The organism is Cytobacillus solani, assembly GCF_001420595.1.
GTDB classification, from domain to species: domain Bacteria; phylum Bacillota; class Bacilli; order Bacillales; family Cytobacillaceae; genus Cytobacillus; species Cytobacillus solani.
In genome coordinates this window covers 1,155,388-1,213,058 of the sequence record NZ_LJIX01000006.1, presented here as the reverse complement: position 1 = coordinate 1,213,058, position 57,671 = coordinate 1,155,388, and the positions used below count along the sequence as shown (strand labels likewise).

54 protein-coding genes and 3 pseudogenes (2 of these 57 only partly in view) are annotated in these 57,671 nt (G+C 36.8%); 22 read left to right on the top strand and 35 right to left on the bottom strand.

Annotated features, from left to right (window positions below; translation table 11 throughout):
- Positions 1-319 carry the 5' end (the start) of an N-acetylglucosamine-specific PTS transporter subunit IIBC gene (nagE, locus tag AN957_RS07790; RefSeq protein ID WP_053475046.1) on the bottom strand. Its footprint begins 1,130 nt before the window's first position, so the window shows 319 of its 1,449 coding nt (coding positions 1-319); the start codon lies at positions 317-319; its stop codon lies off the left edge, out of view.
- A gap of 186 nt (positions 320-505) precedes the next feature.
- Positions 506-781 carry a PTS glucose transporter subunit IIA gene (locus tag AN957_RS07785; protein ID WP_256376296.1) on the bottom strand — a complete coding sequence of 92 codons (276 nt, stop codon included), beginning with the start codon at positions 779-781 and terminating at the stop codon, positions 506-508.
- A gap of 436 nt (positions 782-1,217) precedes the next feature.
- Between AN957_RS07785 and AN957_RS07780 the strand changes: the two genes are divergently transcribed.
- From AN957_RS07780 to AN957_RS07755, 6 genes are all read left to right on the top strand, one after another.
- Positions 1,218-3,446, top strand: a complete 2,229-nt coding sequence (locus AN957_RS07780) for a YcdB/YcdC domain-containing protein (RefSeq protein ID WP_053475044.1) — start codon at positions 1,218-1,220, stop codon at positions 3,444-3,446.
- A gap of 476 nt (positions 3,447-3,922) precedes the next feature.
- On the top strand, positions 3,923-4,900 hold the full coding sequence (locus AN957_RS07775) for an ABC transporter substrate-binding protein (protein ID WP_053477475.1): 978 nt from the start codon (positions 3,923-3,925) through the stop codon (positions 4,898-4,900).
- Positions 4,901-4,921: 21 nt separating this feature from the next.
- Positions 4,922-5,929, top strand: a complete 1,008-nt coding sequence (locus AN957_RS07770; RefSeq protein WP_053477474.1) for a FecCD family ABC transporter permease — start codon at positions 4,922-4,924, stop codon at positions 5,927-5,929.
- Entirely contained in the window at positions 5,922-6,953 is a 1,032-nt protein-coding gene (locus AN957_RS07765; protein WP_053475043.1) for a FecCD family ABC transporter permease, read from the top strand. The genes AN957_RS07770 and AN957_RS07765 overlap by 8 nt, the downstream gene beginning before the upstream one ends.
- Before the next feature lie 15 nt (positions 6,954-6,968).
- A complete protein-coding gene (locus tag AN957_RS07760) occupies positions 6,969-7,769 on the top strand; it encodes an ABC transporter ATP-binding protein (protein ID WP_053475042.1) in 801 nt (266 codons plus the stop codon).
- Positions 7,770-7,777: 8 nt separating this feature from the next.
- Entirely contained in the window at positions 7,778-8,584 is an 807-nt protein-coding gene (locus tag AN957_RS07755) for an alpha/beta hydrolase (protein WP_075209107.1), read from the top strand.
- Positions 8,585-8,628: 44 nt separating this feature from the next.
- Here the strand turns inward: AN957_RS07755 and AN957_RS07750 are convergent, their stop codons facing one another.
- On the bottom strand, positions 8,629-10,212 hold the full coding sequence (locus tag AN957_RS07750; protein WP_056683355.1) for a bifunctional metallophosphatase/5'-nucleotidase: 1,584 nt from the start codon (positions 10,210-10,212) through the stop codon (positions 8,629-8,631).
- A 193-nt stretch (positions 10,213-10,405) separates the two neighbouring features.
- Here AN957_RS07750 and AN957_RS07745 point away from each other — a divergent pair, with 193 nt between their 5' ends.
- From AN957_RS07745 to phnE (AN957_RS07730), 4 genes are all read left to right on the top strand, one after another.
- Complete coding sequence (locus AN957_RS07745) at positions 10,406-11,323, top strand: phosphate/phosphite/phosphonate ABC transporter substrate-binding protein (RefSeq protein WP_053475040.1); 918 nt, start codon at positions 10,406-10,408, stop codon at positions 11,321-11,323.
- An 81-nt stretch (positions 11,324-11,404) separates the two neighbouring features.
- Positions 11,405-12,175 carry a phosphonate ABC transporter ATP-binding protein gene (gene phnC / locus AN957_RS07740; protein ID WP_056683352.1) on the top strand — a complete coding sequence of 257 codons (771 nt, stop codon included), beginning with the start codon at positions 11,405-11,407 and terminating at the stop codon, positions 12,173-12,175.
- Positions 12,175-12,969, top strand: a complete 795-nt coding sequence (gene phnE / locus AN957_RS07735) for a phosphonate ABC transporter, permease protein PhnE (protein ID WP_380000202.1) — start codon at positions 12,175-12,177, stop codon at positions 12,967-12,969. Before phnC ends, phnE (AN957_RS07735) begins: the two co-directional genes overlap by 1 nt.
- Positions 12,966-13,769, top strand: a complete 804-nt coding sequence (gene phnE, locus AN957_RS07730; RefSeq protein ID WP_056683345.1) for a phosphonate ABC transporter, permease protein PhnE — start codon at positions 12,966-12,968, stop codon at positions 13,767-13,769. The genes phnE (AN957_RS07735) and phnE (AN957_RS07730) overlap by 4 nt, the downstream gene beginning before the upstream one ends.
- A gap of 67 nt (positions 13,770-13,836) precedes the next feature.
- Here the strand turns inward: phnE (AN957_RS07730) and pdxR are convergent, their stop codons facing one another.
- Complete coding sequence (gene pdxR, locus AN957_RS07725) at positions 13,837-15,225, bottom strand: MocR-like pyridoxine biosynthesis transcription factor PdxR (RefSeq protein ID WP_056683342.1); 1,389 nt, start codon at positions 15,223-15,225, stop codon at positions 13,837-13,839.
- Between the two features lie 129 nt (positions 15,226-15,354).
- Here pdxR and AN957_RS07720 point away from each other — a divergent pair, with 129 nt between their 5' ends.
- Positions 15,355-16,281 carry a DMT family transporter gene (locus AN957_RS07720; protein ID WP_056683340.1) on the top strand — a complete coding sequence of 309 codons (927 nt, stop codon included), beginning with the start codon at positions 15,355-15,357 and terminating at the stop codon, positions 16,279-16,281.
- A 47-nt stretch (positions 16,282-16,328) separates the two neighbouring features.
- Here AN957_RS07720 and AN957_RS07715 read toward each other — a convergent pair whose 3' ends face one another.
- The 4 genes from AN957_RS07715 to AN957_RS07700 all read right to left on the bottom strand — a co-directional run bounded on the left by AN957_RS07715 (position 16,329) and on the right by AN957_RS07700 (position 20,939).
- The gene (locus AN957_RS07715; protein ID WP_056683337.1) at positions 16,329-17,189 is read right to left on the bottom strand and encodes a YitT family protein; all 861 of its coding nucleotides are present in this window, start codon (positions 17,187-17,189) and stop codon (positions 16,329-16,331) included.
- A 526-nt stretch (positions 17,190-17,715) separates the two neighbouring features.
- Positions 17,716-18,879: a DUF4317 domain-containing protein gene (locus tag AN957_RS07710; RefSeq protein ID WP_053477472.1), complete on the bottom strand. Its 1,164-nt coding sequence runs from the start codon at positions 18,877-18,879 to the stop codon at positions 17,716-17,718.
- A 186-nt stretch (positions 18,880-19,065) separates the two neighbouring features.
- Entirely contained in the window at positions 19,066-20,325 is a 1,260-nt protein-coding gene (locus AN957_RS07705) for a mechanosensitive ion channel family protein (RefSeq protein ID WP_056683333.1), read from the bottom strand.
- Positions 20,326-20,351: 26 nt separating this feature from the next.
- A complete protein-coding gene (locus tag AN957_RS07700) occupies positions 20,352-20,939 on the bottom strand; it encodes a TetR/AcrR family transcriptional regulator (protein ID WP_342668471.1) in 588 nt (195 codons plus the stop codon).
- 146 nt (positions 20,940-21,085) lie between these two features.
- Between AN957_RS07700 and AN957_RS07695 the strand changes: the two genes are divergently transcribed.
- Positions 21,086-21,847 (top strand): SDR family oxidoreductase, encoded by a 762-nt coding sequence (locus tag AN957_RS07695; protein ID WP_056683329.1) that lies wholly within the window; start codon positions 21,086-21,088, stop codon positions 21,845-21,847.
- A gap of 799 nt (positions 21,848-22,646) precedes the next feature.
- Here AN957_RS07695 and AN957_RS07690 read toward each other — a convergent pair.
- The 11 genes and pseudogenes from AN957_RS07690 to AN957_RS07640 all read right to left on the bottom strand — a co-directional run bounded on the left by AN957_RS07690 (position 22,647) and on the right by AN957_RS07640 (position 32,299).
- Positions 22,647-23,352: pseudogene (locus AN957_RS07690) on the bottom strand (DNA alkylation repair protein).
- Between the two features lie 120 nt (positions 23,353-23,472).
- Positions 23,473-23,868: a VOC family protein gene (locus AN957_RS07685; RefSeq protein WP_053475030.1), complete on the bottom strand. Its 396-nt coding sequence runs from the start codon at positions 23,866-23,868 to the stop codon at positions 23,473-23,475.
- A 128-nt stretch (positions 23,869-23,996) separates the two neighbouring features.
- Complete coding sequence (locus tag AN957_RS07680) at positions 23,997-24,452, bottom strand: SRPBCC family protein (protein WP_056683327.1); 456 nt, start codon at positions 24,450-24,452, stop codon at positions 23,997-23,999.
- Between the two features lie 161 nt (positions 24,453-24,613).
- Positions 24,614-25,786: a macrolide family glycosyltransferase gene (locus AN957_RS07675; protein ID WP_056683324.1), complete on the bottom strand. Its 1,173-nt coding sequence runs from the start codon at positions 25,784-25,786 to the stop codon at positions 24,614-24,616.
- Between the two features lie 2 nt (positions 25,787-25,788).
- Positions 25,789-26,223 (bottom strand): helix-turn-helix transcriptional regulator, encoded by a 435-nt coding sequence (locus tag AN957_RS07670; protein WP_056683321.1) that lies wholly within the window; start codon positions 26,221-26,223, stop codon positions 25,789-25,791.
- A 205-nt stretch (positions 26,224-26,428) separates the two neighbouring features.
- Positions 26,429-27,025 carry a class I SAM-dependent methyltransferase gene (locus tag AN957_RS07665; protein WP_056683316.1) on the bottom strand — a complete coding sequence of 199 codons (597 nt, stop codon included), beginning with the start codon at positions 27,023-27,025 and terminating at the stop codon, positions 26,429-26,431.
- 24 nt (positions 27,026-27,049) lie between these two features.
- Entirely contained in the window at positions 27,050-28,456 is a 1,407-nt protein-coding gene (locus AN957_RS07660; RefSeq protein WP_056683312.1) for a sensor histidine kinase, read from the bottom strand.
- Positions 28,457-28,458: 2 nt separating this feature from the next.
- Positions 28,459-29,166 carry a response regulator transcription factor gene (locus AN957_RS07655; protein WP_053475024.1) on the bottom strand — a complete coding sequence of 236 codons (708 nt, stop codon included), beginning with the start codon at positions 29,164-29,166 and terminating at the stop codon, positions 28,459-28,461.
- A gap of 72 nt (positions 29,167-29,238) precedes the next feature.
- A complete protein-coding gene (locus tag AN957_RS07650; RefSeq protein ID WP_172797626.1) occupies positions 29,239-29,601 on the bottom strand; it encodes a YxeA family protein in 363 nt (120 codons plus the stop codon).
- Between the two features lie 16 nt (positions 29,602-29,617).
- Positions 29,618-31,543: an ABC transporter permease gene (locus AN957_RS07645; RefSeq protein ID WP_056683306.1), complete on the bottom strand. Its 1,926-nt coding sequence runs from the start codon at positions 31,541-31,543 to the stop codon at positions 29,618-29,620.
- Positions 31,544-32,299 (bottom strand): ABC transporter ATP-binding protein, encoded by a 756-nt coding sequence (locus AN957_RS07640; RefSeq protein ID WP_053475021.1) that lies wholly within the window; start codon positions 32,297-32,299, stop codon positions 31,544-31,546.
- A 192-nt stretch (positions 32,300-32,491) separates the two neighbouring features.
- Here AN957_RS07640 and AN957_RS07635 point away from each other — a divergent pair, with 192 nt between their 5' ends.
- The 5 genes and pseudogenes from AN957_RS07635 (at position 32,492) to AN957_RS07620 (ending at position 35,668) form a co-directional block, all read left to right on the top strand.
- Positions 32,492-32,926, top strand: coding sequence for an NUDIX hydrolase (locus AN957_RS07635; RefSeq protein ID WP_056683303.1), 435 nt, complete (start codon positions 32,492-32,494; stop codon positions 32,924-32,926).
- A 36-nt stretch (positions 32,927-32,962) separates the two neighbouring features.
- Complete coding sequence (locus AN957_RS27580) at positions 32,963-33,115, top strand: hypothetical protein (RefSeq protein WP_156319092.1); 153 nt, start codon at positions 32,963-32,965, stop codon at positions 33,113-33,115.
- 164 nt (positions 33,116-33,279) lie between these two features.
- Positions 33,280-33,606, top strand: a pseudogene (locus AN957_RS07630) (isocitrate lyase/phosphoenolpyruvate mutase family protein); the annotation flags it as partial.
- 824 nt (positions 33,607-34,430) lie between these two features.
- The gene (locus AN957_RS07625; RefSeq protein ID WP_056683300.1) at positions 34,431-34,976 is read left to right on the top strand and encodes a hypothetical protein; all 546 of its coding nucleotides are present in this window, start codon (positions 34,431-34,433) and stop codon (positions 34,974-34,976) included.
- Positions 34,977-35,440: 464 nt separating this feature from the next.
- Positions 35,441-35,668: a hypothetical protein gene (locus AN957_RS07620; protein WP_056683298.1), complete on the top strand. Its 228-nt coding sequence runs from the start codon at positions 35,441-35,443 to the stop codon at positions 35,666-35,668.
- A 765-nt stretch (positions 35,669-36,433) separates the two neighbouring features.
- Here AN957_RS07620 and AN957_RS07615 read toward each other — a convergent pair.
- From AN957_RS07615 to ltrA (AN957_RS07605), 3 genes are all read right to left on the bottom strand, one after another.
- Positions 36,434-37,579, bottom strand: coding sequence for an MFS transporter (locus AN957_RS07615; RefSeq protein ID WP_056683296.1), 1,146 nt, complete (start codon positions 37,577-37,579; stop codon positions 36,434-36,436).
- 63 nt (positions 37,580-37,642) lie between these two features.
- Positions 37,643-38,239 carry a TetR/AcrR family transcriptional regulator gene (locus AN957_RS07610; RefSeq protein ID WP_053475017.1) on the bottom strand — a complete coding sequence of 199 codons (597 nt, stop codon included), beginning with the start codon at positions 38,237-38,239 and terminating at the stop codon, positions 37,643-37,645.
- Between the two features lie 416 nt (positions 38,240-38,655).
- On the bottom strand, positions 38,656-39,984 hold the full coding sequence (gene ltrA / locus AN957_RS07605; protein ID WP_056683293.1) for a group II intron reverse transcriptase/maturase: 1,329 nt from the start codon (positions 39,982-39,984) through the stop codon (positions 38,656-38,658).
- 612 nt (positions 39,985-40,596) lie between these two features.
- Here ltrA (AN957_RS07605) and AN957_RS07595 point away from each other — a divergent pair.
- Entirely contained in the window at positions 40,597-41,070 is a 474-nt protein-coding gene (locus AN957_RS07595) for a hypothetical protein (RefSeq protein WP_053475016.1), read from the top strand.
- A 391-nt stretch (positions 41,071-41,461) separates the two neighbouring features.
- Here the strand turns inward: AN957_RS07595 and lepB are convergent, their stop codons facing one another.
- From lepB to AN957_RS07540, 10 genes and pseudogenes are all read right to left on the bottom strand, one after another.
- On the bottom strand, positions 41,462-42,247 hold the full coding sequence (gene lepB / locus AN957_RS07590; RefSeq protein ID WP_053475015.1) for a signal peptidase I: 786 nt from the start codon (positions 42,245-42,247) through the stop codon (positions 41,462-41,464).
- Positions 42,234-42,776: a sigma-70 family RNA polymerase sigma factor gene (locus AN957_RS07585; RefSeq protein WP_053475014.1), complete on the bottom strand. Its 543-nt coding sequence runs from the start codon at positions 42,774-42,776 to the stop codon at positions 42,234-42,236. The genes lepB and AN957_RS07585 overlap by 14 nt, the downstream gene beginning before the upstream one ends.
- A gap of 318 nt (positions 42,777-43,094) precedes the next feature.
- Positions 43,095-44,183, bottom strand: a complete 1,089-nt coding sequence (locus AN957_RS07580) for a DUF1835 domain-containing protein (RefSeq protein WP_056683286.1) — start codon at positions 44,181-44,183, stop codon at positions 43,095-43,097.
- A gap of 884 nt (positions 44,184-45,067) precedes the next feature.
- Positions 45,068-46,924, bottom strand: a complete 1,857-nt coding sequence (locus tag AN957_RS07575) for an alpha/beta fold hydrolase (RefSeq protein ID WP_056683283.1) — start codon at positions 46,922-46,924, stop codon at positions 45,068-45,070.
- A 57-nt stretch (positions 46,925-46,981) separates the two neighbouring features.
- Positions 46,982-47,548: a TetR/AcrR family transcriptional regulator gene (locus tag AN957_RS07570; RefSeq protein WP_053475011.1), complete on the bottom strand. Its 567-nt coding sequence runs from the start codon at positions 47,546-47,548 to the stop codon at positions 46,982-46,984.
- Between the two features lie 356 nt (positions 47,549-47,904).
- Entirely contained in the window at positions 47,905-49,233 is a 1,329-nt protein-coding gene (gene ltrA, locus AN957_RS07565; RefSeq protein WP_056683281.1) for a group II intron reverse transcriptase/maturase, read from the bottom strand.
- A gap of 586 nt (positions 49,234-49,819) precedes the next feature.
- Positions 49,820-50,422: a nucleotidyltransferase domain-containing protein gene (locus AN957_RS07560; RefSeq protein ID WP_053475010.1), complete on the bottom strand. Its 603-nt coding sequence runs from the start codon at positions 50,420-50,422 to the stop codon at positions 49,820-49,822.
- A gap of 435 nt (positions 50,423-50,857) precedes the next feature.
- Positions 50,858-52,429: a DNA cytosine methyltransferase gene (locus tag AN957_RS07555; RefSeq protein ID WP_056683278.1), complete on the bottom strand. Its 1,572-nt coding sequence runs from the start codon at positions 52,427-52,429 to the stop codon at positions 50,858-50,860.
- 552 nt (positions 52,430-52,981) lie between these two features.
- Positions 52,982-53,431 (bottom strand): annotated as a pseudogene (locus AN957_RS07545) (Cthe_2314 family HEPN domain-containing protein); the annotation flags it as partial.
- A gap of 22 nt (positions 53,432-53,453) precedes the next feature.
- Positions 53,454-53,726 carry a hypothetical protein gene (locus tag AN957_RS07540; protein ID WP_056683267.1) on the bottom strand — a complete coding sequence of 91 codons (273 nt, stop codon included), beginning with the start codon at positions 53,724-53,726 and terminating at the stop codon, positions 53,454-53,456.
- Positions 53,727-53,937: 211 nt separating this feature from the next.
- Here AN957_RS07540 and AN957_RS07535 point away from each other — a divergent pair, with 211 nt between their 5' ends.
- Both AN957_RS07535 and AN957_RS07530 read left to right on the top strand, forming a co-directional pair.
- The gene (locus AN957_RS07535) at positions 53,938-54,759 is read left to right on the top strand and encodes an ATP-dependent DNA ligase (protein ID WP_053475006.1); all 822 of its coding nucleotides are present in this window, start codon (positions 53,938-53,940) and stop codon (positions 54,757-54,759) included.
- Positions 54,760-54,905: 146 nt separating this feature from the next.
- The gene (locus AN957_RS07530; RefSeq protein ID WP_056683264.1) at positions 54,906-55,301 is read left to right on the top strand and encodes a hypothetical protein; all 396 of its coding nucleotides are present in this window, start codon (positions 54,906-54,908) and stop codon (positions 55,299-55,301) included.
- A gap of 50 nt (positions 55,302-55,351) precedes the next feature.
- Here AN957_RS07530 and AN957_RS07525 read toward each other — a convergent pair whose 3' ends face one another.
- Positions 55,352-55,789, bottom strand: coding sequence for a hypothetical protein (locus AN957_RS07525; protein WP_053475004.1), 438 nt, complete (start codon positions 55,787-55,789; stop codon positions 55,352-55,354).
- Positions 55,790-55,941: 152 nt separating this feature from the next.
- Between AN957_RS07525 and AN957_RS07520 the strand changes: the two genes are divergently transcribed.
- Positions 55,942-56,463, top strand: coding sequence for a zinc metalloprotease (locus AN957_RS07520; protein WP_142107932.1), 522 nt, complete (start codon positions 55,942-55,944; stop codon positions 56,461-56,463).
- Between the two features lie 10 nt (positions 56,464-56,473).
- Positions 56,474-56,992, top strand: coding sequence for a hypothetical protein (locus AN957_RS07515; RefSeq protein ID WP_053475002.1), 519 nt, complete (start codon positions 56,474-56,476; stop codon positions 56,990-56,992).
- A gap of 179 nt (positions 56,993-57,171) precedes the next feature.
- On the opposite strand, the gene AN957_RS29100 is transcribed toward AN957_RS07515, so the two are convergent.
- Complete coding sequence (locus AN957_RS29100; protein ID WP_379999523.1) at positions 57,172-57,255, bottom strand: putative holin-like toxin; 84 nt, start codon at positions 57,253-57,255, stop codon at positions 57,172-57,174.
- Between the two features lie 128 nt (positions 57,256-57,383).
- Positions 57,384-57,671, bottom strand: the 3' portion of a protein-coding gene (locus AN957_RS07510) for a hypothetical protein (RefSeq protein ID WP_056683261.1). 51 nt of this gene lie beyond the right edge of the window; 288 of the gene's 339 nt are visible here — the last part of the coding sequence; its start codon lies beyond the right edge, outside the window; the stop codon is at positions 57,384-57,386.

Below are 57,671 nucleotides of genomic sequence, written 5' to 3'. Positions count from 1 at the left end.
CGGGATCGATCCCTTGTAATAAGGCTACCGTATCCGTTGAAAGCATGGTTGTTACAACTAAGAATGAAATCAGTCCGCTTAGTGCTGCAGATCCATCCTTTTCCTTTGACATGCCAAGTGCAACCCCAACCGCAAAAAGAATCGGAATATGATCAAGGATCGAACCCCCTGCTTTAATTAAAAATGCTGCTAGTGCATTTCCAGAGCCCCAGCCATCGTGGTCAATCCAATACCCAATCCCCATCAGGATCGCAGCAGCTGGCAATACAGCTACCGGCAGCATGAGCGAGCGTCCGAGCCTTTGTAAAAACTTCTTCATATTAGACCCAACCCCTATTCATTATTTGATTAAATGATTACATGACCACTATTCACTTCATCCTAATTCCCTTCCTTTAGCGCACCCTATGAAGGATCATCCTCCTCCACAGCAATTTTCCAATGCCTTTTAATCAATTGCAACCATCTCCCTGATAATCATCGTTAGCGAATCGTCTGACGCAAATCACCTCCTTTCAGCTTCATCGTGTGCAAATGATGGCGATACATCCCACTTCATCGATGGGCATCTCACCCCCACACGATTCTTAACAAGAACACGGAACCCCTGCCCGTTTAACGAAAACTCTTTCAAACCAACATGAATAAATACCTCTGTTCTGGCATGCTTCGTTTCAGCCACAAGGATAATGGTCCCTTCGGAAGGAGCATGAATTCCTCCATCCTTTGGTAAAATAGCTATGCCTTCTTCCCTCATTTTCTTACTGAATACTGATCCAATGAAAGCACTTGGAGAATATTTCTCCAGCCAACATTTCTCGAAAAATTTTGATACAAATGGACTACTCCTTATTTCAAAGGAACCTAAAAAGGCATGGGGTAATAAAAGAGGGTTTGTCTCTTTATTTTTACCACCATGCCTGATCGAATCAGTAACATGTGACCCAATATGAATGTATAAGATTACTTATTTATATACATCCCCTTAACTCCTCATGCTTATTTTCTTATTTTTCTGAAAATAAATCTATGATTATTAAAAATATTATCAAAGTATGATTATACTGGTATATAAAACAACAGGTACAAAAAGGTCTATAAAAATAAATTAGAGCATTAGCAAGTAAAAAAGACTTTTTCCATTGTAGATTTTACACCCACAAAACTACCAATATAGGATATAATTATCAGGAATGCTAAATATTAGGAGGGATATCTTGAAAAAATTAAAGAAACTCGGAATCATCACACTTTCTACTGGATTATCGATTGGAATTCTTGCACCAGGAGCAAGTGCAACATCATTTGGGAATGAGAATCTTAACACTGCGCAAATTCAAATTGCTCAGTCAGAAAAGGTTGTTTCGAAAAGTGAGCTAATCAAGAAATTTAAAGAATTTTTCCCGCAATTTTCATTTTTAAATGATAGTGACTTCCACTTGGGGACAGGCTTGCAATTTCCTGGTGATGACACGATTCGCCACGACTTAAGCTTTCAGAAAAAGGTTAACGGGAAGAATCTATATGGAAGCGTTGGCTTTATTGGGGATAAGCTAGAGATTGAAAGCTATTATTATGACCCTGCCGATGCAGAGGATGCTTTATTTCCTGCAAAAGTAACAAAAGAAAAAGCAAAAGAAGTGGCGCAAGCATTTCTAAAAAAGTTCCCTAATAGTAGTGAATACCAGCTTGATAAAGACCTCATCGACTACTATCCAAGTAATCAAGTACTTACAGAACCTATCCGTTATACATTCTCCTTCGTAAAGACAAAAAATAAAGTTCCTATTTCAGACCAAAGTATTCAAATCACTGTGCTTGGTAATGGGGAGATTAGTAACTTTTACCGCAACTTAGGCAGCAATAGTTCACCATCATTTGATGATGCAGCAAAAGTTCTATCTAAGGATGAAGCAGTGAAGAAGATTAAAGAGAACCTTACAGTCGATTTGCAGTATAGCATAGAAGCGGATTACCAAACAGGTGAGAAACAGGTAAATCTTGTTTATTCGCCAACAAATAACGTAATCGGTATCCATGCACTTTCCGGTGAGTGGAAAAAATTAAACGGCTTTTCTCCTGAACTTTCAAAGGAAAGGAAAATTGAACACATCGTCACTCAGCCGCTCGCACCAAAGCATACTAAATTCTCCTTAAGCGATGCGAAAGCTTTTGCTCAAGAACTGCTCAAAATTAATTCAGATGAGATTAAACTAAATATCCAATCAATTGATGAAAGAAAAAATCATAATGGCCAAGAAGTGATTACCATTCAATATATGTATGAACACAAGAATGGCGGAACGGGAACAGACCTGGAACTAGATAAACGTACAGGAGAAATTATCCAGTACCACAACATCAAGAATGATTTACTTAGAGAGAATAACTTAAGCAAAAAAAATGGGCAAGCCATATCTAAAGAGGATGCGCTTAAACAAGCAGTAACGTATTTAAAACAGTATTCCCCATCTTATCTTCATAACTATGCCATGCCGATCGGGGAAACTTTTTACGAAGAAGAAAGTGAAACCTATCATTTCAGCTTCCCTAGAGTTGTAAATGGAATTCTCGTAAATGGGGATCAGCTTTCAGTCTCAATTGCAGCTGATGGCTCACTGCTTAGTCTAAATGTTATTCAGTCTGATATTCAAAATTGGCCATCCATTGATAAAGTTATCTCAAAGGAAAAGGCACAAGCGAAATTTCTTGAACAATTAAGCCTAAATCTTAGCTATGTAAGAGAAGGTCATAGCAAAAAATATAATCACTATCATCTTGTATATACACCTGAATTTAACAAAAATCCATTTAGCTATTTAAATGCACTCACAGGCGAATGGAATCATATGTTTGAGACTACTCAGCAAACCATTTCCCATCCACGAGCGGAAAAAGAATTAAACTATCTTATCCAATCAGGCATTATCGATGTGAAAGATTTAAAAACATTTAATGCAGATGCGAAGGTTACAAAGGGTGCAGCCCTTGAAATCATCATGAAGTCTCTCACTCGATTCTATAACGATTATTACCCAGGCAAACCAAATACAAGTCAATCATTTGATAATATCAAACCTGACCACCCATTATATCAAATTGTTGAACGTGCGGTTTCACTCGGAATACTAAAAAAAGACGGAGCAACCTTCAATCTTGATGAACGTCTGACAAGAGAGGAGTTAGCAGTTTGGTATATTCGTATATTAGGTCTTGAACAAGCAGCCAAAAATCAAGGGATTTATCAGCTGAAATTTGCGGATGCCAAAGATGTAAAGACTGAAAATATTGGCTATGTGGCACTGGCACAATCATTGGGATTATTAACAACAACGAATAACAAGTTCAATCCTAAGCAGGAAGTGACTTATGCTGATTTAGCCCTATCAGTCATTCCTTTAGCTCATGAGGCATATAAAAAAGGATTAGAATTCTACAATTTTTAAGATGATGAACGAAGCAAGTATCCGCCCGGAAAATGGGCGGATATTTTTTTTCGAACAGCTATTAGATTCGTTTCCTATTTTCGTAAGCAAGTGCTTTTTCCAAAATTATCTAGCATTTCAAGCATTCTTCGGCCAAATTTCATTCATTTTTTAAACTTATTGAGCACTTTACCGAAGTTATCTAGTAATTTCTTCGATTTATCTAGCACGTTCAATCTTTTATCTAGCAACTTTCTAACTTTATCGAGTATTTCTACTATTTTCTTGTTTAGACTCTATTCCCATATGAATTTTTTGTGAATTTTTGTAAATCCGTTATGTAGTTTTTTCAAAAAATATGGTTGACATTTCCTGTGGGATGATTTAAATTGAGTTTGTAATTGAAATTGATAATCGTTATCATTGATTGCGTTTGTATAAGTAGGCCTACTTACACTAACAAGAAAGAAAGATGAAAAAGGGAGATTTATATAATGATTAAAAAAAATCTATTACTAATTGGAATGACTGCTGCATTTTTAGCAGCTTGCGGAAATAGTGAGGATGCCTCTACTAGTAATGAGCCTAAAGAGGAAAAGAAAACGGAAGAAGTAGCAAAAGAAGAAGCTGCTCCGACTGAACAGACGATTACATACTTAGGTGAATCCTATACATTACCAGGTGAAGTAAATAATATTATTGCGGCAAGCTTAGAAGCGATGGAGGATGCTGCCATTCTTGGAGTAAAGCCATTAGGAGCTGTAACCACTGCTGGTGAATTGCCAGCCTATCTGGCTGCTGATTTAGAAGGCGCTGTATCCATTGGGGAAAAAACAGAACCAAACTATGAAACCATTCTTTCTTTAAAGCCGGATGTTATCTTAGGTTCTTCTAAGTACAAAGAAGAAGTTGTCGAACAATTAAATAAAATTGGGACAATGATTCCCGTATCGCATATTTCTACTAACTGGGAAGATAATTTACGCTTAATGGGAACTTTATCAGGTAAGACATCAGAAGCAGATAAAATCATCGCTGATTACAAAACAGATGCAGAGGAAGCAAAATCCAGCATTTCTGCTAATTTACAAGATAAAGAGGTTTTCGTCATTAGAGTTCGTCAAGGAAGCATGTTTGTTTATCCTGCCGAAGTCTATTTAAATCCAGTCATTTATAACGATTTAGGATTAAAAGTTCCAGAATTAATTGCGAAAACAGCTGCTCAAGAAGAGATTAGTCTAGAAACATTGGCAGATGTAAATCCAGATATCGTTTTCCTACAATTTGAGAAAAGTGAAAACAGCGATAACCCTGCAGCTTTAGATGATTTATTAAAAAATCCAATCTTCCAAAGCATTGACGCAGCAAAAAACAACCAAATATTCGTAAATGCTGTGGATCCTATGGCACAAGGCGGTACTGCATGGAGCAAGGTTAACTTCTTACGTGCTGCCGTCGAGAATTTATCTAAGTAATGGATGAAAGCTATGAAACGATTGCGGAAATCCCCCTCTGTGCCATTTCTAATTATTTGCGCATCACCGTTTCTCATCATTCTTACGGTCGCCTTATCCATTTTATACGGGACAAAAGGAATTGATGCATCAACCATTTGGCAGGCAATTGTACACTTTGATTCTACGAATGTCGATCATAACATTATCATGCAATCCAGACTGCCTCGCGTTTTAGCGGCTCTGCTGGTTGGTGCCTTCCTAGCCATTTCTGGAGCGATTATGCAGGGGATGACAAGAAATTATCTTGCCTCCCCTTCTATTATGGGAGTAACGGACGGCTCGGCTTTTGTAATAACCATCTGTATGATTTTTTTTCCTGCTATGTCAAATATCCATATGATCATGTTCTCAATGATTGGTTCAGCACTTGGAGCAGGAATTGTCTTCGGCTTTGGCTCCATCATGCGCAATGGCCTTTCACCTGTTCGATTAGCCATAATCGGAACGGTCATTGGAACATTTTTAAGCAGTTTGTCATCTGTGCTAGCCACACATTTTCAAATTTCACAAGACTTAACCTTTTGGTATAATGCGAAAATCCACAAGGTTGATCCAGATATTCTATTGCTGGCACTTCCTATCGGTCTCACAGGACTTGTCCTTGCTCTGATCATTTCTAAATCCATCACCATTTTATCACTTGGTGATGATATTTCGATCAGTCTTGGTCAGCGGACAAAATGGGTAAAGGCCATTAGTATCATCATCGTTATTTGTTTAACAGGAACAGCTGTCGCACTTGTAGGCAAGATCGGATTTGTCGGTCTCATTATCCCACATATCACTCGATTCATTGTAGGAATAGATTACCGATTCGTTATCCCATGTTCAGCGATTATCGGCGGTATCTTTCTTGCCCTTAGTGATGTGGCAAGCCGCTTTATTAATTTTCCATTTGAAACGCCAGTTGGTGTGGTTACAGCATTAATCGGTGTCCCTTTCTTCCTCTATTTAATTCGGACAAGAGGAGGCGAGCGTCGTGCATAAACAGAATCGCAGCCGTTTCTTCATCACCATGTCGGCCCTAATTGGAGCCATCCTATTTGCCATTTATATTCATATTACGAATGGTACTTTTGATATGTCAGTAAAAGATATTTTCACGACATTGCTGCGAATGAATCCAACAAATGATTTTGATTTGGTCATCTTTGAATTCCGTCTTCCTCGTATTGTTATTGCAGCGCTTGTCGGATTAGGGTTAGGAATAGCTGGTACTGTCGTTCAAGGCATTACAAGAAATGGGTTAGCCGATCCTGGTATATTAGGGATCAATGCTGGTGCTGGTGCTTCCATCGTCATCTTTATGTTTTTCTTTCAAATGGAGCTTGCAGTATCTGGCAGCTCAAACTGGTTATCGATTATAATCATGCCTATTTTTGGCTTTTTAGGTGGATTGATTGCAGCCATTCTTATTTACATATTCTCTTGGACAAATGGCAAATTAGATACACAGCGGTTAATTTTGTCAGGGATAGCAATAAGCACTGGGTTTGGTGCGCTTTCATTATATATTTCATTAAAGATGCGTGAAAGTGACTTTGAGATGGCAACCGTTTGGATGTCAGGGAGTATCTATAATGCGAACTGGATATTTATTTTAGCAATGATCCCTTGGCTGCTCATTTTAGTACCAATCATTTATCGCAAAGCCTATCTATTGGATTACTTCCAGCTGGAGGAATCATCCATTAAAAGTCTTGGGATACAAGTTGAAAAAGAAAAGGCCATTCTGCTTTTAAGCAGCATCGGGGTTATTAGTGCATGTGTCTCCGTATCAGGCAGTATTGGTTTTATAGGACTGATCGCCCCACATATCGCGAAGCAGCTTGTAGGAATCCATCATCGATATGTGCTCCCAGCAAGTGCAGCAATTGGGATGTTTCTCGTTATCTTTTCTGATTATCTTGCAAAAACAATATTTGCACCTGCAGAAATTCCGGTTGGGATCATTGTGGCCATCCTTGGTGTACCTTACTTCCTCTATTTATTAATGAAAACAAAAGCATAGAAGGAGAATGAAAAGATGGTAACAACGGTTATTCGTGCTGAAAGACTAACAACTAAATATGAGAAGTTCACTGTTTTTTCGGAGCTAAGCACATCGATTAAAAAAGGACAAATTACGACAATTATTGGTCCGAATGGCTGCGGAAAATCAACATTATTGAAAACAATTAGCCGGATATTGAAGCAGCAGAGCGGAGAAGTTTTTTTACAAGAACAGGATATGAAAGGTATTTCAACAAAAGCAATTGCAAAGCAGCTTGCTCTTCTATCCCAGAACCCTGAGGCGCCATTACAATTAAAGGTGGAAGAGCTTATATCATACGGCCGTTTCCCGCATCGCAAGAATGTGGGAACGCTGTCCAGCAAGGATATGGAAGTAATTGAATGGGCAATGGACATTACAAAAACAACGGCGTTCCGAAACCGTGAAATTGCCCAGCTTTCAGGAGGTCAGCGCCAAAAGGTTTGGCTTGCAATGGCGCTTGCACAGGAAACGAGTATATTGCTTTTAGATGAGCCAACGACTTATTTAGATTTAGCTCATCAGCTTGAAGTGCTGCAAATCGTTGAACGTTTGAATAAGGAGCATCATTGTACAATTGTGATGGTCCTTCATGATATCAACCATGCAGCCCGCTTTTCCGATGAATTAATTGCAATGAAGAACGGTGAAATCATTACCGCTGGTCCACCTGAAAAAATCATTGCAAAGAATGTCTTAAAGGAAGTGTTCAATATTGATGCACGTATAATGGTCGATCCAGAAAACGGATCCCCTGTGTGCTTCGGGTATGATGCACTTCCAGAGCGTGAATAGGAGGATGTATGGACACAACACAAAAAGTGGTATTAGACAATACAGAGGGATGGGTTCTCCATTCCCAAAAGACGGGTTATTCATACAACATTAAAGTTGCTTTCCCTCCCTCCCCTCCCAATGAGGATGGGTATCCGATTATCTATATACTTGATGGCAATTCTTATTTTCAGTTCGCTAGAGATGTTGTCCGTTTGCAATCTAAGAATGCACGTAAGACCTTAGTCAATGAAGCGATCATTGTTGGAATCGGGCATTCAGGAGAAGACAAAGATGCCTCCAAACGCCGCTTTCTTGATTTTACTGCTCCCGCGGAATCCTATACATATCCAGATCGGTTAAATGGCAGGGATTTAGGCGATCATGGCGGTGCTGGAAGATTTTTAGAATTTATACAAGAAGAATTGAAGCCCAAAATTGAAAGCCGCTATTCCATTAATAAAGAAAAACAAGCTTTATTCGGACATTCACTCAGCGGACTTTTTACCATATGGACATTGTTCACAGCACCAAATACTTTTCAAACCTATCTTGCTGTAAGTCCCTCCATTTGGTGGAACAATCATGAAATGCTTGGCTTTAAAAACTGGTTCTCCCATCAGACAAAAGAAGACAAGAAAAGGCGTCTGTTTATGTCAGTAGGTGAGCTTGAGGGCTTTATGGTTGAAGATGCAAGGAAATTACTTGAACAATTACGAGAAACACAGCACTTATTTGTGGACTGTGATTTATATGTGGCTCCTGAAGAAAATCATGCATCTGTTGTACCAACCGTTATGAGCAAAGCCATTCGGTTTGCAAATGAAATTAAATAAACGATGGTAATGGAATGGGGTATACAAGGTAAATCTGCATACCCCTACCAAATAACCTGCCAGTTTTTATCATTATCAGCATAGACCATTTTTCTTTTCAAAAAATAATCGGCAATGAGTTCTGTCATATCTGTTTGGATTTCTTTTATTACTGGCTTATTTTGAAACATGTGAAAGTCGCCGCCGCCACTCGCACGATAATTGTTCATGACGACCTCATACTCCCCTTCCATTTCAATGGGTTCACCTGAAATCATGAGCTTCGTCACTCGCTCCCCTACAGGTCGCCTTATATCCAGCTCATATTCAATCCCCTCCCACATATCATAGTTATAATGCTTTGGCTTCGGCTCCAAATAGGCTGGATTTACCTCGATTTCCCCCGTACTGTCGATCATAAAATAACAAGCACACTTCTCAAGTGCGGCCTTCATCTCATAGCCAGTGATACAGATTACCTTTAATGTATTAGGATAAATATAATTGGAGACTATATCCCTCATTGTTACTTCTTCGTTAAACCCTTCGGAACCATTATGAAAAAGGGCAGTAGCTGAGATTCTTGCTCCAGATGCATCCATTTGCACTTGATTAAAAAATTTGATCATTGGATGAGCGCCTAAACGGACGGCAAACACATCTTGAATGGTCATATCGCCAATCACCCTCCCTATCGGCTGATCTAACCAGGCCTGTGTCCCACGTTCCATCTCCTCGGTCATTTTCATCGTTTTTAAATCCGCTTCAACAGCTTCATCAATGGGTAGCAGCTCCACAGCTTTATGGCGAATAACCCATTGGCTGCGAACCTTTTCAAAAGTAATCTCCACTTTCCCGATTGCCTTCCCATTACATCCTGGCTGAACAATCGTCACCCCATTTACAGTATCTGCAATCATCCGATGTTGATGACCAGTGAGCAATATATCAATTCCCGCTATTTCCTTGCAAATCGCATAGGCTTGATTTTCTCCTGTTATGACTTCCGATTCTTCACCAGTAGAGGGCTCCCGTTCAAAACCCCCATGATAAGAAACAATTAACAAATCATATGTCTCATACTTTTGAATAAATTTCACCCATTTTTTTGTACTCATGAATGCATTCTCAAACTGAAGGTCTGCAATATACTTCGGATTTTCCCAATTTGGGATGTAATGTGTTGTTATCCCTAAGATAACGACACGAAGACCATTATCATACTCTTTAACAACATATGGCCTTCCAAAAGCGCAATTGTTTGACCCAATTTGGATCGTATTTGCTGATAGCCACGGAAAATTAGAATCCTTTATTGCAGCCTGCAATAACTCTATTCCAAAATTAAATTCATGATTGCCAATCACAGCACAATCATAGTTTAAAGCATTTAAGATATTCACCATTGGATGGATTCCCTCTTGCCTAACCTTTGCGTAAAAATAGGTCAGAGGGGTTCCTTGGATGAGGTCTCCATTATCAATGAGGACCGAATATTCATACCTTTCCCGTTCTCTGCGAATCATTGTGGCAAGCTTTGCTAGCCCGATAGAATCCTCCCGATTGTTCCGGTAATTATGCGGGAATACATGCCCATGAAGATCACTTGTTTCTAAAATAACCATTTGACATTGCTTATTTTCAAGCATCATCTTATCCCCTTTCAACCTTTAGCTAATCGTCCCCTCAATTATATACTCTATCAATAGTTGTAAATGTTCATCCGATTAAACATAACAATCCCTTTACAATAATTAACAACTCTTTTACAAAAAAAACCATATTGCTTTGCTATAATTCAACTCGTAATGAAAATAACTTTCCCAATATGGAGGTAACACGATGTTTAAGAGGTTTGCTGGAGTGGGCCTATCTTTTGTTTTGGCTGCAAGTATTTTAAGTGGATGCGGATCAAGCGAAGCTTCTGGAGGAGAGTATGAACCTGAAAGCTTAACGGTTCAATTCGTCCCATCACAAAACGCTGACACTTTAGAAGCAAAGGCAAAACCATTAGAGGGGCTGCTAAAGGAACAGCTAGGAATCCCTGTTACGGTTAGTGTGTCAACAAACTATAATACGATCGTTGAAGCAATGGCATCAAAAAAAGTAGATATCGGTTTCCTGCCTCCGACTGCGTATGTCCAAGCCCATGAAAAAGGGGCTGCTAACGTAATCCTTCAGGCACAGCGCTATGGTGTAAACGATGAAACAGGAGCACCCAATGATAAGCTAGTAGATTTCTACAAATCGATGTTTATTGTTAACGCAGATTCCGATATTGAAAGCATTGAAGATTTAAAAGGCAAAAAAATCGCTTTCCAGGATGTGACTTCATCTGCAGGGTATGTTTGGCCTGCAGCAGCATTAATGGATGCCAATATTGATCCGCTTACTGATGTAGAAGGAATTACAGTAAAAGGACATGATCAAGCCGTTATTGCCCTCTTAAATGGAGATGTTGATGCAGCTGTTATTTTCCAAGATGCACGAAATGTTGTGAAAGGCGACTATCCAACTGTTTTTGAAGACACAAAGGTCCTGCATTTCACCGAACCGATCCCAAATGACACAATTGCTATTCGTCCAGACATGTCTGATGAATGGACGAAAAAAATCCAGGATGCCTTTATTGCCATTGGCAAGGATGAAAAGGGACACGAAATCATTAAGGATATCTATTCTCATGAAGGCTACACCCCTTCTGAAGATAAAATGTTCGAAATTGTCCGGGACTACGCAGAAAAAGTGAAAACAGAGTAACCGAATTGCAGAAACGCCAGCCAGTTTCCATCATGAACTGGTTTGGCTTTTTTTATCAAAACAATTGAAGGTGGAATCATAGTGATTGAATTTCAAAATGTCTCCAAGACCTACCCAAATGGAGTAAAAGGATTAAATGATATTAACTTAACCATTCATGAAGGGGAGTTTGTCGTCATTGTCGGCTTATCTGGTGCCGGGAAGTCCACATTATTACGGTCAATCAACCGTTTAATTGAAGTGACTCATGGAGAAATTTTCATCGACGGGCAATCGATTACAATGGCAAAAGGAATAAGTTTAAGAAGAATCCGGCGGGACATTGGCATGATTTTTCAAACCTTTAATTTAGTCAAACGCTCGACCGTTTTGAGGAATGTGCTGTCTGGCCGTGTCGGTTATCTTCCAACCTGGCGGACACTTCTTGGATTGTTTCCAAAACAGGATGTCCACTCTGCTTTCCAAGCTCTAGATCGCGTGAATATTCTTGAAAAAGCCTACTCACGGGCAACAGAGCTTTCAGGCGGGCAGCAGCAGCGCGTCTCCATTGCCCGTGCACTAGCCCAGGAGGCAAAAATCATTCTGGCAGATGAACCTGTTGCTTCATTAGATCCGTTAACGACGAAGCAAGTAATGGACGATCTAAAAAGAATTAACCAAGATCTAGGAATTACAACGATTGTTAATCTTCACTTTATTGATTTGGCAAGGGAATATGCAACAAGGATTATTGGCTTGCGTGCTGGAGAAGTGGTCTTTGACGGACCTGTCTCAGCGGCAACAGACGAGAGGTTCGCAGAAATCTACGGACGGCCAATCCATGAGAAAGAACTGCTAGGAGCAGAAGCATGATGAATCTTCCCTTAGAAAAAAGGAACTATCCTGAACCGCCTAGTAAGCTTAAAACCTATTTAACCGTTTTCATTCTGCTGCTGCTTTTTTTTGCCAGTGCTATGAAAACCAATGCATCTATTTCTGATCTCGTTGTTGGGTTTCCAAATATGCTGGAGCTTTTGAAACAAATGATTCCGCCAAACTGGCTTTATTTTGAAAAAATCCTCCCAGCCATGCTCGAAACGATTCGAATGGCCCTGTTAGGAACAACCTTTGGTGCCATTATCGCCATCCCGATTGCCTTGTTTTCTGCAAATAATATTGTTAAGAATTATTTCTTTTACTATCCAGCAAGATTTATTTTAAACATTATACGGACTGTGCCCGACTTGCTTTTAGCTGCCATTTTTGTATCCATCTTTGGTTTAGGAACACTGCCGGGCATACTTGCTTTAACGATTTTTTCAATCGGATTGGTGGCGAAGTTAACTTATGAAGCCATTGAGTCAATTGATACTGGTCCCTTAGAGGCCATGACAGCTGTTGGGGCAAATAAAATCCAATGGATCTTTTACGGAGTGATTCCGCAGGTCCTGCCGCATTATATTTCATATGTTCTTTATACCTTTGAAGTGAATATCCGGGCCGCAGCTGTTTTGGGTTTAGTCGGTGCAGGCGGGATTGGGTTGTATTATGATCGCACGCTCGGATTTTTTGAATATGATAAAACAAGCTCGATTATTCTATTTACCCTGGTCGTTGTTCTGCTCATCGACTATATTAGCACGAAGCTGCGGGAGAAATTACTATGAATAAAGCCGTGATCACCCCATTCAAACCAAGAAAAAATAGAATCCAGCGTTTCATTATTGTTATTGCCTTACTCCTTCTATACATATGGACATTTTCTGGCATGCCGATTGCGGGTGTAAAAGAAACAGCCGGTCAGATTTCCAAAGCCATTTTTGCCGGCATATTTAATCCAGATTGGGATTACGTATATTTACCTGATGGAGAGGATTTATTACGCGGTCTCCTTGATACATTAGCAATCGCCATATTAGGCACGTTCATTTCTGCTTTTCTATGTATTCCCTTTGCTTTCTGGGCAGCAGCGAATATGAGCAGCGGAAAAGCAGCAACAAATACAGGAAAATTCATGCTAAGCTTTGTTCGCACCTTTCCTGAAATTGTCATGGCCATTCTGTTTATTAAAGCGGTTGGTCCAGGGTCCTTCGCAGGCGTGCTTGCTCTTGGATTACATTCCATCGGCATGCTTGGCAAATTATTCGCAGAAGAGATCGAAAGCATTGATCCTGGACCTGCAGAAGCATTGACGGCTACTGGTGCCACCCGATTGCAAATCATCTGGTTTGCCATCCTGCCGCAAGTCATGCCTGGCTTCTTATCCTATACGCTATACCGCTTCGAAATCAACGTACGTTCTGCCGCTATCCTTGGCATTATTGGAGCAGGCGGAATCGGCACCCCGCTTATATTCGCCTTAAGCTCGCGAGATTGGGACCGGGTGGGGATTATTCTTCTAGGGATTATTGTAATGGTTACGTTGATTGATTTATTGTCTGGGTATATTCGGAAGAGGATTGTGTAGGTTGAATTTAATTCGGAAAAGGTTCTAGGGTGATCATTCTAGAACCTTTTTTAGTCTATGCTATCAATTAAAACCAAGCCTCCGCCAGCATTTTAACTGCATCGTGTATTTCTGCTTCCGATAAAGACGCATAACCAAGTAAAACGGTTTTATTATCATGGCTTCCATAGGCGGATAGTGGATAAACCTTACTATGAAAGCGGCCTGCTTGGTCGATTAGTTCTTGCTCTGTCATGCCATTATTGACACGTACTAACACATGCAGACCGGAGTCCTGGCCAATAATCTCAGCTGAATCAGGAAACTGTTTCATAATTTCTGTCACAAGAATATCTCTCTTTTTATGATAGATCACTCTCATTTTGCTTATTTGCTTCTCCCAATGCCCCTCTTCTAAAAACCTTCTAAGAAGATCTTGATCCATTCGCGATACTGTTTGTGCATAGAAAAAATATTCATTTTGATATATTTCAATAAGCGGTTTGGGGAGAACCATATAGCTTACTCGAAGGGATGGCAGTAATGCCTTTGAAAAGGTGCCCATATAAACCACTTTTTCATTCGTATCCAAGCCTTGTAAAGCAGGAATAGGCTTACCAGAATAGCGAAATTCACTATCATAATCGTCTTCAATAATGTATCGGCCCTCTCCCATATTGGCCCAATGCAACAGCTGCATCCTTCTTGAGATCGGCATAATCATTCCGCATGGAAATTGATGTGATGGTGTAACAAACGCTATATTCGCTCCACTTTCTTCAAGACGTGAAACCATCATCCCCTCTTGGTCTAATGGAATCATCTTCACCCGTTCCCATTTTTCAAAAGCGACATGTCTGCGGTGATAGCCAGGATCTTCAACAGCAAATATTCCCTCTTGAAGCAGCTGAAACAACAAGCGAATTAAATATTGTGTACCCGCGCCGATAATCATTTGACTTGGCGAACAGCAAACCCCGCGTGATTCATACAGATACTTTGCAATGGCTTTCCGAAAATCATAGTCACCCTGTGGATGGCCAAGCTTTAACAAACGGTCGTTCTCCGAGCGCAATATATCATTCGTTAATTTGCGAAATACTCCAAATGGGAAAGAACGTGCATCTACACCAATTTGGGTAAAATCATATAAAAATTTTGGATCTTGATATGGTTTTTCCTTTATAAAATTGGCTGACTGCTGACCATTGCTATCCGCTAAATTCTGATCCAGCTCGCATACATAGTAGCCCTTCCGCGGAATGGATAGTAAATAACCCTCAGCTATTAGCTGCTCATAGGCGGCTTCAATTGTGTTCTGACTTAGCGATAAATGTGCGGCAAGTCTTCTTTTTGATGGAAGCTTTATATCCGGAGTTAAGTTGCCCATTTTAATTTCTTGTTTTATATAATCGTAAAGCTGAACATATAACGGCTTCTCACTTTGATTATCAAGCTTTGGTGTGATCTCTAGCATCAAAACTGACCCCTTCTAACTTTTAAAATCTGATCCTTAATGTAGTATCAGTTATTCTATATAATACCTCTATGCTTAGCATTTTCAATCATAACATTCATGCAATCGAGTATTTAGGAGGTAGGCATCATGAAAACATCACGCCGTCTTGGATTAATAATGATCATAATTGGAGCAGCATTATGGGGAATTTCTGGTCCGATCATTCAATGGCTTTTTCAGCAAACAACGATTACATCTATAGACTTTTTAATTATTAGACTTCTGCTAGCAGGAATCCTCATATTAGCTGTTTTATCTATTAGAAAACAAAGCATTTTCGCTATTTGGAAGGAACCACACCAATGGATACAGTTAGTCATTTTCGCAATCATCGGGATGTTAGGCGCGCAATATGCCTTTATTGAAACAGTAAGAATAAGCAATGCGGTTACTGCTACCTTGTTTCAATTTCTTGGTCCAGTGCTGATTACCGTCTACGTTGCTGTCCAATATAAGAAGCTCCCATCTTTAATTCAATTGATCTCAATCATTATTGCGCTTTCAGGAATCTTTTTTCTTATTACAAACGGATCGATCGAAAATATTATTCTAACAAAGATCGCCGTCATCTTTGGCTTACTGACTGCGATTGGATTCACTTTTTATACGCTTCAGCCTGCTTCATTAATAAAAAAATGGGGATCGCCACTCATTGTTGGCTGGGGGATGCTGCTTGCGGGCATTGCTTTACTTTTATTTAATCGGCCATTTAGCTTCCAGGCCATTGCCAATACACTAACATTCGAAACCTCCACTATGCTATTTCTGGCCATACTCAGTGGAACTCTTTCATTTGTACTTTATATCGGGAGTTTAAAGCATTTAAGTCCTATGGAGACAAGCCTTCTATCAAGCATCGAGCCGCTTGTTGCCGTTATCGTTTCTATCACTTGGCTAAACGAATCATTTGGCGGCTACCAGCTGATTGGCGGGGCGCTTATTGTCGCAGCAGTTGTTGCTTTGAGTTTGCCGGAGAAGGAATTGGAGACTGTTGCGAGAGAAAGAGTTTCATAACATGATAAAAGCTGACACAATGAGTGTCAGCTTTTTTATACTCGAAATTACCCATTACTTTTTGATAAGGAAAACCCTCGTCCAAGAATTTCGGAAGCGTTAAGAAAGACAACAAATGAGGTAGGCTCTTGCTCCTGCAGCACCTTTTTTAAATAAATCGCTTCCTCCTGCTCAACCACACAAAGGATCAGTGTTTTTTCCTTATTGGAGAAGCCTCCAATCGAGCGTATCTTCGTTAGTCCCCGATCAATTTCATCTTTAATAATCGTTTGGATCTGCTCTTCCTGCTCAGTAATAATAAGCACAAGCTTTGACGGAGAGGTTTGCAGCTGCACAAAGTCAATCACTTTGCTAGTCACATAAATCGCCATCATTGCATATAAAGCTAGTTCTAAATTAAACACCAATGCAGAAGCTACGACAACAAATCCATCAACAATTAATTGGGAATAGCCGCTGGAGAATCCCGTATACTTTTTAACAATCTGTGCGACCGTTGCCAGGCCTCCTGTAGAGCCTTTTCCACGATAAACAATTCCAAGTCCAACCCCTAAGAGGATTCCTCCATAAATCGCAGCTAGAAGCGGATTATCAATGGTAAAAGGAATATCGGCACTAACCCATATCGTAAACGGAACAAAAAAGGTCCCTACTAATGTTTTAATGCTAAAATCCTTCCCAAGGAGGATGAGTCCAGCAAAAAACAGCGGAATATTAATCAACCATTGAACGTAAGCGGGATTAAACTGATAAAGCTCATACAGAATTGTACTAATTCCTGACACACCACCCGCCGCAAGTCTCGCTGGCAATAGAAATATATTATAAGATAAACCAACTAAAATCGAACCAATAACAATAAAAATGTATTCCTTCAGTAACTTCGTCTGAGTTGTTTGTTTATTCATTTATTCCGTTTCCTTTCTTTAATATATAACCTTGGCATTTTAACATACAATCAGGTGAAAAAACATTAAAATATTTATTGAAAACTTATAGAGACCGGATGTTACATTTGTTGGTAATTTCGGGTTCGTATGTGATTAATAGAGACTGGATATTACATTTATTAGAATGAACGGGTTCATATATGATTAATAGAGATCAGATGTTACATTTATTGGAAAAATCGGGTTCCTATATGACTTTTAGAGACCAAATATTACATTTATTGGAAATTTCAGATTCACATATGATTAATATAGACCAGATGTTACATTTATTGGAATAAACGGTCACACAAACTAAAGTTAGAGCCCGTTTTTACCGATAAAAGGAAAAATTGGTTTCGTAAAAACAATCATTAGCATCGGCAAGCTAATATCGGTCTGGGTCATTTCAATGCGGGGGTTAATACTAGATTTGTTCTTTAAATCAGACTGATACAAGAAAAGGAGATAGCCATTTCAGTGAATGGCTATCTCTTTTTCCATTTTATTGATGATTAGACATGTTGGGCAAGCGGAAGCCTTCAACGACAACATCTTCATCCACTTCTAATAGCAGACATCTTTTTCCTTCATAGGTAATGTATTTTACATTTTTCAGTTCTTTCGGGTGGATGGATACGTCGGCAATCTTTGTGTTGATCTTAATTGATTTCGGGATAACACTGCTCGCTTTGATTTCATGATTGACATCATAGACGACACTTTTGAAGGCATGTTCAACTTTGGCGGTATCGACATCTTCCACACCGCTTACCTCTAAGATGCGTTCAATGTCACGAGAATCGAGTTTAGGAGGTTCACTTTCTTCATTTTCTATACTCTCCTGTACCATCTTATCAATCTCTTCATACACATTAGAAATGACATTGGTAGCGACTTCTTCCCCTGCTACCAGTTTTACAATTTGTTCAAAGCTATCCTTCTCTTCTATTGCTGTGATAATGTCTTCACAATGGAGGACTTCTTCGATAAACATCGTATCTGGCTGATTCGCTTTTCCGCCATAATAGAGAATATGATTGACGTCAGCCGCATTATCATTAAAGGCAGGAAACATAAAGCCTGTTAACGGAGCAGTCAAATTGATAATCGGGTCGACTGCGTTATTTGATTTAAATTCCTTCTCGATATAATCAAACAGCAGTGCTTTTTTCGGCTGATCAGTTTTATTGAGCGAGCAGAGGGTAAATTCATTGGAATATACCTCATCATCTCCGCCTTCTTCGGATTCCAGATCACGTTTTCTTGTCGCCTTTTGATATTCTCCCCGAATAAACGTGACGACTGTGTCAAATTCATAAACAGCATGAGCAAACATTTTCTGGACGATTCTCAGCATACTTTCCATCCATTCTTCCGAATCTGCCCGCAATCCATTGTAGAGAATCATTTGCGTACTATCTTCCACATCTCTTCTAAATTTCAATTCAAACAGCTTCGCGTCAAGACTCCCTGTCAAAACCTTTTTAAAGTTGGTTAAAAATAATTCCTGCGCTTCCTGCTCCAGCATTTGAAACGGCTGGCTGACTTGATGGTAAATCTCTCCTGATTCTTTCTTTATATACACATTAAATATTTCTCGAATATTCATATATCGATTGTTTAATTTAAATTGTTTTCGGACGTTAGCAATGTCTTTTTTATTCATTTGTCTCATCTCCCATTCCTGATTATACTGTTCAGACAAAAAAATAGTAATACTTGATATTTTACCAACTTTAATACCAAGTAGGGATTTCGTATTTTTCATGAACATTTCTGATCTTTTCACAAACAAAAAGAACACCCACAAATACAAGATCCATGAGTGTTTTTACGATTTTAAATCATTTTTTCAATGTGCTCTTTCTCCATCCCGTCTTGGTTCATCCATCATTGTTCTTAAATCATTCCCAGATGGATTCTGGAATAAACGAAGCCCAAATTCTGGTGCAACTGCAAAGAGATGATCGAAGATATCAGCCTGAACGGATTCGTATATTGCCCATCTGACATCATTTGAAAAAGCATATATTTCTAATGGCAGCCCGTGTTCTGTTGGAGCAAGCTGTCTAACCATTAAAGTCATGTCTTGATTGATCCCCGAATGTTTTTGCAGGTAATGGTTAATATACACGCGAAAAACACCTATATTCGTAAGAGCCCTTCCATTCACTGGATTGCTTCGGTTAATTCCGTTCTTCGTATTGTGCTCAACAATTTCATGTTCTCTATTGATCATATAGTCCGAAAGATAGTGGATGCTTTTAAACTTTTCAATCATCTCGTCAGTACAAAATGCAATACTATTTTTGTCGATAAATAAAGAGCGCTTAATTCTGCGTCCACCAGAGGTTTGCATCCCCCTCCAATTGATAAAAGAATCAGAGATTAAAGCATAGCTTGGAATCATCGTAATCGTCTTATCCCAATTTTGCACCTGTACGGTATTTAAGGAAATATCAATCACATCGCCATCTGCTCCATATTTCGGCATTTGAATCCAGTCCCCAACCCGTACCATATCATTAGATGACAGCTGGATCCCAGCAACAAGACCTAATAACGAATCTTTAAAAACTAGCATGAGTACAGCTGAGAGAGCCCCAATCCCACTTAAAAGGATAATCGGACTTTCCCCCAGCATGTTCGCAATAATCACAATAATCCCAAGTGTAATGACGATAATTTTAACAACCTGAATATATCCCTTTATCGGTCTTGTCTTAGATATTTCATAGGTTTGATAAATATCAGTAATCGCATTTAATAAGCTATTCATAATCATTAGTCCCACAATGATTAAATACGTAATTGCACCCTTTTCTATCAAATGCTGAAAGTACTGAAAGGTAGAAGAAAAGTAGTAAATAATCATCGCTGGAACAATATGGGATAATTTATGAAAAACCTTTCGATCCAAAAGGATATTGTCCCATTGGTATTTGTTATTTCTTACGATGTGCGTGATGATTCTAATGACGATCTTTTTTGTGATAAAATTCGCGGCAATACAGATAATCGCGATAAAAAGAATCATAATAATAGTTGAAAGATACTTAACTACCGTAGGATTCAAATCATATTCTGACAGCCATTCACTAATAAACTCCATATGATCCTCCAATATATAAAAGTGGTTTACTGCATTTTACGGACGGGGCTATTGATCGACAAGATGGTGATAAGGTGCTGATTCAGCTCTTGGATCGATGTTTCGTATCCATGACGGTGCCATTCAATTAAGATGCCAAGGATCGCATTGGTCTGATAACTAATGAGATAATCTAGCTGGATGCTGTGATCTAATTCGAAATGTTCTTCTATCGATTCCTTCATAAATGAACGGACCGTATCAAATAGAAGATAATAATACATCATCGGAATGCGCTCATCAAATATTATTTGATAAAAGTCTTTATATTTCTTCACATGATGAAATATTTTAATCATATCTGCTTCAAGATTCTGGATATGATAATTCGTTTTATAATAAGGTTCTTCGTAAGATTGCTTTAAATCTTCGACAATAACCTCTAAGTATTCACGAAACACTTCATGGACCTCTTTATAGTGCAAATAAAACGTTCCGCGGTTAATCGTAGCTTCCCGGCACAATTCAGCGATTGTGATCGTTTCTAATGGTTTCTGTTTCAATAATGCCAATAACGCATGGCGTAAACTATCTTTAGTCTTAATTATTCGAAGGTCCTGCTTCAATTTTTTCACCCCATATTGAACACTAATTGAAATAAGCGTCTATTACTCAACACTACTCAGATTTTCTGTCGATTGTACTGCTTAACCTTCTCTAGTATAATTTTTATTGCACACATGTTCAATATATATTATTTGAAATAGTGGAGGGATATGGGATGAAATTAAAAGACAAAGTAGCAATCGTAACAGGTGCAGCTTCAGGTATGGGAAAAGCCATTGCAGAATTATATGCGAGTGAAGGGGCAAAAGTAATCGTTTCCGACCTTAATCTGGAAGGTGCTGAAGCAGTCGTTAAAGGGATTACAGAAAAAGGCGGAACTGCCAAGGCAGTTCAAGTCAATGTGGCAAAACAAGTGGACATTGATCATATGATTGACACAGCTGTTAGCGAATACGGAACATTGGATATTTTAGTAAATAATGCTGGGATAATGGATGGTTTTGAACCAGTTGCTGATATCCTTGATGAGCGCTGGGACTTAATTTTTGATATAAATACAAAAGGTGTTATGAGAGCAATGCGTAAAGCACTCCCAATCTTCTTAGAAAAAGAAAGTGGAGTGATCATTAATACCGCTTCAACTGGAGGATTAAATGGAGCTCATGCAGGTGCAACATATGGAGCATCCAAGCATGCAGTCATTGGTCTTACGAAAAATACCGGTTATATGTATGCAAATAAAGGCATCCGCTGTAATGCCATTGCCCCCGGCGGTGTAGCAACGAATATCGCTTCTTCGATGCAGAACTTTAATCAATTCGGCATGGAGCGTACGAAAGCAGTACAGGGAGTAATGCCAAGAATCGGACAGCCTGAAGAAATCGCACAAGTCGCGCTTTTCTTAGCTTCTGATGATTCAAGCTTCGTAAATGGTACTGTTATTACCGCTGACGGCGGCTGGACAGCAGCATTCTAATAAAATCCTAAAACTAAATTTCGGTTTTTATAATAACGGGTTACTTTATTTAAATGGAAAAAGAGAAACACACGATATTTCTTATATGAAATATCATGTGTTTTTTTATTGTTTTAGCAAGGGGTGATGTGCATTTTTTCGTTGTTTAAATTTGAAAGGATGGAATTATTTAATGTGCGGTAGATGAAATTTGCTGTGATATGAATTTGACAGAAGAATTACCTATAATGTAAATTTTTTTAGATATATGATGGTTTTATTCGGATAGGGCTTACTGAAAATCGACTGGGCTTGTCCGAACTCGAGCATTGTTCGGACTAGGATTGCTCAAAATCAACTGGGCTTGTCCGAACCCGACGGCTATTCGGACTATGATTGCTCAAAATCACCTGGGCTTGTCCGAACCCGACGGCTATTCGGACTATGATTGCTCAAAATCACCTGGGCTTGTCCGAAACTTGAGGGCTATTCAGACTATGATTGCTGTAAATCGACTGGACTTGTCCGAACTCGAGCATTATTCGGACAAAGTTTGCTGAAAATCAACTATGCTTGTCCGAACTGGACGGCTATTCGGACAAGCATTGCTCAAAATTACCTGGACTTGTCCGAACTCGCGGGCTATTCAGACTAGGCTTGCTTAAAATCGCCTGTGCTCGTCCGAATTCCACGGCTATTCGAATAGGAATAACATGGAACTACCTCTAACAAACTTTCCAAAAACAGAAAAAAAGATTGCACGGAGTTTACTTTTAACCATTCTTTATGTGTATTATTACTACGTTCACTTAGGGAGATATCAACAAATACATGTTTTCCGCTTCATACCTATTCTATTCTTCTCTTCTACTTTCTTAATATAATCTGAAGCGAGTGGGACCTTACAAGCGGTATTTCCAACATCAACATGCACCTTGCCGATATATTCTGCGACTTGCTTTGCTTCCTCCTTTAATTCAGCCACATAGGTGCCGACAGATATAACAAAGCCGTTCATCACATATCGGACCCGATTACGCTCATTATGTATCGTACTTTTCACTTGATTTAGCAGCATTCTTATTTCAGGTATATCCAATTTTTCATCAGGGGTAATGGATAGGTAGTTAGCATATGTACTCCAGCCACAAACCGCTATCATCTCTTCCTCAGATTTCATCCATTCCCTCGCTAATTCGAGGGCATAGTCGCTTTCTGCCGCCACTTGCGCAACTGTATATTCCGCAGCCAAATACCAGTAGGCTTTCTTTGCCCAATCCTGTAAAGTCTCCTTAGAGATAATCTTTGGATTAACCGACACCTGCCAAATACATTGCATCATGATTATCAGAATCATATAACTTTAATGCTAATTCATGATCCTTTTTTACAAATTTGACCAATTTCTTCATATCCCCTATTTTCACGCCAAAATGTGGCTCCCTCACCCCATGATTTTTATAAATTTGCTTCGTTTGCTCAGAGCCTAATTCTTCAAGTTTCTGCATAATTTCTTCATAAGTCATTTGATTCAACCTCTCATAATATGAATATTTTCACTTAGATTATACATTTTTGAAAATTTAAAAAGGCACTTTTCCTATTAAATGAAAAGCACCCCATTATTTAAAGATAGCTGGCTAATCCTACTTAGCGTTCTCATCTGGCTGATGAATTCCAAATACATTTCCTTCTGTATCCATATAGTATCCCTGCCAAGCCATCCCAGGCAGCGCATGTTTTGGCAGTGCCACCGTGCCTCCGCTGCTCATGATTTTCGCTTCAATCGCATCGTAATCTTCTACTCCCATTGTACAAGCATAGCCATTCATCGCTTGACCAGGCTCCGGGGGTGGGCTTTGACGCTGCATCAATGCGCCATTAATTCCAAGCTCACTTGCATCGCCAGTTACAGCTCCGAAATATGGCATTCCCGCATAGTCGCTCCAATCTTCAAAGGTCCAGCCAAATACATCCCCATAAAACTTCTTCGCCCGTTCCATATCATCCACATGAATTTCGAAATGAATTAATCTTCCCATGTTTACCTCCTAGTTTTTCTGAAAATAATTTCTCTTATATATTCAACCTGTATAAGCAGAACACCTTTTTCATTATTGCAAAACATTGGAAAAGTTATTCATTTTGCAGCCGAGGTTTTAGAAAATATTCACTCATTTTCCATATAGCTTATTAGCCCGTCCAAATCTTTCGCACATGCTTTTTTAAAGGTTCCAGCCATCATTTTTCCAAAAATTTTCGTCAAACCGGTAAGTCCCCTTATTTCTCCATTCAGAGTAATCACTGTATGATCATCCTCTGAAGCGATTATGTATGTGAACACAAATTCTCCTTTTCCTGTTGTTCCTTTCGTTCCATCACAGCGGAGCACAATTTTCTTGGGTTCCGTAAGTTCAACTACCTCAAAATGTTCAGTAGCTTCTTTTCCAAACATCTTTCTCGTTTCCATCCACTGACTTCCTGCCTGCATTGGCCCCTCATCTAATCGCTCTATTCTTACTAATCCTTGCATCCAGCGTTTTGCCGAATCAAGATCAAGCAGACCTGTATAGGCTGTTTGTTTGGATACCTTCGTCGTTCTTTTCACTTCAAAATGAATGCTCAAGCCCAATCGCTCCTCGTAAAACTTTTTTAAAAGTATATCATACAATGATACTTGTATTTTTAATTATAGACAGAATTATCAAATAAAATATAACAGATTCCATTAAATTAAAAAATAACACATGATCTCATCAAAATGATTGGAATCATGTGCTCGTTTTTTCATTTTATCTTATCCAATATAACATTAGCTGCCTCTACAGCTCCACCGGCATTCCTGAAGTCTTCAGAGAGATCTCGGGCGTTTTCTAAATAGGTTCCATTGGCCAGTACTGCTGATACAGCTTTCTCCAGATGCTTTGGCTGTTTTCCTTTTAATTTTATACCCGCACCAAGTTCAGCGACACGTTCAGCCACTGCCCTTTGCTCGCTATGCAACGGAAATAATACCATTGGAACGCCATAATACAGACTTTCATTCACACTATTCATTCCGCAATGTGTAATAAATACATCTGCCTTCTGTAATATTCCTAGCTGGTCTACTCTGTTTTGAACGGTAAAATTGTCTGGTAGACGGCCAAGAGAATCAATCTCCGTTTTGTCACCAACCGACATTAGAATATCATACCTATTGTCCGCAAATGCATGGATGCAATTTTGGTAAAAGTCCTTATTTTGATTAAGTACCGTTCCTAATGAAATATAGATGAACTTCCTGCCTTCCCTTCCTTCGAATGCCTCAGAAGACTGCCGGATGGAAGGGCCGACGAAGGAATATCTGTCGGAAAATGTTTCGGCCATCGGCTGGAATTTTTTTGATGTATAAACAATGGTGTCTGTTTCATTGTCATTTTGAATAATCGAAATAAAGTTCTCTACTTCATACCCGTGGGACCGCAGCAGCTCTAACTTCTTATTAATTCTTGGCATTCCAGTTATCATGCCCAATATTTCCTTTATACTGCGTTTCATCAGCTTGGCTGTATGGCGATTAAATGCAAAGGTAGTTGTTGAACAAATGTAGGGGATTCCTAATTTCTTAGCAAACAACTTCCCCCAAAAGCATAAAGAATCCGATACAATGCAATCCGGCTGAATATCTCTTAATTCCGTACATACTTTTTCATCTAAAGCAATGGTCGTATCGACAATCATTTCAATCAATGCCGCAAAATCTTTTCCAGCTTTGCGATCCAATTCCTCTTGTGAAATCGGGGGGAGGAATTCATCACAGGGAATAAACTTGGCACCGAGACCTTCAATTTTTCCTTTAAACTCTAAAAAAGAGTAGTACCAAACATCATGCCCTCTATTTACAAGCTCAGCTACTACCGGTAAGGTCGGATTCGTATGCCCGTGTGCAGGGATCGAAAAGAATACAATTTTAATCATTCCTATTCATCCTCCGCTGCTTCTGCCTTACGGATCAAATCTGCAAACTCCAGGAAACTATCTGTTTTTAAGATAGCTATTCCTTTTGTTGCGTCTTCCCCTAAAACAACAAGCTTATCGCCAGCATGAATCTGATACATATCCCGCGCTTGCTTTGGAATAACGATCTGCCCGCGCTCGCCTACCTTCACAACACCGAAAAACTGTTTCCCTTTCGGACCAAGATGCTCTACCTCTTCTTCACTCATACTGCCGGATAATTGATCCAATGTTACTTGAAAGAGTTCGGCTAACATTTTACATTTATGAATATCAGGCAACGCCTCTTCATTCTCCCACTTTGCAACAGTCTGACGAGAAACATTTACCCGCTCAGCTAATTGTTCCTGGCTCATTTTATTTTTCTTACGCAACACACGAATATTCATACCAATCATATCTTCAACTCCTATATGATTAAATATAAGTGGGAGCTTGAATAAAGTCTATCATCATTCCGCGTCATTTTATGTTAAAAATTGTGGCAAAAGATAGGATTAACTTGTTATAAAAATAACCCCGTTCTTATTTTAGAACGAGGTCTTACATATGTGAATGGTTCTATTTAGAGATTCTACGCACTAAGAAATAAAAAATAAGAAATCACTTTATACTACTGGATATAAACATTGAGGCATCTTGATTCATAAAAATACGATTTCCTTGATAGAATGTCTTAATTTCTATTGATTTAAATCCAGCTTCTGATAGTCTTTTTTTCAGTTCTTCATGTGAAAAACCGTTATGAACTTTCGGATGATTTATTTTATCGTTTTTATCAAAATCAATAATAATTAGCTTGCCGCCAATATTTAAAATGTTGAACAATTCTTGCAAGATTTTTTTAGTATCCGGAATATGAAGAAGAACTAGTGACATTAATACTATGTCTGCCTTAAGTTCAGGCGTTTCTTGAATAAAATCTGAATAAAGCACTTTTGAGTTAGTAATTCCTTTGTGAGAAATTTTAGCTTTCGCAACCTCCAACATTTGCTTTGATGAATCCACCATCAAAACAGAATCAACTAAATCTGATAATTCTAAACTAATTAGACCCGTGCCGCTCCCATAGTCTATTAAAGATTTTGATTTGCAATTTTGCAATTCTTCTCTTACAGCTTTGACTATAACTTGAGCTAGTTCCATTCTATCTTCTGTATCATATCTTTTTGCCATCTGTTCAAAAACGTTATTGTCCATATTTCACTCCCCTATTTATTTAATTTAAGTTTGAATCTCAATGGCTGTTCCGCAGCCAATTTCACTATGAATGGTAATTTGACCGTCATGGGCTTTTATAATGTCATGTGCTATGGCCATTCCAAGCCCTGATCCTTTATGAGCAGCCCCAGTATTTGTGCCTCGATAATACCGGTCAAAAATCCTTTCAAGTTCCTTCTCATTAATCCCCTTCCCATCATCTTTAATCAAAATATGTGTATGTTCTTTCCTTTCAATGCTTACTTCTACCTTTACTTGATCATTGTTATGAACAATCGCATTGAGAATCAAATTATTGATTGCCCGCCGGAAAAGAATTTCATCCACTTCTGCCATTATGTTCTCCTCGTTTACATGGAACTGGATATTTCGGTCGGTATATTTCGGATCATTCAATAGATCAATCACAATCTTCCGCAACAAAGCAACAATATTTACCTCTTTTTTATTTAACGATAGTTCTTTATTTTTTAATCTAGTTGATAAATTTAGATCTTCCATTACTTCTTTGATATAGAGAGACTTAGCTTCAATAATTCCTGCATATTCCCTTATTTCTTCCGAAGAAAAGTCATACTCCGGATCTTTGATCATTTCTGCATATCCTTGAATCGAGGACAGCGGAGTTTTGATGTCGTGAGAAATGTTGGCAATCCATTCCTCCTTCATTAAATCTAACTTTTTTCTTTCTCTTTCGCTGATCTTTAATTGGTCAGCTAAATGATTTAAATTATAGAATACATTTTTATATAAACCTCTTGATTCAGTATGGTGATTGAATTCATGATTGGCCAATTTTTTAATGCCGTCAATTAGCGTATGTAATGGCTGGGTAAGCCTTTTGCTAAAAAGGTAGCCAATCCATAGCGCGATTAAGATATCTATTAGTAAAATAACCATGCCTATTTTAATGACTCTAAAAATATCCTGATTATTATAGGAGATAACTTGCCGACCTAAATTCCAATTTTCAATTCCAATCAAATAGCTGAACTGACGGCCATTTTGTTCCTTTTCCCCAACATAAACGACCGTAGTTGCGTTTACTTCTTTATATTTATACATTTGAATCATATCTGCTGGGGTATATTTTTTCTTCCTATTTGCAGGTGCTCCCAGGCTGTAAACCTCTTTGCCGTTTTCATCTAAAATTTGAATCCAGGCATCCTTTTTCACTAACTTGTTTTGTCCTTTTTCAGAAATGGCTACATCATGATTCAATGTGATAATTTCTTGTTGAAAATTTCTCGTGAATTGTTCCGGAGATATTTCTCGGTTTTGAAAAATTGGAACATCGAAAGCAATTTGTGCCGTAAGCAGCGCTAACCCAATGATAAGATTGATGAAAATAATCAGAACAACAACCAATACAACAGAAAATAAATACCTTCCCGTTAGCCTCCACTTCATCCCTATTCATCCTCTATAATCAGCTTATACCCTAAGCCTTTTACCGTCACTAGATATTGAGGATGAGAAGGCTGGTCCTCAATTCTTTCCCGAAGTCTACGGATATGAACCATGACTGTATTATCCATGCCGAAGAAGTCTTCCCCCCAGACAGTGTCGTAGAGCTGTTCTTTACTGATTACCTTGTTCTTGTTTTGAAGGAATACCTTCATTAACCCAAGTTCCTTTGGCTTCAATTCAATCACTTGCCCATTCTTTGTCAGCTGTGCCTTTTCCTCGTTTAATTCAAACGGGCCCGCTTTGAATTTTGTCTCTTTCTGCGGTTCAGCCTGCATGTATTCTGCCCGGCGCAAATGCGCTTTTACCCGATAAGCAACCTCTTTGGGGCTAAATGGCTTCGTAATGTAATCATCGCCGCCGATCGCAAAGCCCAATATCTTATCAATCTCCTCGTTTTTTGCTGATAAAAATAAAATAGGCACCTTGGAAATATTTCTGATTTGTTTGCAGACATCATAGCCTTCCCCATCCGGCAGCATAATATCTAGCAGCACAATGTCTGGATGATAGGTTTGAAATTGATTAAACCCATCTTTAGCAGTAGCTGCAGTTACCACATGATCGATTCCTTCCTTTTTTAACACCGTTTTGATCAGCCGTAAAATATCTTCTTCATCATCTATAATTAAAACCTTCTTGTTCGTTGACAAAATACTTACCTCCTTGCTTTCCTATTACATTATAGTAAAAAGGAATCCCCTTTCAAAAGGATTCCTTCATTATTACTTCGATAACTTCTCACTTGCTTTTTTAGGAAGTTCTTCCTTTTTCATTTCCTGATAGGAGGTAACCCCCTTACTATCTTTTACAAATAAAGATAAATACGCATTTTCACGAAGCTGTTTTTGAGCAGTAAAGGTCAATGTCTTTTGTCGGCCATCCTTGTCATATGCCGGAAGTTTATATTCATAGCTTACATACTTTCCCCCACTATCATCTTTACCTTCCAGCATCTTTCCTTGACCAATAATTTGAGTATAATATTGTTCTGCTCCCAGCCTATTAAAGTTTACATTTTGAAGAATAACCAATCCGCCAACTAGAATCACTGCGATAGCTGCAATCAATCCTATAAATTTTTTCATTATTTTCTCCTCTTTTCTATTTGATAATTATTTTGTAGTAGTTCCTTACTGTTAAAAAGTAATAAGCAATGTAAATACAAACATAAACGCCTATACAGATGAGAACAGGAGTCATCAAATTTGTTTGCATTAATTTAGATAACGCAGTTAAGGCCACTATTGAGTGGGAAACACCAGCTAGTAATGGCAAGGCAAAAATAAATAAGATCTGTTTTGAAATGGATTTTTTTACTTCCTTCTTATTCACACCAATTTTGTATAAGATCACATAACGGTCTTTATCCATAGTCGCCTCTGTCAGCTGTTTAAAATAAATAATGCTTCCTGTAGCAGCTAGGAATACTAATCCTAAAAAGCCGCCAATAAAAATGAGTAAACCTGATGCCTCCATTCCTCGAGCATAATCGGAATAAAAGCTTGAGAAATTTGCTTCCTCCGGCAACAAGGATTGAATCTCTTTCGTAACTGTTTTTGCATCCTCTTCATTTTTCAGTTTGTAAGCTTCCATGTTTACAAGGTCTGTTCTGCTTGCAAGCTTGGAAAATAACTCATCACTAATAACAACTGTCATACCAGCTGTTTGGAGATTGAGGACATTATATTTCTTCAATTCTTTAAAGGTAATATTCTCGCTGCTGTCATTTGCTTTTAACGAAATCGTTGCCCCAACATACTTCGGTGAAAAATCTTTGGAATAGCCGGCTTCTAGTACGGCTGCTTCATTTCCGCTTAATGATAGAGATTCATCTCTATTCTGCGATTTAGCTAATTGGTTAAAGGTTTTATTGTCGATAATGCTGTATTCCATTTCATCTGGATAAATCTTGCTATGAAGATTTGTAATATCGGCATCCATCATCATTGTTGGGACGGTCAAGTGATAGACAATTTTATGCACTTTGTCCCTTGATATCCGCTCTTTGATCTGTTTAGATACATTTTTGTCTTTTGCTATAAACATTAGGCTATTAGGATTTGCTAGGTCAGCATTACTTCTGTTGTTATAGTAAAAACTATATGCCGCTCCAACCGCAGTTAATGTAGTTGCACTTAGTACAGCAATAATGGTTAATGTACGTGCATTACCCTTTATTCGGTAGAGAAGCTGGGATGTGCTGATTAAATTGATTCCATTCCAAAAATGAGGTTTATTTTTTCTTAATAGCTTTAATAAATAAACCGTTAATGTACTAAATAATAAATATGTTCCAAGAATTACTGTGACTAAGATGACGAGCGGGGTTATCAAAAAGCCTATTTTTCTCCACACTTCTGACTCCAGCATATTTTGCAGTGCAAGCCAGTATCCCACTCCAACTAACAGAACGGAGATCATCGCGGTGATGACAGAAGCCTTTGGTTCTTTTTCCCCTTCCTGCTCCGCTTTGAATAACTCAATTAACTTAAAGCGGTAAATTAAGCGATATCCGTGTATCGAAGTAATCGCCGTCATTACCGTGAATACGATAATGGTATTTACGATTGCTTGCGGGGAAATAGCAAAATTTCCAAGTGCATCATACCCCATGACCTTCATCAAAATGGTGACAAAAAACTTTGACAAAATGGAACCAAGGATAATCCCAATCAATAGAGCGATAATCCCCATAATAAAGTTTTCATAAAATAACATCCGGCCGATTTGCTTTTTACGAACGCCTAGCAAAGAGTAGAGTCCGACTTCTTTTTTGCGTTTCTTTGTAAAAAAAGAATTGGAATACCAGATAAATACAGCTACAAAAATCATGAGCACAACAGATGCACCATTAAAGACGGAGCTAATTTTGGTGGACGAATCAGTTGTTTCCTGTATTGCTTGATCATATTTTAAAGAAACAAAGGTAAAGTAAATAACAATACTAAAAATCATTGATCCGATATATAAAAAATAGTTGGTAAAGTTTTTTCGGATATTTTTCCTGGCGATGCTAAATAACGTCATTTAATGTCCACCCCCAAGTGAAGCAAGGACATCTAGTATTTTTTGAAAGAATTCCTGACGGGAATTTTGCATTTTTTGAATTTCCGCGTAGATTCCGCCATCTTTAATAAATAAAATTCGTTTACAGAAGCTTGCTGCAAAGGCATCATGTGTGACCATCATAATCGTTGAGTGATTCTGCTCATTAAGTGCTGTTAAGCTTTCTAGTAAATCAGCTGCGGATTTTGAATCCAAGGCTCCTGTAGGCTCGTCCGCCAATATAAGGCTCGGTTTCGTCACCATCGCCCTCGAAGCAGCTGTTCTTTGCTTCTGGCCCCCAGAGATATGATAGGGATATTTATCAAGTATTCCTTGAATTCCAAACGTATCTGCGATTTTCTCGACTCGGTTTTCTATTTCTTTTGCCGGCACTTTTGATAATGCCAGTGGCAGTAAGATGTTTTCCTTCACCGTTAAGGTATCAAGCAGATTATAATCTTGAAAAATAAAGCCGAGGTTGTTACGGCGAAAATCTGATAATTGCTCTTCCTTCATAGTGACAATATTTTGATCGGCAATAATAATTTCTCCTGAAGTTGGCGTATCAATGGTCGATAATATATTGAGTAATGTGGATTTACCAGCACCCGAAGGCCCCATAATGCCGATAAATTCTCCTTCTTTTATTTCTAAATCTATATCTTCCAATGCTTTATATTGATTTCCCTTCGAACCGTATACTTTTTGAACGTTTTTTGCACGTAAGATAGTTTTCATTGAAAAGTCCTCCTTTAATGACTACAATTCAGAGTATATTGGTCCAACCTTACATCGTTTTAATCTAAACCTTACATAAACCTTAAATATCGAGGGAGCATCCGAATGTTGTTAAAATAACTGATGGATGCTTAGCAGCAATTCTCTACTCTGAAGCGAAATATTTAATAAACAATATAAGGGGGGCTTTAAATGTTTTATGTTAATGTCGAAGGAGCCGTTTATAAGGAAAACAAGTGGCTGGTTATTGAACGAAGTTTGAAAGAAGGACATGCAGGCGGTCTGCTTTCTCTAGTGGGAGGAACAGTTGAAAATGAGGGTGATTCTAAAGATATTTTAGAAAGAACGTTAAGACGCGAATTATTTGAAGAGGTTGGAGTGATGGTACAAGAAAAGATGGAATATGTCAGAAATACCTCTTTCAAATTAGACGATGGCAGTGAAGTCATTGATATTGTTTACTTATGTGAGTTGGAAGAGGGTGAGCCTTTTGCTAAGAGTCCAGAAGAAGTGAATGCTGTCTATTGGATGACAGCAGAGGAAATCGGTAATCATCCGAAGACGCCCATTTGGTTAATCGATAGTATAAAGGAAGCTGAGAAGCTCCTTAAAAATAAAACTGCCTGAATCCAAGCAGGTTCGTACAGCATTGGGGGGAACATTTTGAAGTCGTTCATTAAGAAAAACAAGATGACAATATTATTTTCTACCATCATTATCTTTTTCATCGCTGGTCTGCTTGATATTAAATATGAAGGATTATTTTTTCAGCTCTTGCCAGCATCCATACAGTCATTTTTAGCTGATCTATTATAATCAGTTGGACTACTAACATAATGATAGGAAAGCGTTAAGGTGAAGCATAAAATGGCTTCACTTTTTTTGTTGTCTAAAATACAGACCATAAGAGCAAGAATGAGGGCGAAATGGAGGTCGATTACTTGTTAGAATGTGATCATTACAAATGAGGAGGAATTAAAATGAACAAGATTCAAACATTCAATGAACTGCACTTTTCAGGGGAACTATTATTTCTTGGGAACGCTTGGGATTTACTCTCTGCCTTAACACTTGAAAAAGTAGGCTTCAAAGCAATTGGTACGACCAGCTGGGGGATTGCGAACTCACTAGGATATGCGGATGGAGAATTAATCGATTTTAACAGACATTTAGAGATCATCAAAAATATCGCACAGAATGTGAAGGTTCCCGTTTCAGCTGATATTGAAGCTGGTTATGGAGAAGATACCCAAACAATCGTTGATCATGTTTTGAGGACGGCGGATGTAGGCGTTGCTGGTATTAATAACAAAAATTTGTTGTTTTTTGAATGCTTTTTTCTCTTTTTTTTATTTTTTTCTCCTTCTATTTGCATTCCGAATAGCAGGAGTTCCCAAAGGGGATCATTTTTCCCGATTGGCATGTAGAACGAATCATGAGTATAGGCAATGGGTCAAGGGAGTAGCACAAAAAGTTTTTCGTTGCGAAGCGCCTTTAGAAAAAGTTTTTTGCCCCTTGACCGATTGACTCGTTTCTTAGCTTGGAATCGGTTGGGTTCGGGGTCCCGACCGATTGGAAGCTTAGAAACGCTGCGTGATGATACGATTCGGAATGCAAATGGGCGAAAAGGAGAAAACAAATAAAAAGCCGGTGGGAACCGGCTTTCCTTTTTTGCTCTTAGATTTTTGTCTTTATTCTTTTAAGGATTTTCGGCTCGTTCGGTATGGCCGTAAGGTAAATGGAACAGGAACTTACCAGGTGTAGCTATGCGTACAGCTGGTTGTTATCGGGGCATTTAATACCGAAGCGACACTTACAGCATCCTGGATAGCGTTGTTGGCTGTCCTGGATGCTGTTGTGCTGCCGCCCGAATTGTGAGGTTATTATTAATAAGATTTTGAAAGGACTTTAAAGCTACTTCGCTAGTAAGTTTACAGAGATAATAAAGGTGGATTCTTGAATAACACTCTGTGGTAAATCTGGTTATTTATGAAAAAGAGATTGTAAAGGAATACAATACAAGTAACGGTTAGTTTTGTTGAAAAAAATGATATTATACAGAATAGAGGCTATAATTGTTTATTCAAGTCTAATTTAGTATCGTAGATTTGTATTAATAGGAGGCAAGAGAATGGCTGTTAGATTTGTTTCCGAGGAATTTAAACAAGAGGTAATTGAGCTATTAAAATTTTTCGAAAAATACGGAATCGATTATGACTTCGAGTATCTATCTGACGATTATGATGATGAAGTCGAGAATGCAGATAATGAAGAAGATTTAATTATCGATGAAAATTATGTGTTACCTGCTTGGTTTCCCCATTCCTATTATGATGCGAATCATACAATCAGTGATTTACTTGAAGTAGTGTATGATGCTACGAAAGTCGTTGAATTTGATGAAAACAAATTAATTGGTAAAAAAGTAGCTTTATTTTGCATTGATAACCAAATACAAGAATTGATGCATAACTTTGATCTTGATATTCCTACTATTAAAGAGTCAATAGATGAACAGGAGTACTCAATAAATATTGTAAATGGCTTAACAAGTTATGGAATAAAATTAATAATTGATGATCTCTTTGACAAGCATTTACCTCCAGTGGACGATTATGATTTCTTTATAGAAATTTCTGCCGAGGATACGATAGATGTTAATCTAATTGAAAGCTAGTTGATGCTTATTTATTTGAGCTAAAATCAACATTAGATATTAGTATACAATTGTCTCCAAGGCTATCCTATCTTACTTTAGAGGACGAACCCGAGTTCAAAGTAGATACAACAAGGCTCAGACCATTGTTACGAGGTAAAGGCGTACATGAATTGTTAAAATTATATAATTCTTCCCTTTCTAGTACGAATTATGAAATATTAGTTCTTACTTATACCAAGGTGATAGAATACGTATCTCAAACAGTTTTACAGCAAGATCTTATTAATTCTGCCACCAAGAAATGATTTAGTTCTAGAGCATTAAATCCGGACGCAAACTATATACTAGAATTAGGTAAAATCTTCGAAAGTAACAGAAATAATCAAAAAGACTATTTTGCTATAAAACTAACTATTGAGACTTGTTGTGACCTAAATGAAATTGTCACAATAGCACCTCCATTCTTAAGATTTACAAAGAGATTGAGCCCAGAAAGTAAAAATGACGATAAAATAAAAGCTTTTGAAGAGGTTGCTAATGCTATAAGTAACACCCGAAACATGTTTGCTCATGCAAAAACTAATTATGAGAAAAAGGGCATGGAATGTCCAACCGAACAACTAGAAGCGTTTTCTAAATGCTTAGATATTCTTGCACAGCAAGTTATAAGGTGGTTTGCTAAAGAACATGAAGATAATAGGGTAATTTAACTTATACCTTCTTCAACAAACAGGCGCTATTGTTGCAGAAACCTTAGATTTATAAACGATTTTATAATTATATTATTTAGTATATTAAAGTGTTTTACTTCAAACATCAAAATTTAACTTAGCTAATAATATATCTGCTGTTATGAGTAACTTGTAAGTATAGTCTGAAGATAGTCGAGTAATGATATAACAAGCAACAAATACAAGGAATAATGAATCAGAATATTTTATAAATGATTGTATGATTTTTTGTGTGTATGGTATAATGACACTTGAAAGGGAACTTTATTAGCTTCCCTATTCAAGTTTTAGTATGGTTTATCGGTGTTGCCTTCTTCTAGTCCTAGTCCGACTCGGAGAAGGTTTTTTATTTTGTTGTTCTATTTGCTTTACTATATTTTTAACCCCGTCCTAATGTCTCCAGACAACTCAGTCGTGACTCAGACAACTTAGTCGTGACCTAAACAACTCAGTCATGACTTAAACAATTCAGTCGTGACCTAGTGTTTTTTAAAAATTATGTTGTACTCTTGAAAATCTAAAGGAATGTCTCAATTTTGAAGACATTCCTTTTTTCTAACTTATAATATTTAATTCCTTATTCAACAATCGCGCCCGATTGTGGAATATCATAAGTACATGTCTTGTTAAACTAAAGCACCTGTTAGTTGAATAGCAACTATCTTTTAGAAAACAGCCATAAACTAAAACAGTTATTTAAGTTTTTCAAACTAACCGGAAGAATGGTATCTATTAGTTCCTATGTTAAAAATCAGTATTTCTCTTACGCAAATATGGTATTAATGAAAGTAAACCTAAGGTGGCTAAACAAGCCCCCACCCACAAAGGAGATACAAACCCATAACCTTTGTTGATCACTATGCCACCAAACGACGAACCGATGACAATACCTAGCGTAATAAAAGAAGTATGGACAGTGTTTACCATAGTCCCACTTCCCGCTTCATTCATTACTCGTGTGACCATGGCCGGATTCATCGCTACACCAGTCATTCCAATAAGAACAATGGAAATGACAGCAATGTATTTATTTGCGGCACCCAATGCAAATAGAATTAACCCCGTGAGTAATAATATTAATCCAGTTACTAGTATTCTCATTGTAAAACGATCAGCAAATCTACCAATCAAAATGTTTCCGATTACTGTGGCACTGCCGTAAATGGCAAGTAAATACGGAATACTTGTATTCGAAAATCCCGTAACATTTGTAAAAATAGGAGTAAAATAACTAAACGCTGCAAACGTACCGCCAATGATCAACATACTCGTTAAATACGCTGCCCAGAGATGACGATTCTTAAAACTAGAAAATTCATCCTTCAGATTCACCAGATCTATTTTTGAGGATGATGATAACAACACTTGAATCATTATTCCTGATATTAATACAAGAATCGTAACGAACCAAAAACTAATCCGCCAACCGAAATTTTGAGAAATAATTGTTGTAACTGGTAACCCTAATACCGTAGCGATCATTAAGCCCGCAAGGACAATCGAAGCTGCTTTTCCTCTTGTGTTAGGATGAACTAAAGTTGCTGAAATAGAAATGGCAACTCCAAAAGCTGCAGATGAAGCAATGCCGGTTATAACACGCGCTAACATCATAATATTATAGCTCCAAGCAACTGCGCCTAGCGATTGGCCAATCAAAAAGACAACAATTAAAACCATTAGTGCTTGTTTTCGACGAATTTGAAGGAGTGTAGCAGTTAGAACAGGGCCTCCTACCACCATAGCTCCTGCATAAGCGGTAATTAAATACCCAATGGATGAGATCGAAACACTAAATTCATTAGCAAGTTCGTTCATCATACCCGCCACCATAAATTCAGATGTGGTCATAGAAAAAATTGTTAAAGCTAGTAAATATATTATAGATGGCAAAATTGACACTCCCTATTTATTATTGTAACAATCAGTACAAAAATTATCTAAAAAAAGAGCGCTTTAAGCGCCAAAAATAGATTCCATTGTTCCATTTATAACTTGTTCAGCCAATGTTCGATTTTGAATGGATGTAATAAGTACACGAAGTCCGTAGTAACTGCTTAAAAAAAGGCTTGCTAAATCAACAGCTGATTGTCTTTTTTTGATTTCACCGGTTCGTAAGCCTTCCTCCATTACTCTTTCCAAAGCTTGTAAAAGAAGTTCAACATGCTTTGATACAATTTCTTCAACCATTGGATCGTGATTAGCCCGTTCCAAACCGGCGTTAATAAGTAAACACCCTTTATGATCGGTATGTTTAAAATCTTCCTCCAATGCCCAAGCAAAAAAATTACTTAGCCGTTCTTTAACTGAGATTGGGTTTTCTAATATTTCCTTTTGGTCTCTAATCCCATTTTCATGGTAGCGTTCTAACACTTGTTTATAAAGCTCATGTTTACTTCCAAAAGTATTATATAAACTACCTTTACCAAGACCGGTATCACTGCATAAATTTTGCGTAGAACATCCCTCATATCCATTTATCCAAAATGTTTTCATCGCAACATCTACGATTGAGGAGTAATCGAAGTCTCGCGGTCTGCCACGTTTGCTCAATGATATCTTCCTTTCATTTCGAAGTTACTATTAAAAGAATACATTTTTTGTACCATTCGGTCAATAAAAAAGATATATTAAACCAACCTCCACTGTTGATTATCTAGTATCTACCAATAAAATTGGATGGAAAAGAGATATTCTTGTAGGTTTTGAATAAAGTTTGAGTAAAAGTATTGAACCATTCATTATTTAGTAACAAACAAAAAGAAGCCATTTAAAAAAATTGCAAAATGGCTTCTTAGTTTGTAATTTGGCATTCCGTCTTCATAAAAAAAGTTTGCACGTTTTTTAACGGTTCTTATTGAACTAGTCGAGTAGAAGGGAACCTCTCTACCTCTCGGTAGATTGTATTCCTCCCCCCTCACAGAACCGTGCTTGCGCAATTAACGCACACGGCTCCTCCTAATTATCATTCACATAATGTAGCTAGTTTCTTTTCTTAAGTCATATATGTTAACCTTAATTCTTGCATAAGGTAATGGGTATTTATTAAGAAAGAGTCTGAATTTATCCCAAGTAAATGATTTCCTTTGACTTCTTCTATTGAGCCATTTAAACAGTAAGTATCCGATTTTGTCTCTGAATTTATTTACACTTTGGGTATTATCCGTTATGCAATAATAATTGTAATAACCTACAAGAGAGCGTCTAAATCTATCAATAATTATATGAATATTTTTATTTCTATTAATCTTCAACCATTCTTTAGATTCTTTAAGTTTGCCTTGGACTTTCTTCCTGCTTGATTTCCGTTTCACTCGAAAGTTTCCTTGTTTACTTTTCCCACAATAGTGTGTAAAACCAAGGAAATCAAAGGTTGTAGGTTTACTATTTCCCTTTTGTTTTGCATCTTTCTCCGCAAACCTTCCAAAGGGAATAATTTTGGTTTTATCCTCAGCTATTTCTAAGTTAAATTTCTTTAATCTCATTTTTAATGATTGGAAGAATTGTTGAGCTTCACTTTTAGATTGAAAACAACAAACAAAATCATCTGCATATCTCACTATGAATGCTTGTCCTTTACACTGTTTTCTAACCCTTTTCTCGAACCAAAGGTCGAGGACATAGTGGAGATATACATTGGCTAATACTGGAGAAATCACTCCACCTTGCGGTGTGCCATTATCTGTCTTGTATTTCTTTCCTTCCTCCATATATCCACCTTTAAGAAACCTACCAATAATTCTAAGTAAGTTAGAGTCAGCGATTCTCAGTTTTAAGAACTCCATCATCCATGTGTGGTCAACGTTGTCAAAGAATCCTTTAATATCTACATCTACTACATAATTTACTGACCTCTTTTCAATATAGTGGTTCAGTATTTTCAAAGCATCGTGACAGTTACGATTTGGACGGAATCCAAATGAGCAGTCTAGAAAATCATTTTCATAGATGGTATTTAATATTTTCGTAATGCCTCTTTGTACAATCTTATCTTCATGTTCCGGTATTCCCAATGGTCTTTTCTTGTTTGAATTGAGCTTTGGAATATACATTCTCCTTACTGGAACAGGGCGATAACTTTTGCATTTAAGCCTATTAACTAAGTCTTCTATGTTTTCTTTTAGATTTTCATTGTATTGCTCTTTAGTTGTACCATTAACCCCAGTTGCCTTTTTGTTTGGTAACTCATGATGACATTGAATTAGTGATTGCTCATTTAATAAATGTGCAAGAGATGTAAATTTCATTTTAGGATCAGATTTTGCTAATTCTGCTATCCTTAGTAGTTTTGTTTCCATTTATTATACCTACCTCTGTGTGTAGTAAATGTGTCCCTAGTAAGGGTGATAACTGGTAGCTAGCCTTTCCTCCATCGGCATTACCCAACTTCATTGGTACTACGCTGCTATCCGACTCCCTACCAAGCGTTTGGCTTCCTAACTTATTATCGCTTGTACACCATACTTTTCTAAAAGAAGAGACCGGTAGGGTCTCCCGAGTTGCCGCATCATATCCATGTGTAACGTGCCAAGGTCTCTGACCCCAGAGAGGTTTCATTATTCTTGCCATTGCGAACAATGAAATATTGCTTTCTGCTGCAGGTAAAGCATCAGCCCTCTCGATTTACTAACTTTATGGGGCTCAATCCCTTCAACCATTTGGCTTTCGGCCCGTTACCTAACTGTCTACGCTTAAAGACTAAAGTTACCTTTAGCCCTCCAAGACTCGCTACGAGTGAATGGCTAGTTCTTGCTCGACGGGAATCCCACCCGCTATATGATACGACCTAGGCTCGGCCGCACACCTGCCCGTTAATAAAAAATATTCCATAGTTACATTGTAAAAATTTAGTGTTTAATTAAAATTTTACAAAGTATAATGAATATATTGGTAATTTTCGAGGTGAGGAAATGTTAAAGAGAAAAATAATATCGGCTTCTATATCAGGTACTTTGTTCGCAATTTTATTAGGATTTGTTATGCCAAATCCATTTAGAGAGCAAGTTGTTGCAGAACAAAATTATTTTTATTCGGCTACTAATATTATAAGTTTGTATTTAATGTATAGCTTACCTGTAATTCTTATTTATGGAGTATTGGCTTCCATCATAAGTGATAAGGTAGCAGAATTTATGTCAAAAAAGAGCGAAATAAAAAATATAGAAATAATTGTTTCTGGAGTGTTACACATTGTTTTCGGACTCGTACTACTACCTTATAGTTTAGGAGCTTCTGTCTTGTTTTTTGTTACAGATAGAATACTGCAAAAACAAAACAAAAACTTTTATTGGTTACAAGTAATAAAGAGTTTTGTAATTCCATTAACTGTTTGGATTATCTCTTTGAGTATTAGTTGGATTGAGCATTTTATTAACAATAGTTAAACATTAGAAGGGGAGCCTTCGTAGTAAAGGCTTCTCCTATTTTATATCTTATATCAACATTAAAGATTAACAGAGCCTTACTTTAAAAAGTTCCAAAAAACCTTTGCTTCATTAAATGGCCCTAAAATGAAAATAAGCGCTTCCTTGTTACAGGAAAGCGCCCTATATGGAATAAATAAATATAATCTCAATAATCAAAAATCAAATTATTACTTGTTTCACTAGAGCACTCTGTTAGTGAAACAAGTAATGCAATTCTTATAAAGAATGATCTTCTTATGATACGGTTCTCCGTTACTAGCCTAAGTGCAGTTTTTAACAACTACAATTTACTTGCCCCTTTTGTACAATAGGATCAACGTCCCTGTTAGTTTAATTGCTAATAAGGGGATTACTTCTTTTTCTGATAACCCATAACCTGACCATTAATATCACTTTGTTTAATTAATTTTACATTACCTCTTAGCCAATCATCAGTCATGACTAAAAATTCATCGTTCCCAACAGTTACTTCTATCTCTCTAAAAAAGCTTTCTTTTATTACATCAGCCTCATAGTCAGCACCATTTTGGTCTAATACCTTAGCATAGTCTTCGAATGTTTCATAACCCCTGACATGTGCTTTTCCGTAAAACGTATCTAAGATTTGATCGTTAATGTAAACTTGACCATCTTTTATTTCTATATTTTCTCCTGGTAAACCTATTACTCTAGACACAACGGTTCCCACCGATCCATCAAAAAATTTATCGTCATATATAATTACATCCCCCCTGGAAACAGGCTTGCCCTCATAGGCTAATGGGTCAATAACAATGGGATACGCTGAATAATCACGGTTCCCCCGTTCCATTCCATCATGCAAGTATTCAACAACAGTCATATTTTTTTCAAAGTCATCAACAAATGGAATATCTGGAGTAGTATTGGGATCGGTTATGGTATTTACTTCATTATATGATTCGGGATTTATGACAATAGAAAGGATAAATGTAACAGCAACAGTCGTACAAACTACAAAAAGAAAACTTAATCTTAGCTTGTTAAAGAGGTTATTCTTTCTGTTCCTTTTACCCCCTAATGTAGACACTTCATCTATTATTTTATTTTCTAAGGAAAACGTAAACCGAGGAGTTTCCCCAACATAATCATCTAATCTCTTTTTAATGTTGTTCACGTAGGATTACCTCCCATTCGATTCCTTCTAATTTACTTTTAAGAATAGACTTTGCCCTCGATAAACGTGTTTTCACTGTATTCTCGGAACAGTTAAGTATTTTACTAATTTCAAGGATTGTAAATTCTTGATAGTAATAAAGCAGAATAACTTCTCTGTACTTTATGGACATTTCTAAAATTTCCTTAATCAACATATCATTCTTGTCTTTATTAATTACTAATTGCTCTGGTGATTCCTTATTAGATATTGACTGTCCCAAAAGCAAATTAGAGTAGAGATAAATCTTATTCTTCCAACTTCGCAAATAATCATGGCACTTGTTTACGGTTATCTTAGCTAAGTATGTTCTTATCGAAGATCTATTTTCAAATTGGTCAGATTTTTGACAATAAGTGACAAATACTTCCTGTACTATATCTTCTGCTGTAGACCAGTTCTTAACATAATAAAAAGCTAAACGAATTAAATATTCACCATTTTCCTTCATTATCTTCTTAAATTGAATGGAATCTATCTCAATATCCATAACGAAATGAAATCCCCCTTCCAAATTCACCCTATTGACGGTACTTTTTTGAAAAAAGTTTCAATAAGTTTAGAAACAAAAAAAACCTAGTGTACCTTCGGATTCTAATTAGAACAAATATTGGTCAAACGTTGTTATTCAACTAAACTGCACCGAGTTTAAGTACATTTTTTTCACAAACACCATACTATCATTACCATAAGTATTCAATTTTTCTTGATATTCTTCCTCCATTAAATGGCCCGATTACTGAAAAAGGCACAATTCCTCTTCAAGAATTGCGCCCGATTATGGAAGATATGAATTGATCATTACTCCTCACCGTAGTTTAACACTATAGTGTCTCATTGATTTTGGTATTCCTTTTAGTTCAAGTAACCCACTATATATTAAATTCCGAATCCTATACTCTAAGAAGAAAGCATTAATCAATTCGTTTGTCCCCGATAGGATTTCTCCAATCACCATTCCAGCCTTGATAAAGTCCCTTTTTTCCTGCTTACGATGGAGCATTTTAATGGTATTTATGATCAGTGGATCAAAGTGATTTTCTTTAACGCCCTTTATTTCACCCTTCATCCATAGACGCAGGACTTCTTTTGTTTGTGCCAAGGAATTCCACTCTTCTTGAAGCTGCATCCGTTCCTGTTCAGATATAGGTGGGGCCTTTCTGCCCTTTTCAAATAGGAGTCTTAAATCTTTTGGTTCGATATGGCCTGTATGTGAAATCTTTTGACCTCTAACTTCAGGCATTATGTATCTTTCATAGAGTTCGGTGGAATTCATGAGAAAAACATCATTTGTTTTGTCGCGCAGAAAAAAGAGAAGAAACCGCAGACCAGTTTGTTCATCGGCATTATTTCCATACCAGATGTATATTGGAACCTGCCGGGGAATATCTTCTATCTCCCGCAATGTATTGGCAAATTTATTTTCATACTCAAAATCATCCTGTTCATAATTGATATGTTCATATAACCATTGATTTCGAAACGTTTGTCCTGCTTTTTCAACTAATTTCCACAATGGTCCAATTGAAAAGGAATCTGGAAAACCAATCACAACCTTGGGTCTCTCAAGTCCTACTCTTAAAGAACCTGCTGCAGATTCTGAGGAAACGATATGTACAGCCTCAACTTGATCACCTGCCTCAACCGAGCTGGATGAAAAAGGATGTCGGTATTTTTGAATGCATCTATTAACGACTTCTACCATTGTGTTCACATCGCTTTGTTTAATTGCATATCCTTTGCCTTCAAGCGGATTGCTCTCTTCATGATTAAACATCTCAAATTCATTTTCATGTTCTAATTCATATGTTTGCCATTCCCCATTTTCATTCAAGTCTGAAACGGTTACATAATTTTGTGTTTCTATTTTATAAACGAAAACTACATTGGGTTCCATAAAGAAATAAATAAATGGATAAATAACTTTAGTTTTTATTACGAACAGCTCCTTTTATCTAAAATTCACTATTTTTTACCATCATGGCCAACGACTTAATTAATAAGCGTCCTTTCTGCTCAGGAACGGCACCTTTTTATTAAACATATTAAACGCTAAAGCAATTAGATAAAGTGGGAATCCAACAATTAACATCCCTACAAAAAGGTAACATATACTTTTGAAAATAAACTTGCAGAAATCATAGATTGCCCCAGCTAAATAGCCATAAACCTTGCCAATACTCACCCTTTACCTGATTAGGATACGGTTAGTTAAGTACGAGTCTTTACAATCTCTTCTATATTTTAACATTAATATCGATTTTATTTTAAAGTGTAATTCGACAATCTGGCCCAATTCATTAATAAGGGCACATTTCTTGCTCAAGAAATGCGCCCGATTATGGAATATTGAAAAATATAAAAAAGCTGCAAATACAGCTTTCTAAATTTTTCCTTCATTTTGAAAAAAAGATGGATTAAAATGGATTTAATCTTTTTAACTAAATATAAGATTTTTTAAAACTAAAGTATCCCGTTAGCCATCCATGTCGCGTACAATCAACACTACACCACAGAAAATGAAAGATTATTACTTTCTTTCATGGGAGTTTAAGTATATTTCTTCACAAGGTGATTACTTGCCATGCGTAAGGAGCAATACTTTTGTTCAATTCTCATTTACTACCTCAGGATACTGATATGTACGCTGTATTTGATTAGCTGTTAGATTCTTAAGTAAATATATCCAGCGTTCATGTAGACAATCTTTTTTTTCAAACAGTACGACTTTATTTCAAAGACACAACAATCTTATACACGCTTTTTATTTATCCCACACTCTCATCTGCTAGTACTACTATTTTTTATTACCAAATTAGCCGTTTCACTCGGATGGTTAAGAGGAAAATGATGACCATATGGAACAAAATCAACCTTACCAAGATGCGAAGGAGCAGAATAGCCTCTGTCATAATCCCCCCAAATAATGCGAAGATTATACTTTGTTACTTCATTGAAATCACCTTGAACGTTTTTCAATAGTAAATTGTTAAGCTGAACCGTAGTATTTAAAATTCTAGGAGAAGTAAAACTGTTACTTATTTTTTCAATATAATGTTTAGGGATACTCTCCGTACTTTCAAATAAACCATTACTTAATAAATAACGCTCTATCAAATTAGTAGTTGCCAATTTCAATGTCCATTTGTTCATAAATTGAGGAACATTTATCGATTTAGCATTTTTTTTAGCAACAGGTGGCTGAAGTAAAGTAATTGTATACTTCTTATCTATGTACTTTTGTACTAATGCTACCAAAAGAATATATGCGCCAAATGAATGGCCAATTAGATGGGCACCATTAGTAGCTTTCTCCAATAAATTTTTCAATACATTCAAATAGATATTTAATAGATTTTTCTCTCGTTTAAAAGGAGAACGTCCCAAACCTGGAAGGTCCATGATCCATACAGGTCGACCCGTTTTTTCATGAAGCTCTTTCCCTAAAGGAAATAAATCCTCTCCATCACTTAATAAACCATGTAATAAAATAAACGGTTTACCCTCTCCTTGTGATTGGTAAATGGTAATATTATTACATAATGTTCGTTCAAATAAATGACTGTGCTGGCCATTTTGATACATCATGCGATAATCCAGATCAGCTATTACGGCTGGGAAAAATTTCATTACATTTGTCTCCTTAAACCAATCTTCTCCCATAATCTTTTTCGCTGAACCATTTGAAAATGTTCGATTTGTAATAAAGTTCAGCCCATCAGCAGGAATTTGGGTTATTTTGCTTACGCCACTATTCATAAGTGCTTTCATAAATGGCAATGGGGCAGAAATTTTAGGTGCAGTCATATTCATACTTTCTGACATAGCATCTAATAATTCTGAAATATTTTGATCATGTTGTTTATCTTCAACAAGTGTATATGTTTGTATAGTTGGTTGCTCCAATCTGAAAACCTGCACAATAAACTTTGCTAGTTCATCGTTTGCAATAAGTGGTAATCTATATTTCTTACCTCCAGGGATCACTGGCAAGAGCCCTTTTCGCATACTCATCACAAGCAAGCCTAAGCCTCCTGTTTGCTCCGTACTCCCTGTTTTACTACTACCAACTACAGTTGGTGGATTAATTACTGAAAGCGGATAACCTACTGTTGATGCCTGCTGACGGATATAAAGATCTGCTAAAAACTTTGTTCTCTCATATGGATTTTTTATTTTCAAAAAATTGTTTCCTTCTTTAAACACATCTATCGCAACCTTGCTATTTTTATCATCAAAGGGACTCATATAGCCTACAACATGAATAAATTGTTGCAATCCCTTCAATTGATGAATATTTTTAGCGAGTTCACTAATATGTTGGGCACCATTCAAAAATACGGAAGCTGCCTCTTTGCTTGTCGCTTGAATATCCATGGGGCCTCCTGCGTGAATAATTACATCCGTTTTCAATACCAACTCCTTATCTTCAGCACTTAGACCTAAGTCTATTTTTGTCAAATCACCTTCAATAAAGTGCATAACTGCCTCTTTTAAGATGCCTCTTTCTTGATAAATGCGTGTTGCTTTACTTTTCGATCTCACTAATAGAAGAATTGTAACATGCTCTTTGGCTAATTCCTTCACTAATTGCTTTCCAATAAAACCTGTTCCACCAGTTAAAAATACTGTTCTCATAAAAATCCTCCTTGTAGTACTATTCAGTACTAATTTGATGTAAAAAAAATGCTTCTTTTATCGAAGCAAGTTAAAAAAATGATCTGCTGTTTTCATAATTACAGTTGCATCCTCCAGTGTTTCTGAAATAAATAGCGCTCCTTCAAGATTTGTAATAAAAAGAGATGCAACCTCGTCAATATTAATTGTCTTTCTAAATTCACCATTCTCTACCCCTTGTTTAAGTAATAGAGAAACTTTCGTTTGTAATCCTTTAAAAAAAAGACCTATTTTTTCTTTTACTTTTGTGGCATTTGTAGGACTTTGAATATAAAGCGTAATGAACGGACAGCTCCCCTTATATTCTCTCGTCTGAACTCCTTGTGATAATTGCTTTAAAAACAGTTGGATACGATCTTCAACTAATAATTGGTTTTGAGATAGTAAGCCATCAATTGCAGATTGATACATTTCAATCCAATAATCAACGACCCCTTCCAACAATTCTTCCTTATTAGAGAAGTGATAATACACATTAGACTTTGAAACTTTGCTTACACGAACTAATTCATCCATGCTTGTATAAGCAAACCCTTTTTCTAAAAATAATGATGCAGCTACTTCAATCACACGTTTTTGATTCATTAATTTTATCCTTGTCATAATTAGTACTGTACAGTACTACAATAGGTGTTGTCAATTATTTTTGTTAGTTTAATAAAAAATTGATCAAAAAAGCTATACTTTAATTGATTTTACTGCTAAAAATTAATTTCATTTTGAACAAAGTTGAACTGAACCCCGAAATTGTTTTGGATAGCTTGCAATTTTTCACTTTAATCTGCACCCCAAATGTTAGACACGACTCTAACATTTGGGGTGCAGATCAATTACAGAAGTCGAGTAGAATGGAGCCTTTTTACCTTACGGTAAATTGTGCTCCAGACCCTCACAGAACCGTGCTTGCACTATTAATGCACACGGCTCCTCCTAGTCATCATTCACAGAATGTAGCTAATCTTTTTTCTTAAATTGTATATATTCACTTTAATTTTTGGTGAAGGTAGTGGATATTTATCAAGAAATAGTCTGAATTTGTCCCATGTAAAGGATTTCCTTTGACTTCTTCTATTGAGCCATTTAAACAGTAATTCCTCAATTTTGCACTTGAAGTTGCTGACATTTAGGCTATTATCAGTGATGCAATAATAGTTGTAATAACCAATAAGCGAGCGTCGAAATCTATCCATGATTATATGGATATTCTTATTTCTATTCTTCTTCAGCCATTCTTTAGATTCTTTTAATTTATTTTGGACTTTCTTTCTACTCGATTTCCGTTTCACACGAAATTTCCCTTGTTTACTTTCCCCACAATAGTGTGTAAAACCTAAGAAATCAAAGGTTGCTGGTTTACTATTCCCCTTTTGTTTTGCATATTTCTCCGCAAACCGTCCAAAGGGAATAATTTTGGTTTTATCCTCAGCAATTTCCAAATTAAATTTCTTTAATCTAAGTTTTAATGATTGGAAGAACTCCTGAGCATCGCTCTGATATTGAAAACAGCACACAAAATCATCTGCATACCTTACTATATATGCCTGTCCGTTGCATTGTTTCTTGACCTTTTTCTCAAACCATAGGTCGAGAATATAATGGAGATACACATTGGCTAATATCGGAGATATGACACCACCTTGCGGTGTGCCATTGTCTGTTTTGTATTTCTTTCCTTCCTCCATATATCCACCTTTAAGAAACCTGCCAATTATTCTTAGTAAGTTAGGGTCTGCAATTCGCAGTTTTAAGAACTCCATCATCCATTTGTGGTCAACGTTGTCAAAGAATCCTTTAATATCAACATCTACTACATAATTTACTGATCTCTTTTCAATATAGAAGTTCAGTATTTTCAAAGCATCATGGCAACAACGGTTTGGACGAAACCCAAAGGAACAGTCTAGAAAATCATTTTCGTAGATGGTGTTTAGTATCTTGGTAATGCCTTTTTGAACAATCTTGTCTTCGTGTTCCGGTATTCCTAATGGTCTTTTCTTGTTTGAATTGAGCTTTGGAATATACATTCTCCTGACTGGAACAGGACGATAACTTTTGCTTTTAAGTCTACTTACTAACACCTCTATATTTTCTTCTAAATTTTCACCGTACTGCTCCTTAGTTGTACCGTTAATCCCTGTTGCTTTCCTATTGGGTAGTTCATGATGACATTGAGCTAGTGCTTGCTTGTTTAATAGATGTGCAAGAGATGTAAACTTTATTTTAGGATCAGACTTTGCTAATTCTGCTATCCTTAGTAGTTTTGTTTCCATTTAAAATACCTACCTCTGTGTGTAGTAAATGTGTCTCTAGTAAGGGTGATAATTAGGTAGCAGCCTTTCCTCCATCGGCATTACCCAACTTCATTGGTACTACGCTGCTATCCGACTCCCTACAACGGCATTTGGTTTCCTTGCTTTTTATCGCTTGTACACCATACTCTTCTAAAAAAAAAGAAAAGACCGGTAGGGTCTCCTGAGTTGCCGTATCATATCAATGTATGACGTGCCAAGGTCTATGACTCCAGAGAGGTTTTATCATTCTTGCCATTAACGAAAGATAAAATGTAGCTTTCTGCAGCGCTTAAAGCATCAGCCCTCTCGAACTACAATCATTATGGAGCTCAATCCCTTCAACCATTAGGCTTTCGGCCCGCCACCTCACTGTCTACGCTTAAAAACTAAAGTTACCTTTAGTCCTCCAAGACTCGTTACGAGCGAATGGCTAGTTCTTACTCGACGGGAATCCCACCCGTTATATGATACGACCTTGCTCAGCCGCACAAGCGCCCGATTGTTGAGCAAGATCCCTAAGTTTTTGGAATTAATGATAACTTATGTTTTAAATCATTTTTCACTCTTAGATATAGTCAAGCCACGAATGACCAGTCGGAAATTGTCTTTTCAAAGTCATTTTTAACCAATCCCTTTGTTCAGGCAGTAAATATGGAAGCATAATTTGTAAATCTTTAAAATCTTTTTCTCTAACCTTTGAGCTACCACCTTTATAAAGGAGTTGAATCTCGGGTCTCAGGTAAGGTATCTCATCATCTGTTCTTAAAAATATATCCTCTAATCTTCTTCGAATAGATTTTTCTCTCCTGTAAATCCAGGATTGTTGCTCTGTCTCTACTAACATAATTTGAAAAGCCCAGGGAGAACTACTGCTTTTTGTAACCCAGATATCATTTGTGGTTTTTAAAAACTCACCTTCTTGCCAAGGAACAAGTTTCCCATTCTCTGCTTTGTATAACATCCAATCATCTGACAAATGATTATAGGCAGTCAATTGTTCCTCTCGAAGTATTATTACATCAATATCATCATGTGCCCTTGACTGTTTGCCTAAATGTAAATCTAAAGCCCATCCCCCTGCAATACCCCATTTAATCGGAATAATAGAAAAGAGCTTATTAATTTCTGTTATGGTGATTGATTCCCAATTATCTATATCAGTCCGCAAATAAATATCCTCCCGTAGCGTTGAAATATAATTTGAATAAAAGTATCCTGTAAACTTTGATTTTCGTTATAAAACCCACCGTTTTAAATTTAACGTTGGGATTCTATTGATTAGCGACCTTCATTATTGAAGAATCACCATCCGTTATATCTCTTCCAAAGTTTCCAAATTTCAAACTTATGATTTATTAATTTAATGGCAACCTTGTAGTTTTCGTAGCTATTAAGTCACACTTAGTTGTCTGTAAAAGTACAAGGGAACAAATAATGGGTCATATTTGAGTTGTATAATATTAATTTTTTTCCAGGAATTATCAATGTTTCAAAAGACTTTAGATCACGACTGAGTTGTCTGAGAACACCTAAATTTAGAACGGGGTTTTGCTTATTTGGCTTTTTTAATTAAACTTTATTATCATTTTATAGTAACGAGAGCCTAAACTAACTCTAATTTATCTGAATGCATCCTAATGTTATATCGCATGATAGCATGTTTAACTACTCGCGCAACAGCTCTTGCTAATTTTACAGGAACCGCATTACAAACTTGCTGTTGCATTGAGGACAAACTTCCTTTGAATATAAAATCATCCTTCAGGCCAAACAATCTAGCGCACTCTCGAACGGATAATATTCTATTTTCGGTTGGATGTGTAAGATTGCTTTTACGCGGATTCGCTATCGTTATTGATGGATGGTCCCATGCTAAACGCCTGTAAACAGAGCTATGAGTCTTACCAGTGAACATACTAGTTGTTTTAAATTCATCAGGAAAATCACGCCAATTTCCACCTTCCAGAACCGTTTGCATACGTTCTATAGTTGATGGTTTTGGCTTTGTAAAATCCATTTGATTAGGAACATCTTCATGAAGCCCTTCTAATGTTTTTCTAACTGTTACATAATGATCAGGAGAATGAGTAGGTTTAGGTAAATCTATTTTTCCGATTTTCGAACCTATAATAAAAGCTCGTTTTCGTTCCTGGGCTTCACCAAAGTCTGTCGCAGTTAAAACTCCTGAAGTAATTTCAAAATCACTTAATTCATCGTAAATTTCTTGTTTGAACTTTCCATCACCAGCCGATAAAAGTTTGGGAACATTTTCTAAGACAAAGACCTGACAATTAGAATTAGCTTTTATCGATTCAATAAATTCTTTCACCAGTAAATTATTAGGATTATCTAAGAAATTAGAATGTCTATTAGCAGGAGAAAATCCCTGGCAAGGTGATCCCCCAATCATGATTGGTGAACCAATCTGATTAAGACGCTCTTTATCAAACTTAGTTATGTCTCTTTGTTCCACATGGTTGCCGTGATTTGCTCGATATGTAGCAACTGCATCTTCGTCCAATTCAAGAGCAAATGAAATGTCAAACCCTTCTTCGACAAAGCCCTTATCCATAATACCTGCCCCACTGAACAAACTAATTACCTGAAGGGGGATTTTTATGTTTTTTAATCCCTTTTCAATCGTTTGAATCGATTGAGAAGAATATGAATGAGTATCCCCAATTACATCAAATATCGACAGCTGTACAAATTGCTGGGCATGGCCAACAGCTTTAGCTAATTCATCGGATTCTAACCTAAATTCAAATTTTTTCCGGACATCTAAAAGAGAAGTAATATCCAGGACGTTTGATTTTTTTGAAAATACACTAGCAATTTTCTTTGACACTTTAGCAAGAGCTGAAGAGGACTTTTCTTCATATCCAGAAACAATAATTTGATCTTCTTGGATCTCAACTTGTAAATAATCAGCTTCTCTAAATATGCTTATAGCTTCTTTGTTGCGAATATCAATAACTGGTTTAACACCCGACTTTGTTGCACGCTTTGAAACGGTATTTACGCTTGATTCTGATGGAATAATAACCATCTTTTTGTTTTTAGTATCTATGACATATTTAAAATTGGTTCCTGGTTGAAATGCTGTTTGCTTCAGTTCATTATCTTGTAAATAAAGACCTCTTTTAGAGTTTTTAGCTTTTCGGGATTTAATCATTTTGGTTTCGCCCCTTTATTTTTGGTTTGGTGCAAGCGCAACTGATTTCCCAGAGGGGATAATTTTTCCCTTTGGATGCGTAGCTTTTACCGCCGAAAGCAGAGCGAAGCAAGGGTTAACAGCGCAAAAATTTTTTCTGCCTTTAGGCGTGATTAGAAAAAGTTTTTCGCCCCTTGCTGTAGCTGTGCTACGGATGCACGGGAAGGAATTGGGAAGAGTTCGAGGCTCGCCCAATTCAAGGCCGATGCAGCCGTTTAGGTGGTAAAGTGCGTAGCGCCAAAGGAAAAATGACCAAAATAAAAAGCAGACGTTTGTCTGCTTTCCTTTTTTTCAGTTCTTATGTAGTTGATCTCTCTTTTTTTGCACTCGTTCAGTGCGGCCGGATGGCAAAACGAACAGGAACCAACGGATTGTAGGCGATAGCCGTACAACCCGTGGTTATCGATCGTTTTAGTGCTGAAGCGACCGTTAGAGACCGTTAAAGGGTTTGCAGCGCGCTGCAGGGACTTTTATGGTTTCTTATGGCAGTGCCTAGAAACAACTTAGAATTTTTCATACTATTTTGGATCTAATGTTATCAATAATTTCAGCCATTAAATCAACAGTTTCTTCTATGTTAGTAATGAATTCAGTGGTAGTAGTATATTCACCAAGACCTACAGAAATGATGATTTCATCTCCCTCATGACTCTCACTTATACCTGAATCTATAAAATTTGGACGATAATTATGTGTTAAATCATTTCTAAATCGTTCAGCTTTTTTATAAGCTTCATCTTGCCAACATTTTTTTAATGCTTTAAACAGTATATTATCTTTAGCTTGCAACTCCTTCATAACCCTTTGCCTAAATCCCGGATCCGGTTTAATTCCAAAATTATATTTAATATTGATTAAATGACAAATAGTATCTATTAAAGTAGCAAATCTTTTATAATAGCCCTCCAAGTAAAAATCAAACCAATATTTATACGCATCATGTTTATCCTCCATACGAGGGAAAAACTTATATTTACCTTCATCCTCAAATTACCCATTCTGTATCGGGAATTCCCTTATCGTAATAATATCTTAACAAGACATAATTATTAATCAGATCAAATGCTTTATTATTATGTTCATTAATCCAAAAACTTAAATTCGAAGCAATAATTCCCTCTCTAGTATTAATCAAATAAGTTCTATTACCTGCTTCTTCAAACAATTTAAATCTAACAAAAGCTTCCTTTTTCATATCATATAACGTATTCCAAACTTCAGCTGTTGGATATTCTGCATAATCAATATAATGTTCCATAAGTCTCCCTCCGTCTAAATATTTCCATATACAAATGATTATAATGGTACAAGAAGAAAAAAACGCGGTAATTATGCAAAATAAACCAAAGCATTAATTTAACGAATTGTTAACCTAATCAAATTGCTATAGAGAAATATTCCACAAATGACAATTAGTCACCAATGAATTCATAAGGGTGGCATCGTATACTTAAATAGAGGTGTTATACATGTTTTTTTCACCAATGCTATTACAAAAAGAAGATACACCCTTTGATGATGATTCTTATATAACCGAATTAAAACTAGATGGGATTAGATTAGAGCTTTCAAAGTTTGATGAAAAAGTAAAATTATATACACGTCACAATAACGATGTAACTACTAAGTTTCCGGAGTTACTGAAAGTTGATATACCTTCTGGAACTGTATTAGACGGTGAAATTATAGTTACAGATCCAGAAGGAAAACCAGACTTTGAAGCAATGATGAGTAGATTCATGTCAAAACGGAACATTTTAGAAGAGAACACTTTAAGTTACGTGGTTTTCGACGTAATTCAATATAAAGGAAAGGCAGTAAGTCGACTCCCATTAACGGAGAGAAAGCAACTGCTTAATGAAATTATCCCCCAGGATACAAGCTTAATTAGTAAAGTAAAATATATCGAAGGTAACAGCACTGCATACTTTGATCTAGTCAAGCAGCTGGGATTAGAAGGTATAGTAATGAAAAGAAAAGACTCACGATATGAGGTAGGTAAACGTAGTCATTCTTGGCTTAAAGTGATCAATTATCAATATGAAGATGTGCTGATTACAGGAATTAGAAAAGGCGAATTTGGGCTACTGCTAAGTTTTCCAGATAACAAACCAGCTGGATTAATGGAGTTTATGCCTACTAAGGAGCGTAAAAAACTTTACCAAAGTCACCAGGTTGTTTCAGAGAATGATAAATATATTTGTATTGATCCAATAAAGGTAAACGTAAAATATAGGAACTTAACTAAAAGGGGCTTCCTTCGGATACCGTCTTTTGTAAAATGGATCTAAGATAAGTTTTTTAGTTTCTTTCAAAATTGAGCTAGTTCTAATGAAGAGGAAATGCACAACTTTTATAGAATATCTAAAAATAAACAAAACTGAATAACTTTTGTTTCAATGTATTATCATATTATTTTAAAAAGGAGAATGATTAAATGAAAAGAATTCTACTTTATAGTTTTATTATTCTTACTTTCCTAGCACTATTTGGCTGTAATAATAGCTCAAATGTCGAAAAGATATCAATTCAACATTTAAACTCAGATGGAACTATTGAAAATTCATTTGAAATTGACAACAAGGAAAAAATCACAAACATCCTTAAAATATTAGATAATATTAAATGGGAAAAAAATACAAAAGTTGAAATGTCGAGAAAAGAAGACATAATAATTACTCTTTACTATAAAAAAGAAAAAGAAGTTGAAATTAAACACGAATTACGAGTTTGGTTTTCAGGTAAGGCAGAAATAAAAAGTTCTGAAGAAGGCTACGGGAAACTAAGTGAAATCGATGCAAAAAAGCTTAAAGAATTAGTTTCAAATAACTAGTAATATTGATACCACAAAAAAAGGACACAAAAAGTGTCCTTTTTTAATTATCAGTCAAAAAATTGAATTGTTACATCATCCTCAACGGAACCATATCCAATATGAGCAAATATTTCGGCCTTTCCATCAGAACCATCAGTAAAACCAGAAACGTCCCATGTAATCTCATAATCTCCATAACCATACTTAGCATAAGGTACTACTGGATCGTATCCATCATCATCCTTTTCGTATAACCAAACTCTATAAACATTATCAGGAGAAGCGTTTGATATTCTAATTTTTATGTTACCTCCTCCAGAACTAACAGTTTGCGTTGTTGCAAAACCATTAGTAGGAATACGTATTGATTGTGCGTATCCAATAGAATCCCACTCTCCTGGTCCACGTTCTGGTCCTTCTTCTGCAAAAACTGATGATGGGATTAAAAGTGTAGTAACTATACCTGCAAGTAACATCTTAAACTTTTTACTAATAGATTGAGTCATTGCTTTCATCCTCCCGTTTACATATTTTTATATTTATACCATAATTGTAACAAATTTTTACAAATATTTGCAATATTTAGTTGAATTTTCCAAAAATAAAATGGTAGAATAAACCTGTAAGTATTAAGAAAAAGGGAGAGGGTGTGTTTTTATTGAAAGTTTTAGGAAATGTTTTACTATGTGGTCTAGCAATATTTATTGGTACTAGTTTTTGGGTTTATTCTGGTGTTCTAGCAGCCACTGGTGCGGGACATACATTGACTTATTCATCTGTTGATAACGGAGAAATAAGATATGGGGGTTCAACAAAATATAGTACTAATAGGACCCATGCAAACTCTCAATGGAATTCACTCAGTTCTGTAGATATTCTTCCAGATTCAGCAACAGCCATCCAAGATTTAACTTATTCGGATGTATACTCTACTGAAACTTTCAGTGGAACATGGTCCTATAATGCAATTGGTGCTGACTCAATTAAATTTAATGACCGTGTTATGCAAGATAGAAAGTCAACTTGGAATAATAAAACCGCGACACATGAATTAGGGCATGCACTAGGACTAGATGATCATGATAGTTCTAGTTATAGTGGGATTATTATGTATGGTTCTTCATCAGAAGTTCAGAATATCCAAGCCCACGATAAAGAAGACTATAATGATAGATGGTAGGAGGATGAAAATGAAAAAACTTAAACTCTTTACTTTTACCACAATTTGTTCGTTTGTTATTGCTGGATTCTACTATGTATATTTATTTAAACCAGATAGAGTTGTAGTTGCAAATGCAGAGTGGTCGATTGATATTACCGATAAAAACCAAGTTGTTGACACAGCTGAAAATGTCTTTGTAGGGACCGTACTAGAACAAAAAGATTTAGTAGAGGATGAAATTGGTGTTTATACTCCTTTTTTAATAAAGGTTGATTCAAATCTAAAAGGTGAAATCGAAACTGAAGAAGTTCTTATAGCCCAAAGAATTGGATATGATAATCAACAAAAAGCATTAGTGAAGTGGACGGAAAATGACCAGTTCTTAGAAGTTGGTAACTCCTATGTATTTTCTGTAACTTATGACGATCAAGAAAATATTTACAGAATTATTGCTCCTGAGTACGGTAATGTCAAAGTAAAGGATAAGAAAGAGAAAAAAATGGACTCCTTAAAAATTGAGGAATATAAGGAAGTTGTAGAGAACTAGATTATACTAAAGTTGAAAATAACGTCTAGTCAAAGTATAATATTCATATAAACGAATATAATTAAAAAGACCGTCTGGTGCTAGTAACACCAAACGGCCGTAATAAAATAGCGTCGCCTCAAAGGCGATCAGCAACTCAGAACGGTAAACCGCCAATTGCTTGCAGGCTCAAGGGCGGTTTACTTTTTTTGTGATAACGCGATAACAGCAACAATCAAGCTTGAAAAGCTTATCATAATTACTAACGCTTGAAATACGCTCACACGCAGCACCCCCTTTAATTCTTAGATTCTCTATAAAAGAGGAACAAGAAACGGGAATGCTGACCACCCTTGAGTTATTCTATTCTATTACCCTATCATTCTATCACAGCTCCTTCTAAAAAACTCTCCTATTCTAATGCTTTGTATGTAAACAACGCCTCAATATCGTTCTTTGCTTCTTGCAGCAATCGATAAAATTCTTCCTTCTTCATATCTATTCCAATTGTTCCCACTTTCAATAATTTTGTATACTCCGGCATTTTCGATATGGGGAGTTCAATTAATTCAGAATATATAGGTTTCATACTTTTAAAGATTTTTGAATCACTATCCATTCGATATTTCTTTATAATTAGAGCAGCATGTAAAAATAAGATTTCTTCTTTATTCCTTTCCTTAATAATACTTTTTGTTCG

Coding starts and splice junctions, on each gene's coding strand:
- AN957_RS07720 (WP_056683340.1), top strand. CDS start 15,355: ATGAAAACATCACGCCGTCTTGGATTAATAATGATCATAATTGGAGCA.
- AN957_RS07660 (WP_056683312.1), bottom strand. CDS start 28,456: ATGAAGTGGAGGCTAACGGGAAGGTATTTATTTTCTGTTGTATTGGTT.
- AN957_RS07710 (WP_053477472.1), bottom strand. CDS start 18,879: ATGAATAAAAAAGACATTGCTAACGTCCGAAAACAATTTAAATTAAAC.
- AN957_RS07685 (WP_053475030.1), bottom strand. CDS start 23,868: ATGGGAAGATTAATTCATTTCGAAATTCATGTGGATGATATGGAACGG.
- AN957_RS07650 (WP_172797626.1), bottom strand. CDS start 29,601: ATGAAAAAATTTATAGGATTGATTGCAGCTATCGCAGTGATTCTAGTT.
- AN957_RS07585 (WP_053475014.1), bottom strand. CDS start 42,776: ATGGATATTGAGATAGATTCCATTCAATTTAAGAAGATAATGAAGGAA.
- ltrA (WP_056683281.1), bottom strand. CDS start 49,233: ATGGAAACAAAACTACTAAGGATAGCAGAATTAGCAAAGTCTGATCCT.
- AN957_RS07745 (WP_053475040.1), top strand. CDS start 10,406: ATGTTTAAGAGGTTTGCTGGAGTGGGCCTATCTTTTGTTTTGGCTGCA.
- AN957_RS07525 (WP_053475004.1), bottom strand. CDS start 55,789: ATGACTCAATCTATTAGTAAAAAGTTTAAGATGTTACTTGCAGGTATA.
- AN957_RS07645 (WP_056683306.1), bottom strand. CDS start 31,543: ATGACGTTATTTAGCATCGCCAGGAAAAATATCCGAAAAAACTTTACC.
- phnE (WP_380000202.1), top strand. CDS start 12,175: ATGAATCTTCCCTTAGAAAAAAGGAACTATCCTGAACCGCCTAGTAAG.
- AN957_RS07715 (WP_056683337.1), bottom strand. CDS start 17,189: ATGAATAAACAAACAACTCAGACGAAGTTACTGAAGGAATACATTTTT.
- pdxR (WP_056683342.1), bottom strand. CDS start 15,225: ATGCTAGAGATCACACCAAAGCTTGATAATCAAAGTGAGAAGCCGTTA.
- AN957_RS07670 (WP_056683321.1), bottom strand. CDS start 26,223: ATGATTGGTATGAATATTCGTGTGTTGCGTAAGAAAAATAAAATGAGC.
- ltrA (WP_056683293.1), bottom strand. CDS start 39,984: ATGGAAACAAAACTACTAAGGATAGCAGAATTAGCAAAATCTGATCCT.
- AN957_RS07760 (WP_053475042.1), top strand. CDS start 6,969: ATGGTAACAACGGTTATTCGTGCTGAAAGACTAACAACTAAATATGAG.
- AN957_RS07575 (WP_056683283.1), bottom strand. CDS start 46,924: ATGAGAACAGTATTTTTAACTGGTGGAACAGGTTTTATTGGAAAGCAA.
- AN957_RS07675 (WP_056683324.1), bottom strand. CDS start 25,786: ATGATTAAAATTGTATTCTTTTCGATCCCTGCACACGGGCATACGAAT.
- AN957_RS07530 (WP_056683264.1), top strand. CDS start 54,906: ATGAAAAGAATTCTACTTTATAGTTTTATTATTCTTACTTTCCTAGCA.
- AN957_RS07570 (WP_053475011.1), bottom strand. CDS start 47,548: ATGAATCAAAAACGTGTGATTGAAGTAGCTGCATCATTATTTTTAGAA.
- AN957_RS07535 (WP_053475006.1), top strand. CDS start 53,938: ATGTTTTTTTCACCAATGCTATTACAAAAAGAAGATACACCCTTTGAT.
- AN957_RS07540 (WP_056683267.1), bottom strand. CDS start 53,726: ATGGAACATTATATTGATTATGCAGAATATCCAACAGCTGAAGTTTGG.
- AN957_RS07635 (WP_056683303.1), top strand. CDS start 32,492: ATGTTTTATGTTAATGTCGAAGGAGCCGTTTATAAGGAAAACAAGTGG.
- AN957_RS07665 (WP_056683316.1), bottom strand. CDS start 27,025: ATGGACAATAACGTTTTTGAACAGATGGCAAAAAGATATGATACAGAA.
- AN957_RS07515 (WP_053475002.1), top strand. CDS start 56,474: ATGAAAAAACTTAAACTCTTTACTTTTACCACAATTTGTTCGTTTGTT.
- AN957_RS07705 (WP_056683333.1), bottom strand. CDS start 20,325: ATGGAGTTTATTAGTGAATGGCTGTCAGAATATGATTTGAATCCTACG.
- AN957_RS07595 (WP_053475016.1), top strand. CDS start 40,597: ATGTTAAAGAGAAAAATAATATCGGCTTCTATATCAGGTACTTTGTTC.
- AN957_RS07695 (WP_056683329.1), top strand. CDS start 21,086: ATGAAATTAAAAGACAAAGTAGCAATCGTAACAGGTGCAGCTTCAGGT.
- AN957_RS07555 (WP_056683278.1), bottom strand. CDS start 52,429: ATGATTAAATCCCGAAAAGCTAAAAACTCTAAAAGAGGTCTTTATTTA.
- AN957_RS07580 (WP_056683286.1), bottom strand. CDS start 44,183: ATGGAACCCAATGTAGTTTTCGTTTATAAAATAGAAACACAAAATTAT.
- phnE (WP_056683345.1), top strand. CDS start 12,966: ATGAATAAAGCCGTGATCACCCCATTCAAACCAAGAAAAAATAGAATC.
- AN957_RS07755 (WP_075209107.1), top strand. CDS start 7,778: ATGGACACAACACAAAAAGTGGTATTAGACAATACAGAGGGATGGGTT.
- AN957_RS07750 (WP_056683355.1), bottom strand. CDS start 10,212: ATGCTTGAAAATAAGCAATGTCAAATGGTTATTTTAGAAACAAGTGAT.
- AN957_RS07640 (WP_053475021.1), bottom strand. CDS start 32,299: ATGAAAACTATCTTACGTGCAAAAAACGTTCAAAAAGTATACGGTTCG.
- AN957_RS07625 (WP_056683300.1), top strand. CDS start 34,431: ATGGCTGTTAGATTTGTTTCCGAGGAATTTAAACAAGAGGTAATTGAG.